The following is a 57,671-nucleotide window of genomic DNA, read 5'->3' as shown; positions in this document are numbered from 1 at the left end:
CCCCTTCCGCAAGCCTCCGGAAAAAGCGCGGCATTCCATTCTCCAGCACATTGCCGCGCAGGCTGAGCACCGCCGATTCCGGCGAGATCATCCGCGCCAGCGGCACCAGATCGCGCTCCGAACCGCCCGTCCCGTGCAGCAGGACCAGCGTCGGGGCCGAGTCGTTCGTCCCTTTTTCGTACAGATGCCTCATGCTTCTCCCTCCTGCAGCGCCCTGACCTCGATCGGCAGCAGATTCGCTTCAATCCGGGTGCGGTGCGGCTCGAACCATTCCGGCAGCATCAGTCTCTCTCCGAGCGACTCGAATGGCTCATCGCGCGTAAAGCCCGGCGGATCGGTCGCAATCTCGAACAGAATCCCGCCGTTCTCCCGGAAGTAGACGGCGTTGAAATATTGGCGGTCGACGATCGGCGTCGGATGATAGCCGCTCTGCTCCACCGCGCTCCGCCACTCTTCATGCTCCTCGAAATCGCGGGCCCGCCACGCGATATGGTGCACGGTCCCTGCGCCCCCGACTCCCGGCTCCATATCCGACTTCGGAATATCGATCAGATTGCCGAGGTCCCCGGCCGCCCGGAAGCGGACGAATCCGGCATCCTCGCCGACCCGGGTCAAGCCGAGCACATGCTCGAGCACGCTCATCGTCTCGTTGGCATGCACGCTGAACAGCACCGCTCCGCCGAAGCCCTTGATCGCCTTGTCCGCCGGGATTCCGCCGAACGACCATTCGCTGGCCGGACCTTCCTCCCGTTCCACAAGTTCGAGCCGCAAGCCTTCATTATCCGTAAACTGCAAATAGTTCTCCTCGAAGCGGCGGCCTGTCATGACGGAAATGCCGAACCGTCTCAGCCGCGCTTCCCAGAAGTCCAGGGCCCCCGGCGGAACGACATACGTCGTCATGCCGACCTGGCCGCCCCCGATCCGGCCCCTGCGGGAATCGGGCCACGGGAAGAACGTAATGATCGTCCCCGGGCCGCCCACCTCGTTCCCGAAATACAAATGGTATACTTCCGGGGCATCGAAATTAATCGTCTTCTTGACAAGCCGCAAGCCGAGAACGCCGGCATAGAAGTCAACGTTCGCCTGCGGATCGCGGGCAAAAGCCGTGATGTGATGGATCCCTGCCGTATGCAAAGTCATATGGATCTCTCCTTTTTTTATCTCAGTATAAATCAATTACACCAATTAATATCTCGATTTAAAGATATTATATTTCTCTCCTTCTGTCAAGTGTGCCCCGCACCCGCCCCAGCCAGTCAACAAGTCTGCCCCACCTCGTCCAGACAGGACAGGAACGGCAGAAAACCGGCTCCCAAAGGAACCGGTTCGGTCAACAGATAGGGCAGCGACTCATGAACACTCTAGCGCCAAAGACAACCGCGCCGTCTCCGCGGCTTCCGCATGGTAACAACCTAGCCCTGAGCTTTTGTCATGAGACTGTCCGGAATCACATTCAAATCAATTCCAAAAACGATCGGCAGCAAATAATATACGGCAAGAATAATGATGATTGTCGCGAATACGTTAACGGAAAATCCCGCCCGGACCATGTCGATAATTTTTAATTTCCCCGTGCCGAATATAATCGCGTTGGGCGGCGTGCCGACAGGCAGCATGAAGGCGCAGTTGGCCGCCATGGCGCAAGGGATCATGAGCGCGAACGGATGAATGCCCAAGGCGATCGCGAGCGCGGCGACGACCGGCAGGATCATCGTTGCGGTTGCCGTATTGGACGTAATCTCGGTCATCATCATGATCAGAAGAGTAGCGCATGAAATAATAACGATAAGATGAAAACCGTCAAGCATCGTCAGTTGTTCTCCCATCCAGTCGGACAGGCCGCTGGAACGGAAGCCCGCGGCAATCGCTAACCCGCCTCCGAACAGAAGGAGGACGCCCCATGGAATATCCTTGGAGTCGCTCCAATTCAAAATGCGGGAGCTTGCTTCTCCTCTGGCCGGAATGATAAACAAAAGGGCCGCGGCCATAATCGCAATCATCCCGTCCGAGATGCCGGGGATAGGCACGAACAAACCGCCGTCTACCCATAAAAACTCCCGCGTGATCCACATAAAAGCAGCGAAGACGAACACGAGGCCAACCATTCCTTCTTCAAAGGAGGTTTTGCCAAGCTTGCTGCGCTCGCTCTGAATTAACTCTTTCCCGCCCGGAAGCTGGCGGATCGATGTTTTGAACTTGATTCTCCCCAAATAAAACCACGTCGAGATCAGCATCAGCATGACGACCGGAACGGCAAACAGCATCCATTGGGCAAAAGAGATGGAAATGCCGAATAACTCGTTCATTTGAGCGACCAGAATAATATTGGGCGGAGTGCCGATCAGCGTTCCGAGGCCGCCAATCGTGCCTGCATAGCCGATGCCAAATATGAGAGACTTCTCAAACTTCGGAAGCTCCTCTTCTTCCGGCTTGCCTGCCAAGGTGCTTGCAATCTGGGCCGTAATCGCCAATCCCATCGGGACCATCATCATGACGGCTGCCGTATTGGAGACCCACATCGACAAAAATCCGGTTGCGGCCATAAAGCCAAGCAGGATGCGCTGCGTGCTCGTACCAATGAGCGAAATAATAAAGAGAGCCAACCTTTTGTGCAGATTCCACTTCTCCATCGCGGTGGCGATAAAAAAACCGCCCAAAAACAAAAAAATAATATCGTTGCCGTAGGAGGAAGCGACCGCGCTGCCCGGCATCGCTCCCGTGACAGGCAGCAGGATCAGCGGCAGCAGAGATGCAGCCGGAATCGGTATCGCTTCGGTAATCCACCATGCGGCGATCCATAACGTAACGGCGAGCACGGATTTCCCTTCCGGAGACAATCCGTCGGGTTCAAAAAATAGCATCGTCAGGATAAACAATGCAGGTCCCAAAATAAATCCGACAAGCTGTGCTGTGGCATACGGCTTATTGGACTTGACCCCAGGCCGGGCGCCTCCCCGATCCGGTGCTTGGCCGGATACCGTCAATACCTCTTTCGTTCGCTTATGCTGTGCCCACAGGCTGCGCCAAGCGGATACAACCAATTGCTTCATCATTCATCCCCCATCTGTAAGCGCTTTCGTACATTTTGTTACAAATTTTAAAATCTGTATACATTTTTTAACTAATGTCGTGGGTTTTGTAACTAAAAAAAGCGCCTGTAACAGAAAAAAAGCTCGCCGCCACCGCGCGAGCTTATTCAACCCGTACTTTTTCTTCTTTTAACAAAATAGAAAGCAAGTAATCCAGTCCCTCTGCGCTGAGCTTATACTGCTGGAGGGGGCGGCCGCAGCCTTGATAGCTGACATCGCTAAGCAAGGTGTTGTTTTCCTCCAGAAAGCGCAAATATTTGCGCAGTGACACTCTGGATATCCCCGTCAATTCAGCCAAGTCGGCCGTGGAGAACCAGCCCTCCAGCTTGTTGATCTCGCGCAGGACGCGAAGAAACGTTTCTTTCGTAATCCCTTTGGGCAGGCTCTCCCCGATCCAGTCTTTGTTCCCGCATCGTCGGTGGAACAGCGCATCAACCTCTTCTTGCCGGATGCCTTCTTGCCGCATCTGGATGCATCGGTACTTGTAACGCATAAGCGCCTCCCGGAACCGCTCAAAATCAAAGGGCTTGATTAAATAATCTACGGCCCCGTAGCGAAGAGCCGTCTGCACGGACGCGTGGTCATTCGCCGAAGAGACCACGATAACATCTACGGCCAGGTTGGCTTTCCTTGCATTGACCAGCACATCAAGCCCGTTCTTGTTCGCCAGATACACGTCCAGCAGAACTAAGTCGATGTTTCCGCTCTTGACAAGTTCCCAGCCCGCTTCGATTCCGGCAGCCGTTCCCGCCAATGCGAAGCCCGGCACCTTGTTCACGTACATCCCGTTGAACTTCGCCACCATCGGATCATCTTCAATAATCAAGACCTGAATCATGCCTGGTATGGAATGCTCACCGTCAAGGTCACCCCGTCTCCTTTCCTTGAGGATATATGTACCGTCCCGCCCGTGTCCGCCGCCGCTTTGTGGATCAGATGGAGACCGTAGCCCCTTCCTTCTCCTTTGGTGGATTTCCCTCTCCCGATCTCTCCGGCCAGTTCCTCCGCCAGACCCGGGCCATTATCCCGCACCGTCCATTCCAGACGGCCCTCCCTCGCGGAGGACAGTTCTACCGCGACTTCTTTCTCCTCCTGCCCCGCAATCGCTTCATAGGCGTTGTCCAATGAATTGCCGATGATCGTGATCAGCGCGTCAAGAACCTCCGGCCTCGCAATGGACGGCCACGCTTCCCGTCCTGTCAGCGTCACTTCGACGTCATGCTCCTGCAGGAAGCTGAGCTTATTGAGCAAAAATCCCGCTATCACCGGGTCCTTCACATGGTTGAAGACCCAGCCCACATCCTTTTGATAATGAGTGGAAATCCGCCTGATATACGCCCGAAGCTCCTTGTAGGATTCCGTATGCACCATGGCGGATATGACATGAAGCTTATTCATGAACTCATGCGTGTGAACCCTCAGGCTTTCCGCATAATTTTTGGCGCCCGATAATTGCTCCAGCATGCTCGTCAGCTCCGTTTTATCCCGGAACGTTGCCAGCGCGCCTACCAGTTGGCCGGCAGCCTTGACGGGAACGCAGTTCACGACGATTTCCAGATTGTTCAATGTTTGCTGCTGATCCAGCTCTGCTCTTTGGTGAATCAGGACATCCTGCAGCGTTGACTGCGGCATTACCTCCCGCACATGCTTCCCGACCGGTTCGGCGTGAAGTCCCGCCCGCTTGAATATGTCCCGTGCAGCCCGGTTCGCCAGCACCATGATCCCCTGTTCGTCAATCGCGACGACTCCTTCGCGAACAGAAGCGAGCATCGCCTCTCGTTCCTCCAGCAGCTTCGCGATTTCCGCCGGCTCCAGGCCGTGCATCGAGCGCTTGACCTTCTGCGCCAGCAGCAGCGCCCCGATCAAGCCTGCCGCCAGGCCTGCTCCCATGCCGAGAAGGATGATTTTTTGACTGCGCAGCACCGCGTCATTGATTTTATCCTTCGCGATTCCGACCGCCACGGCGCCAACCTGCTCTCCCCCGTCCCAGATCGGCATGAAGGCGCGCATCGATTCCCCTAGCGTGCCGACCGCAACGGACGTGTAACTTTTCCCTTCCAGGGCCGGCCCTTCGTCTCCTCCGACAAACGTTTTGCCTATCATCTCTTCATTGGGATGAGAGAGACGAACGCTGTTCATATCCATGACGACGATATACCCCACGTTTGTATCCGCTTTCACTTTCATCGTATATGTCTGGACGGGACCGCCATAGGTTCCGTTGCGCAGACTGTCCAGTACGGTCGGCGTCTGGCCGACCGCGCTGGCGATGGCTTGCGCCCTCTCCTCCAGGCTTCTCTGGGTTGCGGCCGCATAATCGTTCGCGATAAGGATTCCGGTCAGCACAAGAGCCATAGCGACCACCACCGTGACCAGCCACAGGATGAGCGTCTTCAATTGATAAGGCCGATTGGAAAAAAAGAATCGTTTGAGACCGTGCGCTATTTTGGTCACCCCGCATGTTCTAACCTATTTTTACAAAAATGGCAGTTCCCTATATCACTATACCGGATAGATGAAATTTGAACTAGCCCCTTTCCGCGCCTGCGGCAAAAAGCACCTCCATTGGCGCGAATCCGTCCCTGCGCTTCGGAAGTGCTTTTGTCTGCCGTTCTTCGTGCCGAATCAGCTCCCTGCTTCGCTCAAGCCGCCGCCGCGCCTACGTATCGAGAACCGGGAGCGTCACCGTGAACGTCGTCCCCCGCTGCGGCATGCTGTCCACCGCAATGCTCCCGCCGTGATTGTCCATAATGTTGTAGCTGACCATCAGGCCGAGCCCCGTCCCGGAATCCTTCGTCGTATAGAACGGCTGGCCCAGCATGTCCAGCTTCTCCGGAGGAATGCCGCATCCCTCGTCTTCGATCGTAATGAGCGCGAAGCCGTCTCTCACGCTTGCTCCGATATAAATATGCCCGCCGTCCGGCATCGCTTCGATTGCATTTTTAATTAAATTGACGAACACCTGCTTGATCTGATTCGGCTCGCAGTGCAGCCAGATCTCCTCTAGCGCATACTCGGCCGCAATCGCGCTGTTCTTCATCGCCGCCTGAGCGCTCATCAGCGCGATGCTCTGCTCCAGCAGCTGCACCAGGTTCGCGCGCCGGGCCGATACCATATTCGGCTTCGCCAAAATAAGCAGCTCGTTGCAGATGATCTCGATGCTCTTCAGCTCCGATTCGATGATGTCGTAATATTGCTCCTTCTCGCTTTTCAAGGATCGCAGCAATTTGAGAAAGCCGTTGATCGAGGTGATCGGGTTGCGTATCTCATGGGCGATTCCGGCCGCAAGCTGCCCGACGATCGACAGCTTCTCCGACTGGATGATGCGCTCCTCTTCCTTCCTCCGCTCCGTCACATCCTGAAAAACGCCAATCACCGCCGGTTCGCCGAGAAATGTTGTCGGTATCGAGACGCCTTCGGCAAATTTAGTCACTCCGTTATAGCAGCGGAGCTTATATTTAACGGTGCCCAGCTTCCCTCCCTGATGGTATCTGCGCCTCCTGTCGTCAATCTTGTCATGATTGGCCGGATCGACGAACTCCTTCGTGGATACGCCCAGTACCTCCTCGGGGCCGCGCGCGCCGAGCAATTGAATTCCCGCCTGGTTGACGTACTGGCAGATTCCGCCCCGGGTAATGATCACGGCGAGCGGCAATTCCTCCAGCAGGATGCGGAACGACTCCTCCCTCTCCCGAAGCACGCTTTCCGTTTTTCGCTGCGCGAATTCCGTCATTTTCTTGGCCGTAATATCATGGAACTGCGAGAACAAAAAAACGGGCTCCCCTTTCTCGTTGTGCACGACGGAGACGTTCACCAGACACCATACCGGATGACCTTGCTTATGTATGTACCGCTTTTCCATATGGTATGCTTCAATCTTCATGTTCAGGAGCTGATAGACATATTCCAGGTTTTCTTCAAGATCATCCTGATGGGTAATCGACTGAAAATTCATGGCCAGCAATTCTCGCTCATCGTAGCCAAGCATGCTGCACAAGGCCCGGTTGACCTGGATGAACCGGCCTTCCAGTGACACGATCGACATCCCGATAGACGCATTGTTAAAAGCGAAATCGAACAAGTCAATTTGCTTCAAATGCATAAGAGTATCCCCTTTCAAGCGCCACATCCCCAAATGCCCTTCAAGCGGAATGATTTCTGTCTTTATCCAGGAACGGGAATCTCCAATTTTCTGTTGTGTACGAAAATATTCGCTGCCTCCTACAAATTTCCTCGTGCCCGAAGATAAAGTTTTTCCAAAATATTGAACAGGGCCCAGGCTCCGAAAAACCGGCGCGCGCCGCCCCATTGACTGCGGCCTTCATCTGTGCCAACGTTAGCAGGAGAGGAGACTACGCTACGATTCAGGGGTGAGTTCATGACAGAGTGCGCAGCATCGCTTACCGTCATGTCGTACAACATTCAGCATGGGCGCGGAATGGATGACCGGTATGATCCGGCACGGATAGCGGACGTTATCCGCAGAGCGGGGGCCGACGTCATCGGCCTGCAGGAGGTGGACCGCCATTTCGACAAGCGGAGCAATTATGAAGATACGATTATGGTATTGGCCGCCCGCCTGGGGATGCAGTATGCATACGGCGCTAACCTGGACGGTGATCCCGAGCCGGGGCGAACCGAGCGGAGGCAATACGGCATCGGGATCCTAAGCAAATACCCGATTGTCCATCAGCAGCATTATTTGCTGGACAGCGCCGGCCGGGAGCAGCGCGGCTTGCTGGAGGCCGAGCTGGTCGTCGAGGATGCGAGAGTCCGCTTCTATGTCACCCATCTCGGGCTGGAGCGGCAGGAGCGGTTAACGCAAATATCCCAAATTGTCGATATCGCCGCCCGGCAGACCGGCGCGGCGATTATAACCGGCGACTTCAATGCCCTTCCGGACAGCCCGGAACTCGCCGCGATGTCCCGCTCCTACCGCAACGTATTCGCCGATCTTCCCGCAGCCTATACCTATCCGGCCGGCGGAGCCAAGGAGACGATCGACTATATTCTCGTCAACGATGGCATCGCCGTCGGCGCCCGGCGGGAAGTCGTCCGTTCGGTGGCATCGGATCATTATCCGATCGCCGCCGCCTTATCGATCCGGTAGATCGAAGCAGCGCCGCAAGCCATTGCCTTCCATGGAGGCCGATGCTTGCGGCGCTGCGGCAAGAGCCGTTCACGGCATATCCGGCGCTAGCTTAGCTTCAGAGCTTCATGGTCTCAGAGCTCCTTGGCCTGGCCGCTGCCCGCTTCCCCGTACCGTCGTCCGGGCCCTTCGTCTATACCTGCTCTATCAGGGGGTTATAAGAGAACGAGCGCTGCCGCCCGCTCATCGGACCGCTTCATAGACAGCCTCGGGTTCCGCTTCCGAACCATCCGCATCTTGCTTCGGTTCCGCTTCGGGTCCGGCCAGCGGCCACCAATGGAAGCCATCTTCCTCCAGCAGACGCTGCGCCGCTTCCGGGCCTTCGCTGCCCGCCTCATAGAAATGCAGCGGCACCCGATTCTCCGCGAAGGCTTCCAATATCGGCTGAATCCATTGCCAGGACAACTCCACTTCGTCCCAACGGGCGAAGAAGGAGGCATCCCCCAGGATCGCCCCTTCCATCAGATTCTCATAAGCTTCGGGAACGCCGTTCTGATCAGCGGCGTAATGCAGGCGGACCGGCTCCGGCTTGATGCCGTGCTTCCCGTGCTTCCCGTCCTTCGCGTTCAATTGGAGCGTGATCCCCTCCTGCGGACCGATATCGATAATCAGCAGATTCGGCGCGGTCAGCTCGTTCGTGCGGCTGTATTTGTCCAGCGGGTCCTTGAATTCAACCACGATGCGGGTCGACTTCTCCGCCATCCGCTTCCCGGTGCGCAAGTAGAAGGGAACCCCTTGCCAGAAATAATTATCGATCATGAGGCGCGCCGCTACGTACGTATCATTGCCGGAGTCCTCCCCGGTGCCGGGCTCGTCCCGGTAGCCCGGCACCGGTAGTCCGCCAACGGCTCCCGCCGCATACTGGCCGCGCACGACGAAGCGTTCCGCTTCCTCCTTCGGCACCGGACGCATCGAGGCCAGCAGCGCGCGCTTCTTGGCGGCCATATCCGCCGCCGTGCCGCGGCGCGGAAGCTGCATGGCGAACATCGCCAATACTTGGAGCAGATGATTCTGCACCATGTCGCGGATGGCGCCCGCCTCGTCGTAATAGGCCGCACGCTCCTCTACGCCGACCGTCTCGCTCGCCGTAATCTGCACGTTGGCGATATATTGATTCTTCCAGACCGCCTGGAGCATCGGATTCGTATATTCAAGCTTCTGCAGGTTCTGCACCATCCGCTTGCCGAGGTAATGATCGATCCGGAAGATTTCCTCCTCGCGGAAGACGCTGCCCAGCAGGGCATTCAACGCGCGGGCCGAAGCCAGATCGCGGCCGAACGGCTTCTCGATCAGGAGCCGCTTCCAACCGGTAACGCTGCTCAAGCCGCTGTCATGAAGGCGGCGGACGATCGGCTCGAACAACTCGGGCGCGACCGAGAGATAGAACATCCGGTTCTCGGCGATGCCAAGCTCCCGCTCGCGCTGCCGCACCTGTTCCAGCAGCCGCGCGAAATCTTCGGGAACCGCCACGTTCAGGCGGCAGAAGCGGAACCGATCCAGGAACGCGTTCAGCTCCGCCTCGTCCGGAGCCGGCCGGCGGGAGAAGCCGCTTATCGATTCCGCTATGCGGCGGCGGAATTCCTCGTCGCTCCATGAACTGCGTCCCATGCCGAATACGGAAAAGCCGGCAGGCAGCTTGCGGTCCAGATGCAGGTTAAAGAGGGCGGGATAGATTTTGCGCTTCGCCAAATCCCCCGTCGCTCCGAACAGTAGTAAAGTTGCTGCATTCATCTATGATGGCCTCCTATCCACAGCTCCAAGCAAGTGCTGCATCTCTGTCATCTTCATATATAAGGAGAAATCCGCCCATAGAGCGGATTTCGTGATTGCCGTATCTATGCAAGGCCGCCAAGGCCTCTCGCCGCTCCCCGATCATGCGCGGGCGGCCAGCGCTTCGTTCAGTTGAATCTGGTTGAAGCCGAGGATTTTCGTCTCCCCGATGAGCGTCACCGGCACCGCTCGCATGCCGGTGTTCCATAGCTCTTCGGCATATTTCTCATCCTGGTCGATGTTCCGCTCTTCAAAAGCGACGTTCCGATCGCCCAGGAATCTTTTGACTTGGGTGCAATATTGGCAGTAGGTGCTGGTATAGACGATTACTTTCCTATCCATGGTTTCGTATCCCCTTTACTCGCGATCCGCTGGCATGTTTGCCGCAGCCCGCTCCTGGTGGGCCCGCACCGGCTTCGTTCGCCGCGCCAGACCCGGCGATTTATGCTTGGACCCCTTCCGCGGCGCTCGCGCTATCCTCGCTCTCCATGCTCTCCAAGTAACGCTCGCAGTCCAGCGCGGCCATGCAGCCCGTGCCTGCGGCGCTAATCGCCTGGCGGTACCGGTTATCCTGCACATCCCCGCAGGCGAATACGCCGGGAATGTTCGTCTCGGTCGTGCCCGGCTTGACGAGCAGATAGCCCTGCTCATCGGCGTGAAGCTGGCCGGCCAGGAACTTCGTGTTCGGCGTATGGCCGATCGCCACGAATATGCCGTCCGTCGCGATGATCTCCTCTTCGCCAGTCTCATTGTTCCGCACCTTCAAGCCGGTGACGCCATGCTCGCCCGCCATCACTTCCAGCGGGGTGCGGTTCAGGGACCAGCGAATCTTGCCGTTCTGGCGCGCCCGTTCCTGCATGATCTTGGAGGCGCGCAGTTCCGTGCGGCGGTGGACCAGCACGACTTCGGAAGCGAAGCGCGTCAGGAAGTTGGCTTCCTCCATCGCGGAGTCGCCGCCGCCGATGACGACAATCTTCTTGTTGCGGAAGAAGAACCCGTCGCAGGTCGCGCACGTGCTGACGCCGCGGCCGACGTTGTCCCTCTCGCCCGGAATGCCGAGATATTTCGCGGAAGCGCCGGTCGATATAATGATCGACTCGGCCTGAATCTTGCCCATCCCTTCGACCGACAAGGTGAACGGCCGCTTGGACAAATCCGTGTCCGTGACCCAGCCGGTACGGAACTCCGCGCCGAAGCGTTCGGCCTGCTTACGCATATTGTCCATCAGTTCCGGCCCCATAATGCCGTCCGGAAATCCGGGGAAATTTTCCACTTCCGTCGTCGTCGTCAACTGGCCTCCGGGCTCCGGCCCTTCGATAATCAGCGGGCTCAGGTTCGCGCGCGCCAAATAAATCGCCGCCGTCAATCCGGCAGGCCCCGTACCGACAATGACCGTCCTGTACATAAGATCATCTCCATCATCTATCGAATCCTATTGAAATGAAATCAGGCTTCCTTGCTTGCAGAACCTATCTTACCATCTCTGCGGCGGTTCATCATGAAGGCTTGATGAAGACACAATGAACCCTTCATGAAGGAATCATGAAGGGTTCATGAAGATGATTCGCTATCGATGTCCTAATCGGCTATCCGGTAGCCGATTCCACGGACCGTGGCAATGTACTTCGGATGCTTCGGCGCGTCGCCGAGCTTCTGGCGGAGGCTTTTGATATGGACATCGATCGCATTGCTGCCGCCCATATACGATTCGCCCCAGACGAACTCCATAATCTGCTGCCGGGTCATGACGCCGCCGCCATTCAGCAGCAGCCCCTTCAGCACGTCGAACTCGGTTCGCGTCAGCTCGATCTTGGCGCCTCCCCGCTGCACCGTGATGCGCTTCAGATCGACCACGACATCCTTGAAGCGCAGCAGCTCGCTGCCCGCTCCCGCCGGCTGGGCATCGTTCCGGCTGGCCAGCTCTTCGATTCGCGCCAGGGCGGCTTCGATCGGGCATGGCCAGATCATCACTTCCCTTCCTTGCTCATCCGGCCCCTTCTCCGAGCCTTCGCCATGAAGCAGCAGGATAGCGCCATGGTTCCCCGGGATCGTGGCGGACGGGTCTGCCGGAACCGCCTTCGTCCGATCGACGATGACCAGATCGCTGTCCATCGTCTGCAACATCGGATCATGCTCCTGATGGAAGAGCAGCACATCATAACAGCGTATCGTTAACGCGACGAACAGCGAGCGGATCGAAGCCGGGAAAGGGCTGACGATCACGATCCGCCGGGTCGTCTCGCAGAATTGCCCCAGTTCATCATCCGCAAGGGTCATTGTCTTTCCGTCATCGACGGAACCGTTGTCTTCGAATGACTGCACGCCGCACACACTCCTTTGCCGATAAACTCCTCTTCGGGGATAGCATGGCAGGCCATGCCGACCCTCCATTTTAGAGTTAGTATTAATATAAGAAGGCGGGGCGCAAAAGTCAACAATAGTCAGTCTCTGCCGGAATAGGCCCATGCTGTGCCGGGCCCCATTTCGCCGTCTATGATATTCGTCACAGACAACCGGAGAGAAACTTGATAGAAAGGAATTATATCATGGCCATACGCAGCTCATTAAGGAGGAATAAGCATGGCGATTGAAGCAATGGGCTCCGCTGCTGTAAGTCAGGATGTTATCATCGATCAGGTAAGGGAAAAATATAACTGCCGGGTGTTAAAATGCGAGGGGCGGCCCGTACTCGAATATACTTCGGAACAGGAACTCGATCAGATAACGGAGTATGTCCGGGAGACGTTCCGCAAAGATCTTCTCGATGTGTTCTTCACGGCGATCCCAAGCCTGCAGCCCGATGAATAGACAACCCTTCCTGCCTTGCCGCCTGCCCCTCTGGCGCAGGATGGCAGCGGCCGCAGGGATCGGCGGTTCAAGGAAGCCGCCCATAAATCCATGACCCCAATGCGCATCCTGCCGGACGGTCCGGCGGGAGGCGCATTTTCTCTGTCCGCGGCGACGCGCTGACGACGATATTCGCCTATAACCGCTCCGCTTGGGCTTCGAATGGGTGTTGCCTGCAGGCAGCCGTGCGACTACAATGGAGTCAACGTATGCCAACGAATGGCAGCGAAAAGGATAAAGCGGGGAGGCGCGGCGATGATTCGAATTGCCCCCATTACGGCCGATCAGCTTGAGGAGTTGGCGGTCTTATATACCGAACTGGATGGCAGCGCGACGAATCGGGAACGGCTGCGGGAGAAATTCGCCCTGCTTCAGGACCACCCGGATTACTTGCTGCTCGGGGCCGTGCATGAATCCGGTCGGCTCGCCGGTTCGGTCATGGGCATTGCATGCCAGGACCTGACCGGGGACTGCCGCCCGTTCATGGTGCTGGAGAACATGATTGTGACCGAGGCGTTCCATCGTTCCGGCATCGGACAAATGCTCGTCCAAGCGGTAGAGCAAGCGGCGCAGGAGCGCGGCTGCCACAGCGTTATGCTCTTCTCCAGCACCTGGCGCAGCGACGCGCACCGCTTCTATGAGAAGCTGGGCTTCTTGAAGGATGCGGCCTATGGCTTCGTCAAGCCGCTATAGACCGGCGGCAGGATCGGCGGACTCGATATACGCCGCTGTCCGATCCGCCGCCGGGGCTAAACCTATTCCCACTGGAACCTTTAAGACAAATCCCAAGCTTCATAAATTTTCGGAACATCCGCAATCAACTGGCTCGTATAGGGATGCTGCGGGCGCAAAATGATCTCCTCCGCCGGGCCGCGCTCCACGATCCGCCCCTGCTCCATAATATAGATCGTATCGCTTACATAATAAGCCAGGCCGACATCATGCGTAATGAACAGAATCGTCATATTGTTGTCTTCCCGCAGCTTCATCAGCATATCCAGTATCGTCGAGCGCGAGCACGCGTCGACCATCGAGGTCGGCTCATCCGCGATCAGCACCTTCGGGTGCAGCATGAAGATGCGCGCGATCATCAGCCGCTGCATCTGGCCGCCGGACAGCTCGAACGGATATTTGTTGTACAGCTCCTTGAACTCCAGGTTGACGAACGAGCAAGCCTCCGTCATCCGCTGCTGCTGCTCCTCCTTCGTCAGCTTCAACCCCTGGAGGCGGATGCAGTCCAGCAGCAGCTTTTCCACCTTATAGAACATATTGAACGCGGCGAACGGATCCTGGAATATCGCCTGGAACTCCTTCCAATACGCCCGCCGCTTCGCATGCGAACGCAGATTGCGGGGCCGGCCCTTATAATCGATGCGCCCCGCCGACTCCCGCAGCAGCCCCATCATGATCTTCGCGAGCGTCGTCTTGCCGCTGCCGCTCTCTCCCACGATCGAGATGATCTCGCCTTCATGAATCGCGAAGTCGACCTCCCGCACCGCCGCCGTGCGCTGCTTGCCATATCCGAATATTTTGCTGACCCGCTCACCGCGCAGCAGAACTTCGCCGCTAGTCTTTGTCACTGGCATACCACTCCCTTAGCGTCCCGGCATCGAACAGACAGCGGTACCGCCGTCCCTCATCCAGCCTGCTTGCGATCGGGGCCTCCCTGCATGCCTCCCGCGCGTATTCGCATCGTTCGGCGAAGCGGCAGCCTGTGATCGGCTGCTTCAGATTCGGGGGCGCCCCCGGAATCGCAGACAGCTTATGCCCCTTCATGCCCGCTTCCGGCACGATGATCGAGCCCATCAGCTTCTTCGTATAAGGATGAACCGGATCGAAGATCATCTGCTCCGCCGTGCCCCGCTCCACAATCTGCCCGGCGTACATCACCATAATCTCGTCGGTGACATGGTACAGGAGCGGCAGCTCATGCGTAATAAAGACGAGCGAGCGAATGAATTTGTTGGCGAGCAGATCCTTCAGCAGCTTGACGACGCTCTTCTGCGAAGTGACGTCCAGCGCCGAGGTAGGCTCATCCGCGATCAGGACGGCCGGATTCAGGATCGTCGAGATCGCGATCACCGTCCGCTGCTTCATGCCGCCCGAGAGCTCACTCGGGAACGCATGCAATACCTTTACCGGCAGATTCAGCGACTCCAGCCGTTCGGCGGCCAATGCCTGCACCTGCTTCCGGCTCAGCTCGGGCCGGTGCTCCTTCATCACATCCTCGATGAAGCGGATAATCCTCTGCGTCGGATTGAGCGCGTTCATCGCCGCCTGTGGAATATAAGCGATGCTTCGGCCCAGTATGCGGGTTCGCAGCTCCTCCCGGCTCAGCTTCATGATGTCCGTGCCGCCGATCGTGATCGAGCCGCTGCGGTAATGCAGCGGCGGAGCGTAGAAGCCCATCAGGCTGAGCGCAAGCGTCGACTTCCCGCAGCCGGATTCCCCCGCGATGCCCAGCGTCTTCCCTTCCTCTAGCGCAAAATCAACCCCGTCCACCGCATGCACTTCCTCCTTCAGCCGTGTCCGGTAATACGTTTTCAAGCCGCTCACTTCCAATATCGGTGTGCTCATAGTCAGCTCCTAATTTTCGGATTGAATATTTCATCCATTCCGGTATTCATCAGATAGAGCGAGAACGTAATGATGGCAATCGCGAACGCCGCCGGGATGAAGGCCCACCAGGCGCCTGCCACCGGCGCCTCGAACACGAGCGCCCAGTTCATCAATATGCCGAGCGAGATCGTGTTGTACGGGCCCAGGCCGAGCATGCTGATCGACGCCTCCGACAAGATGCCGGACGCGGTCTGCAGGACGAACGCCATCACGACATAGGAAGCGATGTACGGCAAAATCTCGAATACGATAATGCGTGAAGTGTTGTGGCCCGATATTTTGGCGATATGAACATGATCCCGGTTCCGCAGCGACACCGTCTGCGCCCGGACGGCGCGCGCCGTCCACGGCCAGCTTGTGATGCCGATAATGAGCGCCGTCACGAGCGAGCTGCGCGAGTCGATGCTGACAGAGACGAGAATGAGGATGATGAAGGACGGAATGACGATGAAGATATTGGTTACCGCCGTCAGCAGATTATCGACGAGCCCGCCGATATAGCCGGAGCAGAGGCCGATGACCAGCCCGAGGACCGTCGCGCATACGCCCGCAATCAGCCCGACCTTGATCGACGTCTTGATGCCATAGACCAATTGAAGGAACACGTCCCGGCCGAAATTATCCGATCCGAGCAGCAAATCTCCGCCCGGCGGCTGGAACGCGAGCGCGATCATCTCCAGCGGATCGTTCCGGTTGATGAGGGGGTAAATGAGAACGAACAGGACCATAACGGAAAAGGTGACGGCGCCCGCCATGAACTTCGGCGATTTCGTCAAAATGCGTATCGAATGGCTCATATTAACGTTCCTCCATTTGAGCCGCCTTGATGCGGGGATCAATCATTCCGTACACGATCTCGATCGTGAAGTTGGCCAGCAGCACGGAGATGGCGATAAGCAGCGTGCAGCCGGAGATCAGCGGATAATCGAGCTGCCGAATCGCGGTGAACAGCCAGGTGCCCAGACCGGGATAGCTGAACACGATCTCGCAGATAAGCGATCCGCCAATCATCGTGCCGATGGACAGGGCTAACCCGGTGATCTGGGGCAGCATCGCATTTTTGAATACATAACCGGCTACGCGGGCATCCCGTATTCCGAGCAGCTTGCTGTACCGTACATAGTCGGAGTTCAGCTCATAGATGGACATCTCTCGCATGCCGATTGCCTGGCCGCCAATCGTGACGAGCACGATGGACAGGAACGGCAGCGTATGATGCCGCAGGACAGAGCCGACGAATTCGAGACTGAACTGCGGCGCCAGCTGGTAGTCGTAGCCTCCCGAGAGCGGGAACCAGTGCAAGGTCAGGCCGAACAGGTACAGCATGATAATGGCCAGCGTGAAGAACGGAATCGAATTGACGAACAGCGCCGCCGGAAAGATGACCTTGTCGTAAATGCCCTTCTTATAGGCGGCTACCGCACCAAGTATATTGCCGATAATCCAGCCGACGAGAATGGCCGGAAGCTGCAGGCCTACCGTCCACGGAACGGCGGAGGCCAAAATCTCGGTTACCTTTTTCGGATACAGCCCGAACGACGTGCCAAGGTCGCCCGCGAACAAATTTTTGACATAAATCAAAAACTGCGTCCCCAGCGGCTGATCGATCCCGAATTCCTGTATGAAGGTCTCGTACACCCGCTTGATCGAATCGCTGTCCGTCATGCCCTTCGTCATCTTCGCCGCAATCATGCTGACCGGATTGCCTTCGATCAGTCTCGGAAGCAGGAAGTTCAGCCCGATAGCAATGATGAAGGTAACTCCATACCAGACCAGCTTTTTGAGAAAATATTTGGAATAGGCATTCAACCGCATCCCTCCTCCGCGCCGTGTATTGGCACATGGCCGCTTCCCTGCCCGGCCTAGTTATGGATCTGGTACAAGGCCTTGATGCCGGCTCCGTCCATCCCAATCTGAGGCGGAATGTTGGTGCCGTCGCCGCTCACCGGGAAGCCCTTCCATACCGATTCATTCACCGTGTGGAATTCCCACGGCCGGTACATCAGCGGAATCGATGGAATGTCCTTCAGCCAGATCTGGGTCAGCTCGGTATACAGCTTCTTCAACTCGGCTTCATCCGAGACAGTCGGGATCTGCTCAATGATGGCATCCGCCCGATCGTTCCGGTACCGCCCCCAATTCCAGAACGCCATCTCGCCCAGCGGAGCGACGCCTTTCGAGTACATAATCGTTCGCGCCCGGTCCCATGGCTGGCTCGGATTCACGCCGCCGGCCGGCGTGTTCATGATGATATCGAACTTCCCGGTCTGGAGGTCGTTCGTCCAGATCGGCGCTTCCGGGAACTTGGTCCGGATCTCGATGCCGATCTTCTTCGCGCTCTGCGCCACAATCTCGAGGGCGGCGTTCCAGTCGGACCAGCCGTACGGGCATTCGATCTCATAAGGCCCGAGCCGGACGCCGTTCAGGACGCGGATGCCGTCCTTCCCCTTCTCGGCCCCGACGCTGTCCAGCAGCGCGTTCGCCCCGTCGATGTCCGTCGACCATTGCAGAGCCCGAATCGCCTCCCAATCGACGTACTTCGCTTCCGCGTCCGTATTGAGGGTGAGCGACGGCTGCATCGGCGCCGAATAGCCGCTTATGGCCAGCTCGGCGATTTTCTGATAGTCGATGCTCATCGCAATCGCTCTTCGCACTTCCGGCTGATCCAGGCCCGGCTTCGACAGGTTGAAGAAAACGGACGGCATCGAGCCCGGCACATAATGCGGCGGATCGGGCAGGAACGTCTTTATCGGCGCTCCGTCCTCCCACATCTTCCATACTTGCGGAATGAACTGCTGCGATACGTCCACTTGACCGCTTTTCAGGGCGAGATCGCCGGCCGCATTGTCCTTGAAAATAATATGCGTAATGTATTTCGGCGCAGGCAGCTTGCCGAACAAGGCCTGGCCCCAATAGTTGTCATCGCGGACAAGCGTTATCTTTTGATCGTTGTAGAAATGCATCTTGTACGGCCCCGTCCCAATCGGATCCGCATTCACTTCCTTGCGCAGCGCCGACAGATCATTGTTCGCCTTTTTCTCCAGCTCCTCCCAAATATGCTTCGGCAGCATCGGGATCAAGACAATGCTGTCGAGAACGGTCAGCTTATTCGGGTTCGAAGGCTTCAGCTTAATCTGTACGGTATTGGTCCCCTCGGCCGTGACGTCCTCTATATACGTCCAGAAGCTGCTCCAGTTAATGTCGTACCTCTTGCCCAGGCCGTACGTATACACGACATCGTCCGCTGTGAAGGGCTGCCCGTCGCTCCACGCGGCCTTCGGGTTCAGGCCGATGCGCAGCGTCAGATCGTCCGTCCATTCAAATTCGGTTCCGAGCAGAGGTTCAATCCCGCCGTCCAGCTGGTTGATCATGAACATCGTCTCGTAGACGAGCTCGCGCGCGCTCCCGTATTCGATCGGAAAAGACGGGTTGCCGCTTAACAGGTTGAAGTTGGTCGGAGGCCCCCACTGCAAGCCGTTCACATACAACGTCTCCTGACGCGGCGTCTCCTTCGCCCCCTCAGCGGGCGTCTTCGGATCGGATGACGGCGGCGGGGCCGCCTTCGAACCGCCTCCCGGGTCGGCGGACTGGCTGACCGGCGGAGGCGTCGCCCCTCCCGTGCATCCGGCAAGCAGCAATAGAGCCACCACGGTTGCCAAGATAGGACGAAATGCGCTGACAAGCTTCATCGGAATCCCTCCATTCTCTCCTGCACGGAAGACACAAGCGTTGCGCCTCTTTATTGGAAGCGATTACAATCAATAGTGCCCTCCGAGATGAACCCATTGTATTCGTTCCCCTTCAGTATTATGTCAAGGACAATTCCCGGCTGCGGCCAAATTGATATGCCGAGTCCATCTTGCGGAAGAACGCGGCTGCGGAGCGCAGCGTTCGCCTTGCTTCAGGCGTTCAACCGGCTGCAACGAAACAGACGGCCGCAGCGTATGGCAGGGCGCATTCTATCCGCCCTGCTGTATGGTTGGCGCGATTCAGCTCTCCGTCCTTTTACGAAGGAAAATCGGAAGAAATGTCTTTCAAATAGTGGACACTATATTACAAAAGAGATAGTCATTTCCCAGCGGCAGATTCCCTATATATTGAATAAAACAAACTGTCCATAACTATATAATGATTTTTTCTTACATCCAAGCAAATCCCCCTTTTGTCCGCTTTGTATAGACAGTTCCACTATTTTTCCATCCACAGAGGACAACATTTTCGCGCCCCGTCTGACACGGCTGCATCGATTTCGGGACGGATCATAACGAAAGACCGCCCTTGCGCGGGGCGGTCTTCCTTCACTCTTGATTATGCGAGATGATCGTCACGCCTTCCAGATGGTCGGCGCGTGCCTTCATATCCTTCGTTAGCTTCAGCCACTCGGTATTGGCCAGCACCCGCTCCGGAGGCGGATCCATCCAGCCGTCCTTCGTCTCTCCGTATGCCTGCTTCAGATGGAGCAGCGCCATCTGCGTCTCCGGGATGGACAACTGCGCATAGGCCGCGTCATCGAACACCAATATCAGTTCGGCATAGGCGGTATTGCGCACATGTCCGATCCAGCTGTTGCTCCCGTATTGCAGGGCGATCTCCTGTCCTCCGACGTTGAACCGCTTCACATCCTTCATCGTCGGGTGCCCGAACAGAAGCGTCTGGCCCGCTTCCGCGTCCGGGAGCGACTTGATCGGATCGGAGCTCCAGACGTCATCACTATTATCGGCCTTGCGAATAATACCGGTTCTGACGACGCTGTCTGCGGTCGTCCGGCTCATGATCAAGATCTGCTTCTCTTCCGTCTCCGTTCTCTTCGCCGGATACCACTCGCTTGCCGCGATAGCATCGCGATGCCGCTCCGCGGCTTGCTCCAATACCGCTTTCTCCCCGAGGAGCAGAATGCCGTTCCGCGGCTCGTCCTTCGTTCCCCCTCCGAACAAGCTGCAAGCGCTAAGTAGGCCGATGGCCAGAATAGCGGCCAATCCTCTTGTCCAACCCCGAATTGTTGTCATGAATGCCTCTCCCTCTCTCCTATCCTCGCTATCTTCGTATTCCCGCTTTACCATTGCGGCCCTCTCTTGCTCTCATCCTGTTCTCATCTCGCGCCGCTGTCTCCGCCTTACTTGATTTTCCCGTACAAATGATTCAAATACCGCCAGCGGATAACAAAGAAATAAAGCGTCTGCATGGTAAGAAAGCTAATAAAGATAATGACAGCCGACGTTGCCACGGAAAAGCTGACGAGCTGCTGCAGCGCGATGAAGGCGACACTGCTGTGAATGATGGCGACGCCGATCGGCAGGTAGAACATAAGCAGCAACTGGCGCGTCACCATCTTTTTCAGCTCCTTGCGGCTCAAGCCAACCTTCGCGATCATCCGATACTGCCGCTCATCCCGATCCAGATCGGCGTACAGCCGGAAGTAGAGCAAGCTTGCCGCGAAGGTGAAAAACACGACGCCGACCAGCACACTGACGATCAGCAGCAGCCCATTGCCCTGCTTCATCTGAAGCCAGTCGAAGATATGGGCTTCCAGCCTGAAATTCTGGTCCGGATGCAGCTTCGAATCCTTCTCCATCTGATCCAGCAGCTGCTGGGAGACGACTTTCGATTTCTCCCAATGGTCGACGACGAACAGGAAGTAAGTTGTGGGAGCACCGTTCACGCCAGGGATGCGCTCGAAGCTCGCGTCGCTCACGATCAGGAGCGTGCTGTATTCCGGGTAGACGATATGCGTTCCCAGCTTCGCAATGCGGAAATCAGCGCTCCATTCCCCTTCCACAATGTCTACCGGCCCGTAGTCTTGCGCAGACGCGTTCTTGTACTGGGTCTGCAAATTGACACTCGTCGGAACGAGCATCCCCTCATCATCGCCTAATGTCTCCATTTCATAGCCGAGCGCGGCAGCCAGGCCGTTATACTCGCTAAGCTTCATGATGAGCAGCCCGTTATCGGAATACCACGGCGCAACGCTGCTCATCCGATACGTGAAATTCGCTTCGGACAACGCCTTCCCGATGGCGGCGAGATGTTCCTGCTCGCGATCGTTGCCTTCATTGGAAATATAGGTAAAGGCATACGGATTCATCATCTCCTGCAAGCCGGGATCGCCAATCGACATCGAAGTTCCGATACCGGTGAAGGCGACGGCCGAAATAATGGCGACCATGAAGAACATGACCGCATTGTCCTTCATCCGGTAGGCCAGCTCCGACAGCGTCAGCAAATTCGTCTTATGAAAATAGAGCTTCACGCGCTTCTTCAACGCACGGATGGCGTACACGCTAAGCTGCGTGAACAGCCAGTAGGTCCCGGCCACGACGAGCGTCACCCCGCCGAACAGCAGCAAGAACGAGAAGATTCGCCCAACGGCGAACATCATGACGCAGTAATAGCCAAGTCCGATCAGAACGGCCGCCAGCAAAGACAGCCATAATGAAGCCTTCGGTTCGGGCTTCGGCTTCTCCTCCGACTTCAACAGCTCGACCAGTTGCTCCGTCTTGCGGATGCGGGACGTAAACAGCGCGATAAGGAGGAACAGCACCAGGAAGGCGCCGGCGGTCGTCCAGATCGCCCGCAGCGGAATGTAGAAGCGCAGCCCCTCGTAGATAACCAGCATCTTCGCGCAGATCAACAGCGTCAGCTTCGCGAAGATCAATCCGACCGCGATACCGGTCACAATGGCGGCGGTGCCGATAATCATATTCTCGACGAAGATAAGCTGCCTTAGCTGCCGGCGCGAGATGCCAAGCACGAGGAGCAGCCCGAATTCCTTTTTGCGGTTTTTCAGAAACGCGCTCACCGAATAGAACAAATAAATAAACGAGAATACAAAAATCATGACCTGCGAAATTCTCATCCCCATCGTGCTGAGTACGCTCATCGTCTCGCTTGTCGAGCGGAGCTGGCCCTGAAGATCCGGATGGAACAGCAGCAGGGCATAGGTGAAAAAGATCATGACCGAGAACGCGCTGCTCAGAAAATGGGCGATATATGTCCGCTTGTTGCGGACAATGTTGTTATACGCGAATTGGCGAAAATTCATGGCCGTTCCCTCCCAACAGCGACAGCACATTCAAAATCTTCTGGTAGAAGGCAGATCGGCTGTCGCCGCAGTACACCTCGTTATGGAGCCGGCCGTCCTTGATGAACACGACGCGATCGCAGTAACTCGCTGCCACCGGATCATGAGTAACCAGCATCATCGTCGCCTCATCCTCCTTGTTGAGCTGGCTCAGCAGTTCCATGACGTCGCGCGCCGCCTTGGAGTCCAGGTTCCCGGTCGGTTCATCGGCCAGCACCAGCTTCGGCTCATGGATGAGCGCGCGGGCGATGGCGGCGCGCTGCGCCTGGCCGCCCGAGATCTCGTAGGTGCGCTTCTCCATGATGTCGGCGATGCCCAGCTTGCCGGCAATCCGATCGGCCCGTTCCCGCATCTGTGCAATGTCCGCACCGTCCAGCGTCAGCGGCAGCATTATATTTTCCCTCACGGTCAAGGTCTGAAGAAGGTTGAAGGACTGGAACACGAAGCCCAGTTCGCGGCGCCGGAATACGGCCAGCTCATCCATCGACAGGTTGTGCGGTTCTTTCCCGTCGATCCACACCTCTCCCGAGGTCGGGACATCGATAGTGGACACGAGATTGAGCAGCGTCGTCTTGCCGCTCCCGGACGGACCCATAATCCCGACGAACTCCCCTTTTTGAATCGTCAGATCGATATTGCTCAATGCTTCATAAGACACCATTCCCTTATATATTTTGCTTAGGTTCTTGACTCGCAAAATTTCCATCGTGCTTGACCAGCCTCCTTGATTCGATAGCTTGCATCTTTTGGAACGCCCAGTGTCTCGAGCGTAGAAGCTTATGATCCTAGTGTAATCCTGTTTTCCCTTTCGTCCTATTGCTGAATCTTTCAAAAACTCTACACCTTTGTAAGATTCGATCCAAATGATGGTTGATAAAACAAAAAACCGACAAGGGATCGCTCCCTCATCGGTCGTTCAAGTATGAGCGAACGGGAAAATAATCCGGACCGTCGTGCCTTGGCCCTCCTCGGATTCCAGTTCGATCTCATGATTCAGCTTGCCGATAATCTCCTTCGCCAAATACAATCCCATGCCGGTCGATTCTTTATATTTCCGGCCATTCTCCCCCGTAAAAAAGGGCTGGAACACCCGCTTCACATCCTGCTTCGGTATGCCGGCTCCGCGATCCGTCACTTCAAGGACGACGGCCCTCCCTTCCGTATAGGCGGTTGCGGTTACTTTCGTGCGGCTGCCGGCCGAATACTTGATCGCGTTCGTGACAATCTGCTGCAGGACGAAGCGCAGCCACTTCACATCCGTCTCGACCGTCAGCTCCGGATCGATCTGAATATCCGGATAGACATAGCTGCGGATGAAATAACGCTTATTCTCGTGCACGACCTCATGAACGATGTCGCGCAATGATTTCTTCTCCACATGGAAGTCATGCTCGAACGTATCGAGCCGCGCCATATAAAGCACCATTTCGAGCCCGCGCTTCATCTGATCGGCTTCCTCCGAGATGCTGGCAAGCTTCGGATCCTCCGCATCCTGCGTTATCAGCTCAATGACCGAGAGCGGGGTCTTCATCTGATGGACCCATTGGTTCATGAAGGCCAGATGCTCCTGCTGCTTCCGCTCCCACACCTTCAGCTGCTGTTGATAATAGCGGTATTGGTGATCGATGGTCTCGTCCACCGCCCGGGACAACGGAGCCGCGTCCGCGAGCTGAATCGTGGAAGTCAGCGAAGCCGGCGGATCGGTCAGCCGCTTGTACATGAGCCGATGAGTCGCGTAGCGGTACCCGAGATACAGGGCGAAGACGAAAAGGCCGAGGAACAGCGCATACGCCGCAGTCAGCGGACGATCATACCCGTCATACCAGAAGACCAGCAGGACGAGCAGCAGCTGGAGGCAGGTGAATCCGGCCAACGGAAGATGCTCACGCCAGAACAGATTCATAGGGCTTGCTCATCCTCCCAGGTCACGTTCAGCCGGTAGCCGACGCCGCGCACGGTCTCCAGGGCGTCACCGATGCCGAGCTCCGCCAGCTTCTTGCGGACCCGCGTAATATTGACGCTTAGCGTGTTGTCATCGACGAACGAGTCATCCCACAGCTTGTCCAGAATCAGCTCCCGGGTGACGGCGCGGGGACAGCGCTCCAGCAGCGTCTCGACCAGAATCGCTTCCTTCTTCGTCAGCATAATCGTCTTCCCGTCCAGACGCAGCTCCAGCCGCTCGGGATAGAGCGCCAGCCCGTATCGTTCCACCGTGCGCTCGTCCGCCTTGACCGCATAATCGCCGTATACCCGCCGCAGCGTGCTGCGAATCTTCGCCAGCACGATCTCCGAATGGAATGGCTTCGTAATATAGTCATCCCCTCCGTTCTCTAACGCCATCACTTGATCCATCTCTCCGCTTCGCGCCGAAATGAACAGGATCGGACAGGTCGAGACGGTGCGGATCTGGCGGCACCAGTAGTACCCGTCGAAGCTGGGCAGATTGACGTCCAACAGGACGACATGCGGCTGAATGTCCTTGAATTGATCGAGCACCCGATCGAACTCTTCGACGATAATGCCTTGGTCGCCGTATTTTTCAATATGAGATTGCAATAAGTGCGCGATTTTCGGATCGTCCTCGACGATCATGATTTTATACAAGTTCAATGCTCCTTCCTTCCATGCCGCGCGGCCCGTGCCGGGGCATTTGCTTGCAATTCGCTCCGAACCAAGAATGAACCGAATGTAGCATATACGGGGCGAGAAATCAATCGGCCGCGCCCCGCCTTGAGACTCTTTTCGGCGGCCGGAGAGGCGAACTTACTTGACAACATCGCCCATTTTGGAACATGATATGTGAGTCTATTATCTTATCAATATTCCAGTTGAAGTTATTAATCGGAGCGAGAGGTAGAACGATGCATAACCTGAGTCCCTATATCACTATGAAGCGGTCGGAATGGGCCCGCTTGAACGGCCAATCCCATCTGTCGGTGACCGCCGAACAGTTCAATCAGCTGAAGGGATTGAACGAGCGTATCGCCCTGGACGAACTGGAGGAGGTCTATCTTCCGCTGGCGAAGCTCCTTCATATCTACGTGACCGCGGCGCAGCATTTGAAGGCGTCGTCGTCTTCCTTCCTGGGCACCGCCACCGAGAACGTTCCTTATATTATCGGAATTGCCGGTAGCGTCGCCGCAGGGAAGAGCACGACCGCCCGGCTTCTCCAAGCGCTGCTGTCCCAATATGATGAACACCCCCGCGTCGACATCGTGACGACGGATGGCTTCCTGTACCCGAACCGGACGCTCGAGGAACGGGGCATGATGAATAAGAAAGGCTTTCCCGAGAGCTACGACACGAAGCGGCTCCTTCGCTTCCTGATGGATATCAAGTCAGGCGTGAGCGAGGTGCATGCGCCGGTCTATTCGCATCTGTCCTATGACATCGTGCCCGAAGAGCGCATTGCCGTGTGCCAGCCGGATATTCTTATCGTCGAAGGCATCAACGTGCTGCAGGTCAGCAAGGAAGCGAGCGTGTTCGTCAGCGACTTTTTCGATTTCTCCATCTATGTCGACGCGCGGGAGCATGACCTGGAGACATGGTATATTGAGCGCTTTCTCCTGCTGCGGGACACCGCCTTCCGCAATCCGGATTCCTACTTCCACCGCTATGCTGGCTTGACCGAGGAAGAAGCGGTTCAGCGGGCGAAGAACATCTGGCGGGACATCAATCAGGTCAATCTGGTCGAAAATATACTGCCTACCCGCTACCGCGCCAAGCTCATATTAAGCAAAGCCGCCGATCATCGGATCCGCGACATTCTTCTGCGCAAATAACATCATGAGATGACTCCCCGGATGTTCATCCGGCCAGACAAGAGCAGCCCGCTTCAAGGGCTGCTCTTGTTGTTCAGAGCGGCCGCCCTTCCGGCGCCAAGCTCCCGCCCTATGCCCCGGCTGGCCAAATCCGCTCCGCCTTCGCTTCTGTCCGGCACGCTCCCTGCCGCGGGCTGCGGCGAATACCCGAATGCCCGCGTCCGCCTCCCGCTTTTTTTGCAGCAGGCGCGGATTTGTATTATGATCGTACTCATCATTCGCATGTTGCGCAGGAGGCTTGGACCATGTTTGATCCTACGATTTTCGACAATCTGAAGGTCGTGCTGGAAGGCAAAATCTATGATATGGATCAGGAAGGAGAATGGCTCGTCATCGGGCGGGAGGATCTGATCGATCTCGCCGGGTTCGGGCGGACCTTCCGCATGCGCGTGCAGCGGCCCGGGGAGACCTGCACCGCCGTATTGACGCTTGCGAGCGGATTGGCCGATTTCGCCGCCGAGCTGCGCGGCCTGCGGCTTGTCGGGGAAGAGCCGGGCGCCCGGCTGGAGCTCTCCTTCGAGCTGGCGGGCGATTATACGGCGCGGGCGGGCGAGATGGGAGAACGGTTGGCCTCCATCTGGGGCGGCGCCGTCATCATGCGGCAGGAACGGACGATTCCCGTCCCTCCTCGGATCGGGGCAGCTTCTCCCGCCGCGGACGAAGGGACGCATCGCATCGTGCTGACGTTCAGTCAGCCAATCGATGAGCGTCATCTGGGCGAGCTGGGCGCCCTCGTCATGCAGACGCTCGATTCGCTTCGGCTTCTCGGCGAATAGCCTGCAGGGGGCGTTCATGCCCCCCCCCCGCATTCGCGGCCGCACAGGCTCAAGTCCAAGGAGCGAGCCGCTGGCCGGATCGCCAGAGCCAATCGCGGCGATTATGAACAGGGCGGAGCTGCATTGTTGCGGCTCCGCCCTGTTCGCATGCAGATGGCATGTTATTTGTTCTTCCATTTATACAAGGGGTAATAATAGCCGACTTCCCGTCCCATCAGCTCGCATAATTTGACTACGCGCTCCGGGTTCGGCACGCTGCCTTCGAATACCCATTTCTCGGCCGTCCGCTGAGTCACGCCGCAATACCGGGCGATGTCGGCCGTTCGCAATTTCAGGCGGATCATATCCTCGTAGAGGCGCTTGTCGTTCAAGCCGCTTTTGAGCTTGCGCTGGATCGGATACTCCCGGAACCCTTTCGGCTCGGGCTTGCGGCGCATCGCTTTGCAGCGCTGACATAAGTATTGGGATGATGCATTCCCGCACTGTGCGCATAGTCCCTTGCGTCTTCTCTCTTGCCTTAGCTGTCTCATGGATGTTTTTGCACAAAAAGACATGATGCCCATAGCTCCTTACAACGAAATAATTCAGCAGATTCTGCCAACTGACGGCTGTCCTGTACTGATATTAAATGGATTTCGTATGCGGGACAACCGACAAATGCTGACAATTGCGGGCATGCCTTCAAACGCCAAAAAGCGGCTGCCCAAAGGCAGCCGCCGTAGAATCCGTAGAATAACCGCATCATGTATGCGACCGGAAATTGTATGTTCTAAGCAAAAGAGAGGATGGAGGCGGGAATGGGGCTGCGGGACGAGCCGCGAAAGAGGGTTGAAGCGCGGGACTTGTCTCCCAGCGAAGTCCTCATAACGACTCGGTTTCTCAAAACACGTTGATTCAGCAGGCAAAATCCTGCACAAATACAGCAATACCGTAGGGACGACTTCACCAGAAAGGGAATCCTGTAAAACTGCAGCAATTTCACACGTTTCTCTTCGACTCAGCTCAAAAGGGCCTAAAATGATGTAGCTGTGCAGCATTTCCTCGGAATGTGGACTCATTGAGCCGAAATTCCTGTAAAATAGCAGCAATTCCCTCCACACGTGAAAACCCCAGGAGATTATGATATCTCCAGAAGGCGATGACGCTCTGAATGCCAAGTTTCGATTAGGCAGGTAATCAACCCTCGCAAAAAACAGGGGTTTTCCAACAGCCAGAAGTGTGCGGGAAATTACGCTATTTCAGCCGCTCTCGGATGCCATTCCTGCAATAGCGCATCATTTGCGCCCATTTTCGCTTTCCATCCATGGGTATGGCTTTATATTCATGTCATTTTGCAGCCAGTTGGGCAACGGAATCAACGTCACCATTAAGATGACATTATTCCTGCTGACGGGCCACGCAGAACAGCGCAATCCAGATCAAAGCGAATCCAACCACTTGCGCCACGGTCACGACCTCCTGAAAGACAAGCCAGTTCACCACCATTCCGACCAATGGGAAGGACAGTTCCGCGAGCGTCGCATAAGAAGCCTTCGTGACGGCCAGGCCCCGGTAATACAGCAGCAAGCTCAGCAGACCCGGCAGCAACACTTGCAGCAAAATGTAGAAGGCCAGCTTCCCCCACTCGCCCGAGGGGATGTCCCAGCTCGGATGTTCGCTCCAGGTGATGACGAACAATAACGGCAGGCCAAGCGCGAACCGGAGTGCCGTAACGGTCTCATACTTCATATCGTTCAGCAGCAATCGCCCCATGACGGTCGAACCGCCCCACAGGAATGCGGCGCCGAGCGCGAGCAAGCTGCCTACGCCGATGACCTCGCGCACATGCCCGATCGGCAAAGTCCAGCCGAACGTGAGCAGATAGGTGCCGGCTACCGCCAACACCAGCAGCAGCCCGAAGCCGCGCGGCAGTCTCTCCCGCAGAAGAAAGCGCGCCAGCAGGATGGCGAACAGCGGCTGCAGCTTCTGCAGCAGAAGGACCGCGTTCGGATTGCCCATCACGAATGCGTCCGTGAACATAATGGTCGCGATGACGGATCCGCCCCAGGACAGGAAGAGCAGCGCCACAAGATGCCGCCAGGTAATGTTCTTCAGCTCATGGCGGTTCACCCACAATACCGGCGCCGCGAACAGCAGCAAAATAAGATGTTCAACTAAAACGATCTGTGTGGATGTCAAATAATCCAGCACAAAGGTGCGGAAGACCGGTCCGATCCCCCACAGAGCGGCACCCAGCACGACGTACCAGATCCCTCTAGATGCGCGGGCAGCACCATGTCCCGGCTGCAATGCTTCGTCCATATTCAATAACCTCCACGGTCGTTGAACAGGATCTAGGCCTAAGAAGACTTACTTCGCCAATGATCATATGTGGTTAAGATGACAGACAACATATACCACGTGAATCGGGATAAGCGATCTTCTTCCATCCGGACTATACCGTCGGCTTTGGCTTTGCACCAAATCAGTCGCCGCTTAACAGCGGCGAGTCGCGGGCTCGGGCTGGACAACAGCGCCTTACCGCCGGTCAGGAATTCCACCTGGCCCTGAAGATCCTCATTCAAATCATTCGTAGGCATGTCCCTCGCGGGTGTCATGCCCCGTTCTTCATTATAACTTGAATTATCCGCACTTCAACTGAAAATTTCGTGTCAGTCCAGAGACGCAAAAGGGACACGCGCATCAGAACGCGTGCCCCTCGGCAGCATATCTTGTCTTATAAGTGCATCATGACGGCAACTCAGCCCGCTTATTCGAGGAAATCCTTCAGCCGCTTGCTGCGGCTCGGATGTCTTAATTTGCGGAGCGCCTTTGCCTCGATCTGCCGGATTCGCTCGCGGGTCACCCCGAATTCGTGGCCTACCTCTTCAAGCGTCCGGGTACGCCCGTCATCCAGGCCGAAGCGGAGACGCAGCACGTTCTGCTCCCGCTCGGTCAGCGTGTCGAGCACATCCTCCAATTGGACCTTCAACAGCTCATACGCCGCGGCGTCCGCTGGCGCGAGCGCCTCCTGATCCTCGATGAAATCTCCGAGGCTGGAGTCATTTTCGTCGCCGACAGGCGTTTCGATCGAGACCGGCTCCTGGCCGATCTTCATAATCTCCCGCACTTTATCCGGCGTAATCTCCATCTTGACCGCGATCTCTTCCGGCGTCGGTTCCCGGCCGAACTCCTGCAGCAGCTCCTTCGAGATCCGGTTGAGCTTGTTAATCGTCTCTACCATATGAACCGGAACCCGAATCGTCCGTGCCTGATCCGCGATCGATCGCGTAATCGCTTGGCGGATCCACCATGTCGCATACGTGCTGAACTTGTAGCCCTTCGTGTAGTCGAACTTGTCCACGGCCCGCATCAGGCCCATATTGCCCTCTTGAATCAGATCGAGCAGCATCATGCCGCGCCCGATATACCGTCTTGCAATACTGACGACCAGACGGAGATTCGCCTCCGCGAGTCTCTGCTTCGCTTCGGCATCCCCCTGGACGACCCGCTTGGCCAATTCGATCTCTTCCTCTGCGGACAGCAGCGGTACGCGCCCTATCTCTTTTAAGTACATGCGCACAGGGTCATCGAGTTTGATCCCGGGTGGCAGCATCAGGTCGTAGTCCTGTTGATCGTTCGTAAGCATCCAATCCCCCCTGTAACCCGCTAGCTGGAATGTATATATTATTCTTGACACAATATGCCGAATGTGCTAAGATCAAAAATAAATGTGCACATAAACAATTGGCAACGGATAGTTTATCATACTTTCGTGACAGTTTCAATACATAATTCAAGAAGTGATTGCTTTTCAATTTCTGGCATTCTCTATTTTCCTTCATTTTCGTGTGGATTGCAAATGCAGCTTCTCGTCGCGGGCGGGAAGTTTTTTTGATCCCTGCTGCAAATAGTACGCCAATCAGCCCCCATCTATTCGTCGGGAACGGAGAACAGATGGGGGCTTGCCGATTAGTATGAAGTTATAAGACCGCAGCATGGACGAAATAAGCGTGTTCGTACGCATAATAGCCGTCCGACCGGTTCATGAAGTACCGCTCCTGTATCGCCTCCGGAGACAGCTGCTCCCGCAACTGCAAGCCGGATTCACGCAGTTGCCCGGCGATGGAAGCCGGATCCAGCCCGGTCAGCATTGGCTCCCCGGCATATCGGAGCATCTCCTGCATCCAGTTCACCCGATAGGCGGCCCGATCCGGCAGGAACGCCTCCGTATCCCAATAGTCGAATACGATCTCGCTGCCTTCCGGACAGATCCCGGCAATCATGCGCAGCGTGGCGAAGGCATCGTCCTGTGGCAAATAATGGATCACGCCCAGCCAACTGACGAAGCTCGGCGCCCCTGAATCGAAGCCCGCAGCGCGAAGAGCCTCGTCCAGACGCTGCCGGGTCAGATCGACCGGCACGAACCGCGCATTCTGCGGGATGCGCCATCCCAAGCCGGCCAGACGTTCTTGCTTGAAGGCCTGCGTCGCGGGATGGTCGACCTCGAATACGTCCAATCGATCGGCAAGGTCCTTCCGCCTCCACAGAAACGTATCCATTCCTGCTCCCAGAATGACGTATTGCTTGACTCCCCGGCTCATCGCCTGTTCCAGCATTTGCTCCGCGTACTTGGCCCGGCTAAGGAACAGCGAGGTCGGGAAGTAATCCCGGACCATGCAGGCTACGGCGGCAGCCCGATCCGGCATAGCTGCGGCCTGGTTAGGCATCGCTGCCTCCAATGCTTTCTCCATCGTCGCTTCGAACGCGGCTAGCTCCTCCTCGCTCAGCAGCTTGCGAGCCCATTCATCCCGCAAAATAGCGGGATGATCATGCGCGGCGTGATGACCGCGCAGGAAGGCGGACATCAGGGCGGAACGTTTGATTTGGCTTACTTCCATGGAAAACCGGCCTCCCTATCGCGAACCCAGGATTGGTAACTAATTACAAGATACCACATCGCGCACCAATTGCAACCATTACATTAACGCAATCCCGTATCATGGAACCGGTTCTCGATCGTCTCCTTCATCAAGCCGCGAATCGCTTCAATTGCATTCTCCTCCGCCTGCTTAGCTTGTGCGAATAACGGTATCTGCCCGCCAAGAGCTCCCTGTCCCGCACCGATAATATCATTCCATATTCGGGACACCTCCGAATAATGCGCGGCGATTCTGCCCGAATCCGGCAGCACGTGTTGCAGTTCGTTCATATACTGCGCAATATCCCGTTTGTATCCGGCATAGGCACGCAAGACGCTCCAAGCCTCCGCCGGAGAATAGTCCCCGCTCTGCAGCGCGGCCATGATAGCGTCATATGCGCGGCAGCCGCAGGCATAGTCCGGTTCCGGGAGCATCGGATCATGCGCCTCCCACTTAAATACCGCCTGAATCAGCGATTCTTTATAGACGTCAACCGGATCGGCGGCGACTTGGCTTTCAAAAACCTGCACATACCAGTAGGGCGACTCATTTCGCCCGAACTCGTCATAAGACATCACGTTCTCCTCCCTGCCGCTTCCATCCGCATAATACAGCAGCCTGCGCGCGTCATCATATCCGGTCGCGATCACGAAGCGATCCTTCCAGAACACGCCTCCCCTCCCTTTATCAATCGAAGAGGCCAGCAGCGACACGGCTCTCTTCTGGTAGAGCGGAAACGTAGCCTGGAAGGAAAAGCCGGCATGCTGGCTTGTCGTTACACCGATGAACTCCCCGGCGACAAAATGCTCCGCCATCCAATTGTACGCCGTCGCCGACTCCTTCGTCAGCCTTCGATTGACCGTGAAGCGGAAGCAGGACGCCGTCATCCCGGCAAGCGTCGACGGAGAACAGTCAATCCATCCGGCATGAGCCAATATCGCATGCATCGCCTCTATGTAGGAACCCGACGCGCCAGACGGCCGCAAGCGGTTCAGCCTTATCGAAGCCATCCTTCCTCCCCCTCCTTCATCTTGGGATATGGAATCCCCATCGCGGGATCGTCTCCCTTTTCGGATCCGGATATTGTCCCGACAGTTCGCGGAACAGCTCAATCGCTTCCCCGTCCAGCTTCTTCGCTGCGGCGATCGCATGCTGCAGGGACGCAAGCCGCTTCCGCTCGACTCGTCTAGCTCCGCCCTGCACGGCGATGCATTCCGACGCATCCGCCAGAACAGAGATGAGCCGGTCATAGATGGGAACGGCCTCGCCCAAGCCGGGCAAGCTCCCGCCTTCGTCATGCAGGTAGGAGCGTATCTCGCGCCGGGATTGAATATACGAGTCGATAATATAGACGGCGCCGTATTCGTCATAATCCCCGTGCCCCAAGCCGCGAATGAGAAAATCATAAGCCAGCTCGCCGGAACCAATCTCGGTGGACGGCAGCGTCTTGTATGGGGTCTCCCACTCCTGGACGGCTAGCCGCAGCGATTCCAGCACCTGCTTCGAGCGGTCCACCGCCACCTGCTCTCCCACCACCTCACAGTGCCAGAACGGGGTGACGTTCAATCCGAAGTTGTCATAGAGCAGGATTTGACTGTCCTCTGACCAACCGTCCTGTATGTAGAAGACCCGATCTTCATCGTCATAGCCGTGGATGACGCCGAATTCCGGGATCCAATAGATGACGCCCCGCCCCTGATCCAGACTCTCCTTCACCCATTGTACGGCATCCTGCTGGTAATAGCGGAACGAAGGATGCCTCGTTCTGCCTCCATCACTTATCGTAAAAACACCCAGGTTGTCTATCGCCGGATAATGCTCGCTCCCCCACTGCCCATAGGCCGTAACCGACAGGGGCAGCAGCTTCTCATGGACAGAGAACTTGAACGCCATCCCGCTGAGTCCGGAGAGCAAATATTTCGGGCCGGCGAACCCGTTGGCCGCCGTCAAAATCGCATACAAGCTGTCAGTGAACGACTTCGATTCCCGCTTCATCCGAATTTGCTCCAAATAGATACTTGACACCGTGTCCCTCCCTTGCCGATGCATCGGCTTCCTTCCCTTTCCACAGCTTACTGCCCTTGTTCCTCCAACCGGGCAGCGATGCGCCCGCATCGATCCCGCAGCTTCGCCTGCAGCCATTTCGGGGACAGCAGCCGCTCCCACTCCGCCACGAGCAGATGCTGCATGAAGGAGTCCGGGTCATAGAACTCGATTTCGTAAATACAATCATGCACGGGGCGAATCGGGTAACCGTGCCACGACTCCCCATCCAGCGGACGTCCCGTCTCGATGCGGGCCAGATAGGGCTTTCTCTGGGGTATCGGCGCGTCTTCCCACTCCGTGCGTTCTATCGCGTCCAGATCGAATCTCTCTGCCGTCACCTGCATATGGAGAATGCCGTCCAGCCGGAAGGCGCGCTTTCTGCATGACCGTTCGCAATAAGCCGTAATATAGTCCGAATTATAATTTGAAGTAAAATGAAGCGGCCGGATCGGCAATTCCGCTTCTTGGCCGCCTTCGCGGTAGCGGATCTGAACAATGCGCCGCTCCCGGATCGCATGGGACAGCAGCTGCCAATGCTGCATCCGCTGCGGATGAGCGGAGAAGATCGGCAGGCGATGCTCCCCAACCTCCTCCGGCGGCCCGGCGAAGCGCTCCAGCACATGGGCAATGCGCTGCACGACAGCCGCGTTCTCATAGTTATATTGACGGTACCGATGAGCCAGGAATCTCAACACGTCCTGTTCTTCTTCCGTAATGTACAGCAGCGGCAGCATATACGCCTTATCCTCATAAACATAGCCCCGGTGCTTGGCCACATACAGCAGCGGAGCGCGGAGCGAGACTTCCAGATACTCGATATCCCGCTGCGCCTGCCGCCTCGAGATTTCGAACCGCTCCGCCAGCCTGCTGCTGTTCGGGTAGAGCCCTGCCCTGATCTGCTGATCGAACCATTGAATCCGGTGCATATTGCTCATATTCTCCGCCCCTTCCTTCCGTCCGCTGCCGCGGCTTGAGCCCGGCTTCTTCATTACAACATTCTCGCTCAGCCTGGCGCAACCCTGCGCTTCATGACAACACCCGCTTCCTAAGTCCGAGGAAGCGGGTGTCCTGCTCCGTACGCTATGACACGCCGGGTTGGCCGGAAATCATATCAATCTTGGACTGCGGCGCATTCCGGCAGTACTTGCACACTTGATATGTACTGCCGGCCGTATTTGTCACGGAGTAGAGAAGCTTGATGCGCGTGCTGCTGCACATCGGGCACGTGCCCCGGCCCCGGGAAGGCAGCTTCCATAACGCTTTGCCGCGCTTTGTTTTTGCCATCTTTGATGCAACCTCATTTCATTTATCCTGTTATTATTGGTGATGCACCCCCATTATAGAACGGGCGGTACGACATAAAATGTCGTACCAGTTCCCGAAAATAAGGGCACCGGCGCCGACGTAATAGGCCCTTCCCGATGTCCTTGCTTGATGCCGGGCAGGATTGCCGCCCGCTATCGTATAGGGCTCCACATCCCGGACGACTACCGCCTCCGCGGCGATGGAGCAAAATTTTCCGATGATCAGCTTGGTCCCGACCGCTTCATATTGGTACAACACCTGCTCCTCGAACGATTCTCCGTTCCTGGCATCATAGTACGACTATTCCCCTGCGGCGATGTTGGGCATCGTAATGATGTTGCGGATGAACTGCACATTTTTATTTCCGGGGATCGGATACTTGTGTTGCGGGTTCGGTCCTGCCATACTCATATCATCCTTTCAGGGACTCGATTTGAACATGCGCCGGAAAGGGAGGTCCTCATAAAAAAACCTCCTTATCCGATCATGGATAGGAGGTTGCCATGCATGCGCACAGAGAAGCTCCGCTTCCTGAGCAGAGCCGTTCTCGTCCCGTATGGAGGCAAAAGCCCAGACCAATCCTATCCATAGCATTTCGCATTCTTCCTTCTGCGGAGGATAGGACTAGCAGATCATTGGCTTCTGCTCACCCTTTCATTCCTATGTCATTTTATTGTATCGCAGGTTCCATCTGGAATTCAATAGCAAATGTGATCTCAACGGATGAATACGCCTTCCCTCTGCGGCCCGGATGAATCATGCTTACTTTTTATCCGACAGCACGATACATAAGGTAGCGATCGGGCCAAGCAGCAAAGACAGCAAGAACCAGTTCAAGCCGCTCCGGTTCTTCCCCTGTGCCAATCCGGCGTTAATCAGAGCCAACGTGCCCCAGCCAACGAAATAGCCTTCATTAAGCATAGTCCACCTTCCTTGATCCATTTGGTCCAGCTTATCATTTGTTTTTCGTCTTGTCAGGATGCCATATACCCTTACTCTGCTTGGACGCATCAAATCATAAGCAGCTCCCGGATCTCCTCTTCCGTGATAGCGGATAATCCTTCCTGCGTCGGTTCGAGCACTTCTTGAATCAAGTTCATTTTTTTCTGTTGAAGCTCATGCATCTTCTCTTCAATCGTGCCTTGCGTTACGAGGCGGATAACTTGAACGACGTTCTTCTGCCCTATCCGGTGGGCCCGATCGGCCGCTTGCTGCTCGACTGCCGGATTCCACCACAGATCGTACAGAATGATGGTATCCGCTCCGGTCAGGTTCAATCCCGTCCCTCCCGCCTTCAGCGAGAGAAGGAACAGGTCCCGTTCCCCCCGATTGAAGCGGGCGCACAGCTCCACCCGTTCGCGGGCAGGCGTCTGGCCGTCCAGGTAGAAGTGCGGCACGCCTTGCTTGCCCAGTTCCCGCGCGATCAGGCCGAGCATCTCCGTGAATTGGGAGAAGACAAGCATGCGCCGGCCCGTGCTCCGGCACTCCGCGATCATGTCCAGCAATTGTTCGAACTTCGCCGAGCTGCCGTCATAGCCTTCGACGAACAAGGCGGGATGGCAGCAGATCTGGCGCAGCCGGGTCAAGCCCGCCAATATTTTAATCCGGTTCTTCCGGAAGCCGCCTGTGCTCAGATGCTTCACCGTCTCCTGCCGCAGCTCCGCGAGATAAGCCACATAGAGCTTCTTCTGCTCCGGCAGCAGTTGGGAGGCTTGCAGCGATTCGATCTTCTCCGGCAGTTCCTTCAGCACATCCGACTTCATGCGGCGCAGCAGGAAGGGGCGCACCCGCCGCGCTACGGCCTCCCGCGATAGCTCGTTGAATTCCCGTCTCCCCGGGAACAGGCCGGGATAGATAACGTCGCAGATCGACCACAGCTCCTCCAGCCGGTTCTCCACGGGAGTGCCCGTCAGCGCGAAGCGATGCCGGGCCTGAATCGCCTTGACGGCTTGAGCCGTAAGGGTCGCATAGTTCTTGAACGCCTGTGCCTCGTCCAAGATGAGCGTATGGAACATCGTTCCCGCCATCTGACCGATATCCTGGCGCAGCAGCGGGTACGAGGTGATGATGACATCGCTCCGGGACGCATCGCGGACCAGGCGGCTTCTCTCTTCCTTGGTTCCGTCCGCCATGGCGACGCGAAGCTCGGGCGCGAACCGGTTCAGCTCATTGCGCCAGTTGTACATGAGGGAAGCCGGAGACACGATGAGCGCCGGCATGCCGGCTTCCCGGATTTCCGGCAGCGCGGACAGCACGAAGGCAATGCTCTGAATCGTCTTGCCCAAGCCCATCTCATCCGCCAATATGCCGCCGAAGCGGTAATGGGCCAGTGTCTTCATCCATTGAAACCCATACTGCTGGTATTCGCGCAAAATCGGTGCGAGCGAAAGGGGGATGGGGAATTCGAGATGGTCGGGATTCCGCATATGCTCCAACAGCTTGCGGAACCCTTTGCCGAGACGGACCGCCTGTCCGGTGTGCACCGTATCGGCCCATTGAAGTCCGCGCACTGCCGGCAGCCGGAACCTCGTCCCTTGGATATGCTCCTGCCGTATCCCCATGTCATTGAAGAAGGCGATGATTTCCTGGAGCTCGGCGCGATCGAGCGGCAGCAGCGCGCCATGGGAAGCCGGTGGTATTTTCGTTTTTCTCCGAGAGACTGGATAATGCGGCGGATCTCCGCTTCCGGAATCCCGTCCATCTCGAATTGGAACTCCAGCCAATCGGTGCGCTCGTCGACATCTACCTTTACGGCCGGGCGAACTGGACCGGGATGCAGCCTCAGCTTTACCGCCGTGGTCGCGAATACGTGGACAAGCTTCTCCAGTTCAGGAAGCACCTGATAGAGGAAATCGAACTCCTGCTCTTCATCGGCCAGAAACAAACCTCCCTCCGTCTTCACGAAGGAATTGCGCTCCAGCAGCTCCAGAATTCGCCGCTCCTTCTCGCCGTCCCGGAGCAGAATCCGGCCCTCGCCGCCCGTCTGCTCTCTGCCCTCCAGCGGATTGATGACCATCGTTCCGTAATGGAACTCCAGCCCGGCCAGGAGCCGATCCTTGACCCGATCGAGGTACAGCTTGGCGACAAGCGGCGTCCGCACCATCTGATCGGAGACGGACTGGCTGATGCGGACTTGACCCAGCTTCATCAGACCCGGGATCACCTTCTCCATAAACGGCTCCGCATGCTCCGGCTTGATCGAAATCCGGCTGCTGCGGGTTGCTTCGACGATCCGCTGCAGATCGGCGAGACGCTTGAGCTGCTCCTGCGGCAGGTTCCACAGCTTCCCCTCGGACAGCGCGCATCCATATGCCGTCATCGGTACCACCCGTTCCAGACCTGCTATATCCAGTTGGTACCCTTGCTCCTTCGCCGGCGACTGATCGAAGCCGAACACGAGCGGGAGCGGCCCTTCCGCGACGACGACCCCGTCGAAGCCGCTGCCGCCCTGCATCATCTTAACCGCTGGGGCCGCAATGAGCAGAGGAAGAAGCTCTTCCCACACGGAGGAATGAATCAGCAGCTGCCGTTCGGAATCATGCGCCGCCTCCGTATACCTCATATCGCTGTCGAGCATCCGGATCAGAAGCTGGAGGATGGCGTTATTTTCTTGACGGAAGCTGTGGAGCTCCGGATCGTACGTAAAATATCTGGACACCCTGCACGCTTCCCGGTGCTCGATTCGCCGAAGCAATTCCTCCACATGCTGAACCTTGTATAAGCGGGACGGGCCGATTCTCAGTTCGATCCCGAACCGGTACTTCTCATCCCTGCAAGGCACGGGCTTGCACATAAATTCAACATCAAGCGCCTCTCTCGCATCGAATAGGGGGCGGGCTTCGCTTGGACGGCGCGGCTTCTCCCCGAACAGCTTCAAAATCCGCTCTCCCGCATCCTCCGCTCCATCCTGCCCGCCATCCTGTTCCTGCTCCTGACCCGAAGCATGTCCATCGCGAAGAGCCATCAGCGCAGCGGCAATATGTTTGCAGTATTGGTCCTCGGGATGAAAGACCGGGCAAGTGCATACGGCCTTCATCTCCTCACCATGCGGGAACTCAACGGAAACATGAAAGATGCGATCGTCTTCTTCGATCGATGCCTCGTAACGCGGCGTATCCGATTCTTTCTCCCTTGCTATCCTCACTTTATGCGATTGGAACAAGACTTCCCCGTCCTCATAGGAGAACCGGCCGCATAGCAACCGAATCATCTCGTCATCCATCTGAAAGCCCAAGCTTTTGCCACTCCTGTCTCTATGTTCTGATCCATATTGATTCCATGTAACGGCCCCGGGCTCGCTTACCGTTCGATCATAATGGAGTTTCAACTGTTTTTCCGGCATCGGTTCCGCATGCCGCGCATCTCACCCATTGCTTGCCGCCAATGCTCCCTCTATTTGACTGACGATGAATTCGAGGAAGTGATGGCCCCTTTGCAGCGGGAACGTTGTCGGTGCCGGGGCCTTCGATAATTTGGTGCATGACGCCATGCCCCGTCAGTCGGAGCAGGCACTGCAAGAATGGGAAGCCGCAAAAGGGCTCAAGGGGTTGCTTATCTTCGGCATTTGCGCAGGCGAACCAACCGCTCTTTTGGATTGTCCACAAAGACTCCGCATGCGGGCTCTTACGTCGCAGGCATCGTAATCCAAAAGCGAGTCCACCCCTCGAACCGGTCAAGGTGAATCGCTCCTCCATGCTTGTCGATGATCTGCTTGGCAATGGACAAGCCCAGACCGGCCCCGCCGTCGCTTCGGCGAGCCCGATCTCCGCGCGTGAACGGTTCGAATATATGGTCTTGAAGCGGCTCCGGGATGCCGACGCCGTTATCTTCTATCAGAATGACCGCCTGGTTCGCTTCCTCCCGCAAGGCAATCCGCACCGTTGTGCCGGGCGGGTTGTGACGCAAGGCGTTCATCAGAATATTGGAGAGCGCCCGATACAGCAGCGTCGCATCATACATGCATTCCACCTTGCGCTCGGGAATATCCAAGTCGAGCGCGAACTGCTTCTGCTCGATGAATCATACAATTGCGCGGCCAGCGTGCGGACACATTCCGCCAGGTCCCCCCGCTGTTCCTTCATCGGATAATCGGGACTTTCCAGCTTGGCCAGCTCGAAGAAGGTCTGGACCAATTCCCCAAGCAGGAGCGATTTATCATGAATCCATTGAAGATACTTCCTCTGGCTGTCCTTATCCTCGACAATTCCGAAGCGAAGAGCTTCGGCATAGCCTTGAATCGTCGTGATCGGAGTCTTCAGATCGTGGGAGATATCGAGCAGCATGCGCTGCCGGCTCTCCTCCAGTTGGCGTTTATCCCGCTCCGTCCGTTCCAGCCGCGCGGCCATTCGATTGAAATCGGCCTGAATCCGCATCAACTCATCGTACGCTTTCAATTCGATACGCTTCTCATAGCGGCTGTCCGTCACATGGCGGATGCCATCCGCGATGGCGATGAGCGGATTGGTAATTTTGCGGGCGGTCCAGCGGCTGTACAGCCAGACATTCACCACGAAGACAGCCAGGAAAATGCACAGCCCCTGCGCGATCAGCCGGATAAATTGCTCCCTTTGCTTCGGCGTTGCGTGGACGAAGGCGATTTTCTGCGTCAAGTATTTCTCCGGTATTTGGACCAGCAGATGATAGGGCTTGCCTTCCCCCGTCGTAAAGGGAGCAAGCGAACGGTATACCGGCTCGGAGGAAGACGCATCGTCATACATCAGTTCAATCAATTGCTTTTCTGTATATTGACGCGCTTCTCCATGAACCGTCCCCTTCGTATATACGACCTTCAGATTTTCGTCCAGCACCTCGATCCAGCCGCCGAAGGATTCCACTTCATCGGATTCAATCGCCGTGTAATCAGGCCGTGCCAATACGCCCGCTTGAACCTTCTGAACCGTGTCACTCTTGATGTCATTGCTCTGTACGTACAAGTACAGATAGACACAACAGAAGATAATGCCCAATATTAACGAAAAAATCGTATAATTGCGGATGAGCGCGTTATAAATTTTGTTCTTTCTCACTGGATGAATTCCTTTTTGTTCAATTTATAGCCCAAGCCTTTGATTGTGACGATATATTCGGGGCTTCGGGGCTGATCCTCGATTTTGTCCCGCAGTCTGCTAATCTGCACCATAACGGCATTGTCGTCCTCCATATAGACTTCTCCCCATACCGATTCGAACAATTGCTTTTTCGTAAAAATGCGCCCCGGCGATTCCATGAACAGCTTCAACAATTTATATTCAAGCGGGCCGAGCGGAATCTCGTCGCCGCGCTTGTACAGGACGCACTCGTTATGATCCAGCGCCAGCGGACCGAGCACGGTTTGCGCTGTTCCGCGGTGCGCCAAGGCGTCATTTAATTCGTAAGATCGGCGGATGTGCGCATGAATCCGCGCCATCGCCTCGATCGGGCTGAACGGCTTCGAGATAAAGTCATCGGCCCCGAGCGACAGCCCCTTCACTTTATCGATTTCCCGGTTTTTGGCGGAGAGAACGATAACCGGAATGTTGTACTCCGCCCGTATTTTCCCAATCAGCTCGAAGCCGTCGATATAAGGCATCATGATGTCGAGAATCGCCAGATCCACGGGATGCGCCCGCATGAGCTCCCAGGCTTCCCGGCCGTCTGCGGCTTCAAGGACCCGGAACCGATCCCGCTCCAAAAAGACCCGCAGCAGCTCGACAATTTCCGGCTCGTCATCCGCGATCAAAATCGTTTTGCACATAAGGGTTCCTCCGTATCCAATCATTGCACCGAACGTTGCTCTGTAAGGATTATATAAGATTGAGGACAGGTTGCCTACAGGTTGGGAGGCTACAATCAAATATACATCATGAGAAACCGGAGGAAGCAGACAATGAGATTATGGGAAATTGGAGTCATCGCGATCAATTTTGGACTTCTGGGCTGGCATCTGTTCGGCCCGCGGGCCATAAGACGGTACGCCGCGCCGGCCTTGGCCGCCGCCTTCGGAGCGGTCGCGATCCAGCTTGTCGCCGAGGGAGCGCGCTGGCAGATGATCCCGGCGTATGCGTCGCCTGTCGTCCTGACGGCGGCCTTGCTGATGGCCCGGCGGGCCCGAAGAAAGCGCACCCGGCTGGGCCTGACGCTGCGCGCGGCCCTGCTGACGGTCTATTTGACGGCATCCGTGACACTGCCTGCGCTTATGCCCGTATTTGCATTCGAGGCGCCGACAGGGCCATATGCCGTCGGCACGACGCTATACCATTGGACGGATGCGGAAAGGGAGGAAATGTACACATTGGAGGAGGATGACCGCCGCGAGCTGATGGTTCAGCTATGGTATCCGGCTGAGCCGGACGCCCGGCTTGCGCCGGCTCCTTATCTCCGGGATGTGCCCGAGATTACCGCAGGGTTGGAAAAAGCATTGTCCATCCCGGCCATGGCGCTCACTCATTTGGGGCTGGTTCACACGCATGCTCAGCCGGATGCGAGGCTGTCGGGGGCGGAAGAGCGTTACCCCGTGCTCATTTTTTCACACGGACTGACCGGGTTCCGCAATCAGAACACGTTTCAAGTGGAGGAATTGGCGAGTCACGGCTATATCGTGGTTGGCATCGATCACGCCTTCGACGCCGCAGCCACCGTCTTTCCGGACGGACGCGCGGCCTTGATCCGGTTCGCCAATCTGTCCGGATTCCCCGACTTGGACAATCATATCAAGCTGTGGACGGATGACGTCTCCTTCGTGCTTGATCAAGTGGAGGAGCTCAACCGGAGCGATGCGGACGGGCGCTTTACCGGCCGGATCGACACCGCGAGAATCGGAATGTTCGGTCATTCCTATGGCGGTGCCGCCGCGGTGCAGATGCTGATGCGGGATTCGCGCGTGAAGGCGGCCATGAATATGGACGGCACCTTATATGGACAGACTGCTTCCGCAAGCGGGATTGGAAAGCCGCTATTGATCATGAATGCGGACAAGAGCGTGGATAAGGCCCAGTATGACCGGCTGCTGGACAAAGCGATCGCGCAGTCGGGCAAAACGCGGGAAGAGTATGAAGCTTCCTGGAACGAGACCGTGCGCAGGAGAGAGCGAGCGCTTGCAGGAGGAGGCATGTCCCTGCTGATTCCGCACACGGATCATATGAGCTATACCGACTTCCATTTGTTCTCTCCGCTGCTGCGAAGCCGGGGCGAAGATCCGCGGCAAGTGCACCGGATCGTGAACGGGTTCAGCCTTGCTTTTTTCGATCAATATGTGAAGCAATCCGGGGCCGCCCTTGATGAACTAGCTGCCCGATACCCGGAAGTGAATTTTACGGTGAACGGCCATTAACCTGATTGGCCGAACAAAGGGGCTTCCGTATACCGGCAGCCCCTCCCTCCTCGCGCAGCATGTCAAGCTCCGGAGCCGGAACGCGGCCGCAGCATCATTCCAGCCGCAAAGGTTTCGAAGCCGAATCTCTCATCGTACGAAGTCTTCCCGGATGAACAGAACAATTGAACATACAGGCCGGCCTCACTGCATGCGGCTGCCAAGCGGCGAATCAGTTCGCCCCCTATCCCCTGCCGTTGATAGCCGGGATGGACCCCGACCCCGCACAGGTAGGCATTGATGACTCCATCCGTCACGACTCTCCCCGTGCCAACCAATCGTTCCCCATCATACGCATGCATTGCAAACCCGCTTTGAAGAATAGCTTGATGCAAGCTCTCCTTGGACCGCTTCAAAAAATCGTTCCATCCCAAATCTTCATACAGTTGAAATAACTCAAGCTCGCTCGGGGCCGCGCCCAGATCAGATGGATCATATCGAGCCAATAGCTTTCCGCTCTCACGATGTGAAGGTCCGATTGCCGTACCAGCCCTTGAATATCTCTATTATGATGGCAACCATAGGCGCGATACAGCAGCGGATTCAGCGCTCTCTGGACCGCGGATAAGGCGCGATTAGAACTGATCCCATGCTCCATGAGCAGAATCAATCCGTCCGGCCTGCACCAGCCCGCGATCTTCTCCAGCACCATGCGCGGCCGGTCATAGCTGCACATGGACAGCGTCGAGACGATCGTGTCGAACGAATGGGCGGCAAAATCCAACTCTTCAATATCCGCACAGATAAACCGGGCATCCAAGCGAAGCTCCCTCGCGGCCCGCTGCGCTTGCTCCAGCATCGCCGGGCTGAAGTCGGCGGCGGCAAGGTGTACGCCGGGAGGATAGAACGGGAAGTTCGCGCCTGCCCCTGCGGCCAACTCAAGCACTTCGCCCTTCGCATCGCCTAGAAGCCGCTGACGCCATTGCTTTACCTTCGAGCCTTCTCTTTTCTTGGCGTACTGATTCGCTTGTCTGTCGAATATTTGAATCAACTTCTGCTTCTCCATCTCATTCCTCGCTTCTCGAGTAATATATCCCTCATGATTACTCGCCAACAGGCCGGGAATATCCCGGCTTCTCCCAATACGGTCCTCCTTCCGGACCCAGCAGCACCGGCTTCCACCGGTTCGTCCTATCCATCTTTCGAGATACCGGCCTGCCTTTGGGACGTGAGATCCCCTGCCATCAACATCGTTTCATAATGTAGAAGGAATTTTGAATTCATGGTATGATAACCTTGTACGATTTCATAACGATACTTGGAGGTCATCCTTTGTTACTTTACTTTTGATATATATCATCTATCTTAGCAGTTCATATAATTAGGAGATGATATATATAATATATAAGAATTCACTCGATGGCATCACTTCCGATATGTTACAGGGCTTTTTTGCGGATTGGCCGAATCCGCCGACCCCGGACACTCACTCGAGACTATTGCAGCAAAGCAGCAAGGTGATTGTTGCGCTTGATGAGGCTGCGAATCGAGTGGTCGGATTTATTACAGCGGTCAGTGACGGAATTTTGTCCGCTTACATTCCATTGCTTGAAGTGTTGCCGGCATACCGAAATAAAGGCATCGGCAAGGAATTAGTGCGCCGGATGCTGACAGAGCTGGACCACATCTATATGATTGATTTATGCTGTGACGATGACTTGGTTCCTTATTACGACAAGCTCGGAATGACGAAGACCAATGCCATGATTATAAGGAACTATAGAAGGCAATCTGGAAGTTGAAAAAATAAATGCCAGAACGCTTGGACACTGCTCCAAGCGTTTTTTGTATTCAACTGCAACATACCGGGGACGGCCTTCCCATTCGGCTGACAGCCTAGGCCGAAGCGCCATGCCTGCGCAGCACGCCGCGCTCGTCCGCGCTACCTTCCGCCTCCTCGCTGGACTTAGGTCCAGTAGCAATCAAGCCATTAGCCCGTTGGTTAATATTGGAACAGCCGCTATAATAAACACTTACCCAACTATACGATCTATTGGAGGAATTGTCGCGGCATGAATCAACCCGTTGTAAAAGTCAGAACTAGAAAAAAGAGAACTTGGACGAAGATACTGCTATCTTTTATGTCTTGCGCGGTACTTCTGATCGCTGCCGGATTTGTATATGAATATGCAGCCGCCCAACAAGCCAAAAAAAATTATCCCCCGCCGGGCCGGCTTGTCGATGTCGGCGGCTTTCGCCTGCATGTGGAGAAGATCGGTTCCGGGTCGCCGGTCATTTTGCTCGAGGCGGGCAGCAGGGAATCCAGCTTAATCTGGAGAGATCTTCCGGAGAAGCTGGCTGAATTCGCCACGGTCGTCCGGTATGATCGCGCCGGTTATGCCTGGAGCGATCCGGCACGCACCGAGCGTTCCGGAGACAACATAGTGCAGGAGCTGCATACCGCACTCGAACAGGAAGGGATCCGCGGCCCTTACATCCTGGCGGGCCATTCCGCAGGCGGGATGTATTCCCGATTATTCGCCGAAAAGTATAAGGATGAGGTGGAAGGGTTAGTGTTGATCGATGCCCGGCCCGAGAATTATTCCAGGGAGACGGATCCGATTTTTGAGAACGAAGGATTTGACTCGGCTACGGCGGGGATGCCCTCCACATCGGTCATCAAGCTATTGCAAATGTCTGGAGCCCTCCGGCTGTTTCAACATTCGTTGTTGGCCCAAATGCCTGAAAAAGAGAGAGCCTTATTCGTCAATGTGGAGGCTTCATCCCGCTTCCTGGAAACGGCCGAAGAGGAGGACAAACTTTTGGCGGAGGCCGAACAAGCCCTTCGGAACCAGCGCCTTGGCTCCCTCCCGGTCAAAATCATTACACACGGGATACCGAACGACGCCACCGCATTCGGGATGTCGGCCGAAGCGAGCCATAAGCTGGAAGACATTTGGCAGGCGCAGCAGCGGGACATGCTGCGGCTCTCCACCGAAAGCGAATTGATTGTGGCGGAGAGAAGCGGCCATATGGTCATGCATGACGAGCCGGACTTAGTCATTGAGGCGATCAAAAGGATAATCCAAAACCGCGCACAGCAAGGATCTTAGCCTTGCCGCGTCCTCCGGCATTCCGCGGTCCTGCTGCCGTCTAATTCGGCGCCGCCGTCATGTCAGCGCGATATATTCGCGCTTGCGGTAGGCGGTCGGAGACATGCCCATCCGGGCCTGGAAGACGCGCACGAAGGTCGGGTACGATTTGAAGCCGGCCTCGTAAGCGACATCGGTAACCTTCATGTCGGTGCCGATCAGCAGATTGCAGGCATGGGCGGTCCGGTTCCGCTCCAGGAAGGAATAATAATTTTCGCCGACGGCCTGCTTGAAGGCCGCGCTAATATACGGCACGCTGTAACTGAAGCGCTCGGCCAGCATTTCCAGGGTGATGTCTTCCTTGAAATTTTGATAGACGTAGTGAATCACTTCCCACATCCCCCGGCGCTGCATGCCCGAGTAGCCCTCCTGACCGCGTTCCATCCGCTCCAGGCGGTAGCGCTCGAACAGGACGAAGAGCTGGGTCAGCTTCGCCAGGAACATCGTGCGGCTCCACGGCTTCTCCTCCCGGATCTCGTCATACATCTGATGGAGCAGCGGCAGCATCTCCCCCGAGGTGGCGTCGTCCAGCGCGTAGGTGGAATGGACATCGTTCTCCGCATCCTTCAGCAGGCGGTGCAGGGTCAGGAAGGAGTCCCCCGCCCCGAAAAACGCCTTCAGCCCGATCGCGCCAACGTAGAGAACGAGCTCTTCCCCGGGGGGAATGTCTATTTCATGCACCTGATGGGGAAACAGTAAAGTGAAGGTGCCGGGAGCCAGCTCCTTCTCGACCCCGTTGATCCGTTCCGTCCCTCTCCCCCGGATCGCGTACGTATACTCAATAAAATGATGGACATGGGCCGGCACGGCGCCCTTCAGCCGATGTATCTTCAACGTGAACGGAAATTCGCCATGAATCTCCTCGTCGCCATGCAGATTATCCGGAAACATCCCGATCCCTCTTTTCACCCGAATGTGTGCGAAGATCGCATTAAGCTCATTTTATCATTAATAATGAGAGATGTTATAAAATAATGAGAGGTGATTTATAACATTTCGCTCTACAATAAGTATGATAGCCATATTCAATATAACATTCATTCCGAAGGAGCGAACATACATGAGCTTACTCAAGCATGTCCATCCGCTGCAGGGGACGGACTCGGTCTACCCGTATTCGAACGGAAATACCCTGCCGCTCGTCTCGATGCCGTGGGGCATGAACGCCTGGAGCCCGCAAACGAATGAAGCCGCAGGCGGCTGGTACTTCAGCCCGCATCATAACCGGCTGGAAGGAATCCGGCTGACCCACCAGCCGAGTCCTTGGATCGGCGACTACGGCCATATGACGATGATGCCGCAGACCGGTCCGCTCAAGGTATGGGCCCCGGAGCGCTCTTCCTCGTTCCGGCGCCAGGACATGGTCGTGAAGCCGGACTACTTCAAAGTTCGCCTGCTCCGCTACGATACGACCATGGAACTGACTCCGACCGCGCGCTGCGCCAGCATCCGCCTGACGTTCGACCGCCGGGACGGCGCGCGCTTCATCCTGTCGACGTTCCCTGGCGAAGCGTCGATGACGATTGATCCGGACAAGCGAACGCTGAGCGGCTATACGACCGCCAAGGCCGGCGGCACGCCGGACAACTACCGCATGCACTTCGTCATGACGTTCGATTGTCCGGTCCTCGCCGATGCCAGCGGCTTGTCCGATCAGGAATACAAGCCGATCGGCAGCCTGTCCGCGACGGGCGAGCGCATCGGCGCGTATGTCGGGCTCGGCGTTCCCGAGCACGGAACGGTTCAAGTCCGCGTCAGCACCTCGTTCATCAGCGAGGAGCAGGCGCGCATCAACCTGGAGCGCGAGATCGGCGGCCGCTCCTTCGACGACGTCAGAAGCCAGGCGGCCGAGACCTGGGAGAAGCAGCTTCGCGTCATTGAAGTCGAGAGCGAAGATATAGAACGTCTTGACACGTTCTACACCTGCTTGTACCGGACCAGCCTGTATCCGCATGCGATCCATGAATATGACGCGAACGGGAAGCAGATTCATTACAGCCCGTACAACGGCAAGATCGAAGAAGGGCCGCTCTACGCGGATATCGGCTTCTGGGATACGTACCGCACCTCGTTCCCGCTCTACAACCTGCTCTATCCTTCGTTCGTGAACGAGATGATGCAGGGCTGGGTCAATGCCTACAAGGAAGCCGGCTGGATGCCGAAGTGGGCTTCTCCTGGCGAGCGGAGCATGATGCCGGGCACGCTCATCGACGTCTCCTTCGCCGATGCCGTCGTCAAGGGCAATACCGGCTTCGACGTCGAGACGGCGTTCGAAGGCTTGCTCAAGCATGCGATGACCGTATCCAGCGACAACCGCTACGGACGCAAAGGCATGGGCGAATATTTGAAATACAACTATATGCCTGCCGATATCCATACGCACGAGAGCGTGTGCAATACGCTCGATTACGTCTACGGCGACTTCTGCATCGCCCAGATCGCGAAGCATCTTGGCCGCGAGGAGGAATACGGGCAGCTCATGGAGCGCGCGAAAAACTATGCGCACCTGTTCGATCCGTCCGTCGGCTTCATGCGAGGCAAGCTCCAGGACGGCAGCTGGCTGGAGCCGTTCGATCCGACGATGTGGGGCGGACCGTATACCGAAGGCGGCGCCTACCAGAGCAGCTGGGCCGTTCAACACGATCTGCGCGGTCTGGCCGACCTGATGGGCGGACGCGAAGCGTGCAAGCGCCAGCTCGATGCGCTGTTCGCCGCGAAGCCGGAATTCAAGGTGGGTTCATACGGCTTCGAGATTCACGAGATGTCGGAGATGGCGGCGATCGATTTCGGCCAGTTCGCCATCAGCAATCAGCCTAGCTTCCACTTCCCGTACATCTATGCGGCGCTCGGCTATCCGTCCTTGACGCAGCATTGGGTGCGGAAGACGATGGATGAGCTGTTCAGCGCCCGTCCGGACGGACTACCTGGCGACGAAGACAACGGCAGCTTGTCCGGCTGGTACGTCTTCGGCGCGATGGGCTTCTATCCGCTCAGCCCGGGGGTGCCGGAATATGTGCTCGGCACGCCGCTGTTCCGGCGGATGACCGTTCATCTCGAAGACGGCCCGCCGTTCGTCATCGAGGCCGGGAACAACTCGGACGCGAACAAATACGTGGCCGGCGTCCGGCTGAACGGGGCTCCGGTCGAGAAGCTGTATGTGACGCACGACCAGCTCAAGGCCGGCGGCACGCTCTTCTTCGACATGACCGATGCGCCTGGAGAAGACAACTACGATGAGGCGGCGCTTCCATACTCGATGTCCAAGCAAGCCTGATCTCAACTCACACAAGAGTAGCAGCGGAGCCCTCCGAACCGGTTCGGAGGGCTCCTTTTTTGCGGCGCTGTCGTCCCGAAAGCGCATACTTCCCGTTGCATTCCTTCCATGCCCTGGATCATAATGAAATGACAAGGAGGAGATTCCGATGAATATCATTCAATTGACCGAAACCCATTTCCCGGAAGCGATTCATCTGTCGGAATACGCATTTCAATATCAGGTCCCGGAGGAGGAACGGAAAGGAAGACTCGAGCGGCTCAAGCAGCATCGCATCTTCGGCGTCGTGGAGGACGGCGTGGTGGCCGCCAAGGCGCATCTCATCCCCTTTGAGATCTACCTCGAAGGCGAGCCGCTGCGCATGGGCGGAATCGGCAGCGTCGCCACCTATCCCGAATACCGCCGCCAAGGCTATGTCAAAGGGCTGCTGGCTCATCTGCTTGCCGTCATGAAAGAGGAAGGGCAGACGGTGTCGATGCTGCATCCGTTCTCCGTGTCCTTTTACCGCAAATATGGCTGGGAACTGATCACCGATTACTGCCGCAGCGTCTATGCCAAATCCGATCTCGTTCCGCTGCAGCCTGCGCCCGACGGCATCATCCGCCGCTGCACGAAGGCCAGCCATTCCGCCGATCTGGAGCAGGTATACGATCGATTTGCCCGGAGGCATGCAGGCATGCTGAAGCGGAGCACCGACCGATGGCTGCATGCGGTGTACGGAAATAGGTTCGCCGCTGTCTATTATGATGAAGAGAAGAAGCCGCAAGGCTATATGCTCTATGAGGTGAAGGAATCGCGCATGAAGGTGAAGGAATTCGCTCCGTTGAACGGCGAAGCCCGCGTCGGGCTGTGGAATTTCATATGCCAGCATGATTCGATGGTTGATCAGGTGGAGCTGTGGGCGGCTCCGGACGAGCCGTTGAACTTCGCCCTGCGCAACCCGCGCATTACGAGAGAAGCGACGCCGCTTATTATGGGGCGCATTGTCGACGCCGAGGCGTTCCTTGCCCGCTATCCGTTCCAGTGGCAGGGCGTGGACGAGGCGCTCATCCTCCATATCGGCGATCCGTACGCGGAATGGAACAATATCAGCGTCTCGCTGCAGGACGGCGGCATGAAGGTCATCGCCCGCGGCACAAGTCCGGATGCCGATGCGAATGCCGCCGCGGATCATGAATTGCGGTTGTCTATTCCTGCGTTGACTACGCTTCTTTTCAGCTACCGCAGGCCGGACGAGCTGCGCCAGCTTGGCATGCTTCACGGTTCCGGGGCCGCGGTCGCGAAGCTGGAGCGGCTCATTCCCCGTCTTCAGCCGTTCTTTTACGATATGTTCTGAATCATAATAATCGTTGATCCGGCTTGCCGGACATAAGAGAAGCCACCTTCCCGGGGACTGCGGACAGGTGGCTTGCTTGATGCCTATTTGTTTGCTTTGGCGGCCGCCATGGAGGCAAGGGCGGTCGGCACGTCCTGCTTGCTCGCTTCCGACTACCAGACCGGCTCCACGGACATAACGAAATTGCCGTCATGGCGCAATACATTCATGGCCGTCCGTCAAGCCTGCCGGCGCCGGGCGAGCGCAATCATGAGGCTGAACGCGGCCCCGCTGTAAATCAGCGGCCACAGGACGTACCCTATCTTGACATGGACAGACAGCGCCGCATCCTTCATGAACAGGCTGAGCGAGGCATGGGCCGGCGGGAGCAGCCACAGCAGCGGCTCCAGCATCGCGGGCAGCGCCTCGGCCACGGTCCCCTGGGCCGGCGAGAGCGCGATAAGGAGCAAGACGCCCGCAATGGCCATGCTCGTCTTCACCCGGAGCGCGCTGCTCCATAAATAGGCGATGACGATGCCGAGGCAAGCCAATTCGATATGGATAAGCCCGGCATAGAAGAAGCGCGGCAGCCCAACCGGTTCATTGAACTTGTCGAACACAATCGGATACAGAACGGTGAACAGGCTGAGCCCTGTCATGATCAGCAGGCAGGCGGCGATTTTGCCCCATTGATACCGGACAAAGCTGCCCAAATGCAAGATCGTAAGCTGCTCCTGAACCTGGTTCTCCCCTACGAACATTTGATAGGCAACCCAGGCGGCAGTCACATAGATGAAAATTCCGGTGTTCCCGTACGTCTCCATGACCGGATTCGGCTTTACCGAATAATTCATCATTACGGCGAACAGACAGGCGGCGAAGGGCGGAAAATAACGGTGCGACCGCGTATAATTCCGGAGCAAAAAGCCGATGAGCGCTCTCATCTCGGATCGCCCCCTTCCCGGCTTCCCTTCATCGCTTCGACCAGCAGATCCCGGTCGTTTTCGCAGGATGTTACCGAGGCAATCGACCCGCGGGAAGCAAGAATTTCGCGCAGCGCGGCATCGCTCTCCTCGCGCGGGACATGGATGCGAAGCGCGCCGTCATGCTCCTGCACGGTTCCGAGGCGGTCCAAGGCAGCCAACGCATCTTCCGCTCCGTCCGGGAGCGTGAAGTCGATCCGCATCCGCGGCTCCAGCCACTCCTCCACGCCAAGCTCGCGGGCGATCCGTCCCTGCTGCAGGAGCAGGATTCGATCGGCGACCGTTTCCAGCAGCAGCGGTTCATGGCAAGTAAACAGCAGGGCCATGCCTTCCCTTCTCCATCCCTTCAGCCAGCCGGCCAGCTCGCGCTGCGAATCGGCATCCAAGCCGGACAGCGGCTCGTCCAAAATAAGCAATTCCGGCGGGTTCAGAACGGCCTGCATCAGATTGACCTTCTGCGCCATCCCTTTGGAAAATCGATCGATGCGCCGGTTCTGCGCCTCCTCCATTCGGAACAGGCGAAGCAGCTCCGCAATTCTCGCGCGCAGCGGCTCCGCTGGCATCCCCTGCATGCGGCCCATGGCCTGCAAGTATTCCACGGGCGTCAAGCGCAGCTTAGGAAAGCGCTCCGGGACGTAGCCAATCCGCGCTTTGCCCTGTCCGCCCCTCCACTTCACCTCTCCGGCCGTTGGCGTCAGCAGCCCTGCAGCGATGCGAAGCAGCGTGCTCTTCCCGGATCCGTTCGCCCCAATCAAGGCGACGGCCTCCCCGGCATGCACGTTGAAGGCCACCCCGTTCACGACCGGCGTGCGATAATATACTTTCTCAATCCCCTCCAGATGCAACAAAGAACTCCGGCCTCCCCCAAATAAATTACCGCAATGGCAATCTCTTTAGTTTAATTGGGCGCGGCTTCCTTTTCAACTGGGGGGCGGCTGGAGAACGCCGGTTCCTGCAACGGCGGCAGGGCATGGCCGAAGCGGCGCTGCTTCGATCCATGCCCTGTCTGATTCCGATCCGGTATCTGCTATGGCTTCAAGACGACCTTGATGCAATGGTCTTCGTGATCATTGAACAACCGGTACCCGCGCCCGGCTTCCGCAAGCGGCAGCTTGTGGGAAATGATCTCGCGCGGATCGAACTCCCGATTCACGATTTTGCGGTACAGCTCGGGCATGAAATGCACGACCGGCGCCTGCCCCATCTTCAACGTGATGTTGCGCGCGAAGAATGCGCCCAGCGGGAACATATTGTACGTGCTGCCGTAGACGCCGGTAATCTGAACCGTGCCGCATTTGCGCACCGCTTTGGTTGCGATCTGAATCGGGCCGAGCGTCCCGCCCTGCAGCTTAAGCTTCTGCTCAATGAACTCCAGCGCCGATTTTTTGCCGTCCATGCCGACGCAATCGATGACGACATCAGCCCCGCCGGAGGTAATTTCCTTCAGATGCTCGCCCATATCGTCATGAGCGGTGAAGTCGAATGCCTCTACCTTGTTGATGCGTTCGGCATGCTGCATCCGGTAAGGTAGATAGTCGACCGCGATGACCCGCTTCGCCCCCTTCATCCAGGCGAAGCGCTGCGCCATCAGGCCGACCGGACCGCATCCAAGCACGATGACCGTATCGCCTGCCTTGACCCCGGCGTTCTCCACGCTCCAGTACGCCGTTGGCAGCACATCCGAGAGGAAGAGAAGCGATTCATCCTCCAGCTCGCAGGACTCCGGGATGACGAGCGGCATGAAGTTGCCGAACGGCACCCGCAACAGCTCCGCTTGTCCCCCCGGATAATTGCCGAACTTCTCGCTATAGCCTAGATAGCCTCCCGAATCATAATGGGGGTTCGACAGGTCGCATTGGCTCTCCAACCCGTCCTTGCAATAGGCGCATTGGCCGCATGCGACGGTGAACGGAATGACCACGCGATCTCCTTTCTTCACCTTCGTTACCTCCGGGCCTGCCTCCTCCACGATGCCCATCGGCTCATGGCCGATAATATAGCCGTCAGGCAGCGGAAAATTGCCTTGATACAAATGCAGATCGGATCCGCAAATCGCCGTCGAGGTAATGCGGATGATAATATCGTCCGGCTTCTCGATGCGCGGGTCTTCCACCTGCTTCACTTCGATTTTTTTCGGACCTTGATACGTAACGGCTCTCATATTGACCCCCCCTTCGATTTTCCAGCCTTTTCATAATGTGCAGACCCTCCTTGCTTTTTATACCTTGTCCAGACGCAGCCATTGGGACGTCTGCCGGTTGCCCCGAGGCACGAAAGCAAGTATAATCAGGGGTACGCAAACATATGTTTGCAAGCGAATCAGAGGAGGTCATCATGAAAGGCTCAACACATCTCGCTATCGGAACCGCAATCGGCGCGGCTGCGGCAGTCTATTTTCCCTTCAGCTGGAAGCATGCCGCCCTGTATGTCGCGGTCTCGGCCTTCTCCGCCTTGAGCGCGGATCTGGACGGCCCCTCGCTCCTAAGCAGCAAGCTGGGCAAGCTGTCGAAGCTGCTTCATGAGGTGCTGTTGTGGACGGGAGGGCTGCTCGTCTCGGCCGTCCTGATTCTGTATGCCGTGTATGGAATCGAGCATCGGGAATGGACCGTCATCTCCGTCGTTCTTCTGCTTACCGGATTTATCGCCAAGGAGGGGGCCATTCGCAACGGCCTGGTCAGTCTGGTAGGCTGCGCGCTGATTTATTCCGGTTGGTCCTCGGACCGGTATTGGCTCATCGGACTCGGGCTATTTATCGCGATCGCTCCCTGGCTCCGCCACCGGGGATTGACGCATACCGTATGGGCCGTCTGTGCTTGGGGGTACATAGGATTGGGACTGGAGCATGAGCTGCGGTTGGACGGGATCGCCGCTGTCGCCACGGCTGGCTATATGTCTCATCTCGTCGCGGATACGCTCACGCCGCGCGGGGTCAAATGGCTGTACCCGCTGTGGAGCAAGTCGTTCAAGCTTCGGTTGTAAGCATGCCCATGATGAGGGAACTCATAGAGCCTCCTATACGAACGGTTTTACCGGAAATAGGAGGAACGAACATTGCCCGGCAGCGGCAAGCTTGATACGATGAGAGATATTCAGATAAGCAGCGAACTGCCCAGGGGAAAATACTTCGTTGCGGGCAAGCAATCATTGGAGGCTTCATTGCGATGTATCAATATATTGACCAGCACTATGAAGACGTTGATTTCAGCCACGCCGATCTGCGGGACGGCGAGCTCCGGAACTGCGTCTTCGCCAACTGCCGCTTCCGCTGCACCAGCATGGAGGAAGCATGGACTTCGGGCTGCCAATTCATCGATTGCGATTTTACAGGCGCCATTCTGAACGGTTCCATCCATACGCGCAGCGCGTTCACCAACTGCCGCTTCGTCAGCGTCAATCTGTTCGCCTCCAAGTTCGAGGAATGCAAGATGGTCGGCACCGATTTCGCCAACGCGAACTGGGACGGTATCACGATATTAGGGGGCGATTGGTCGTACACCCATATGCGGCATGCCAATCTAAGCAAGCAGAAGCTGCGCGGCGTGCGGCTGATCGAGGCCGATCTGTCGGAATGCCGGCTGGATAAGGCGGATTTGCGAGATGCCGATCTGACGCGCGCGATGTTAACGAAGGTATCCTGGAAGGGCGCCGATCTGCGCGGAGCCAATCTGGAGGGAATTCATTGGAAAGGGCTCGATATCCAGGGCGTGCGTCTCGATATTGGACAAGCCGTCGCTTTCGCCCGCTCCCATGGGGCCAAGATCGACTAGCTTCCTCCTCTGCATCTTGCGGCAGCGGCCTAAGATGGAACCTGCGAAGCGCTCCCGCTTCACCGGCCCGCCATCGGCTGAAGCCGATGATCGAACAAAGCAGCTCACACGAGCTGCTTTGTTCTCTGTCGGATGCTTCTCCGCTATGGCGGCCTACCAATCCCATGGCCCCTTGCCGATGCCCAGCATCTGGCCCAGCCATACGCCGGCCGTAACCTCCCGCGGCGCCAGCGAATCACGGGTGCATGCCGACTCAGGCAAATAGGACGAGTAATCCTTCAAATGCTTAAGGGCGCCCTCCGACAAATTGTTGGTGACCTCCGCCCGGTCGTAGCACGGAGGCGCAATATACGTCTGATAGGTATGATCCAGGACGATCCGGGTCGAATCCGGAGGATGCAGCGTCACCGGAACGACGAACAGCGCCCCAATCATGATCGCTGCCGCAATGACGGCAACCCAGCCTTTTTTCCGAGACAATATCTTCACTCCTTAGGCGATGAGAGCGGCATTCAACAAAGAAACGCACAGCCTCTCCGCAGACAGGCCATGCGTTGCGTTCCATTGAATCCTTCATCCCGGTTCCGATTACTCGACGATAATTTTGCCGACCATGTCGTTATGGCCGGCCCCGCACATAATCGAGCATTTGAACTCGTATGTTCCTTCCTTGTCGGCCACGAATTCGGTCGTGCCCGGCTGATCGAGCTTCACATTCAAATCCGGGATCTCCACGCCATGGATGCCTTGTTCATTCTCGAATGTAAGCTTGACCGTCTGACCCTTTTTGACCCGAATCTCGGTCTGATCGAACTCGAAGTTTTTGGCTTTCAGCGTCACCGCCTGCACATCGCCGGAAGATGCCGCGGGAGCCGCTCCCTCATTGTTGGATCCGCCCGTATCCTTGTTCCCGCCGCCGCAGGCAGCCAACGAGACCGCCAACAACGTTGTCATTGCCGCGAGAGCGAATTTCTTGTTCACCACAAAGACCTCCTTATCCAATAGACTCGTTCCTACCGTCCAAGAGCGTGAACTCTTGTCTGAACAGCCGCTTGTCGTACAGGACAATGGCAAGAAAGAGGAAATAGCGACCAGAAAATGGAAGCGGAAACAATAAACATCGGCATCGCAGCGTCCGTCATTTTGATCTGAGACTATGTAGCAGAAAAGGCCATATGCGAATCTTGTCAGCGCCCGACGATTTTGAAATTGCGCATGAGTCGGAACCACCGCACAACTTTGCTCCTGTCAGGCCAGAGCCCGGCAAGGTGACAATAAGCGAGCGATGGCAGCGATGCGGATGAGCCATTTGCTGTCATGCTTCCTCATTCCTCTCCCTTATCACCCAGTATAGCTATAAATTAGATCACGAATATGGCTGTATTATGAACGGACAGTGAACGATATTTGAACTTATGGTGACAAAATGTTCCTTTCCTCTCCACACTGAGGACGCCCAGGCTCTTTTTTCGCGGTGCGCGCCTTACCGCGC

52 protein-coding genes, 2 pseudogenes and 1 riboswitch (1 of these 55 cut by a window edge) are annotated in these 57,671 nt (G+C 56.8%); of the genes and pseudogenes, 12 read left to right on the top strand and 42 right to left on the bottom strand.

The window, feature by feature from the left end:
• The 6 genes from L6439_RS11345 to L6439_RS11320 all read right to left on the bottom strand — a co-directional run.
• On the bottom strand, positions 1-193 hold the 5' end (the start) of the coding sequence (locus L6439_RS11345) for an alpha/beta hydrolase (protein WP_168180150.1). Its footprint begins 419 nt before the window's first position; the window shows 193 of its 612 coding nt (coding positions 1-193); it begins with the start codon at positions 191-193; the stop codon falls past the left edge of the window.
• Entirely contained in the window at positions 190-1,140 is a 951-nt protein-coding gene (locus L6439_RS11340; protein ID WP_213469753.1) for a ring-cleaving dioxygenase, read from the bottom strand. Before L6439_RS11340 ends, L6439_RS11345 begins: the two co-directional genes overlap by 4 nt.
• A 272-nt stretch (positions 1,141-1,412) precedes the next feature.
• Positions 1,413-3,050, bottom strand: a complete 1,638-nt coding sequence (locus L6439_RS11335) for an SLC13 family permease (protein WP_168182989.1) — start codon at positions 3,048-3,050, stop codon at positions 1,413-1,415.
• 142 nt (positions 3,051-3,192) lie between these two features.
• Positions 3,193-3,915, bottom strand: coding sequence for a response regulator (locus L6439_RS11330; protein ID WP_237096824.1), 723 nt, complete (start codon positions 3,913-3,915; stop codon positions 3,193-3,195).
• Between the two features lie 8 nt (positions 3,916-3,923).
• Positions 3,924-5,543 carry a DcuS/MalK family sensor histidine kinase gene (gene dcuS, locus L6439_RS11325; protein ID WP_237096823.1) on the bottom strand — a complete coding sequence of 540 codons (1,620 nt, stop codon included), beginning with the start codon at positions 5,541-5,543 and terminating at the stop codon, positions 3,924-3,926.
• Between the two features lie 205 nt (positions 5,544-5,748).
• The gene (locus tag L6439_RS11320) at positions 5,749-7,191 is read right to left on the bottom strand and encodes a PAS domain S-box protein (protein ID WP_213469752.1); all 1,443 of its coding nucleotides are present in this window, start codon (positions 7,189-7,191) and stop codon (positions 5,749-5,751) included.
• A gap of 276 nt (positions 7,192-7,467) precedes the next feature.
• Here L6439_RS11320 and L6439_RS11315 point away from each other — a divergent pair, with 276 nt between their 5' ends.
• Positions 7,468-8,199: an endonuclease/exonuclease/phosphatase family protein gene (locus L6439_RS11315; RefSeq protein ID WP_213469751.1), complete on the top strand. Its 732-nt coding sequence runs from the start codon at positions 7,468-7,470 to the stop codon at positions 8,197-8,199.
• Between the two features lie 222 nt (positions 8,200-8,421).
• Here the strand turns inward: L6439_RS11315 and zwf are convergent, their stop codons facing one another.
• The 4 genes from zwf to L6439_RS11295 form a co-directional block, all read right to left on the bottom strand.
• Entirely contained in the window at positions 8,422-9,969 is a 1,548-nt protein-coding gene (gene zwf / locus L6439_RS11310; protein ID WP_213469750.1) for a glucose-6-phosphate dehydrogenase, read from the bottom strand.
• A 141-nt stretch (positions 9,970-10,110) separates the two neighbouring features.
• Positions 10,111-10,350 (bottom strand): glutaredoxin family protein, encoded by a 240-nt coding sequence (locus tag L6439_RS11305; RefSeq protein ID WP_168182993.1) that lies wholly within the window; start codon positions 10,348-10,350, stop codon positions 10,111-10,113.
• A 100-nt stretch (positions 10,351-10,450) separates the two neighbouring features.
• The gene (gene trxB / locus L6439_RS11300; RefSeq protein ID WP_213469749.1) at positions 10,451-11,413 is read right to left on the bottom strand and encodes a thioredoxin-disulfide reductase; all 963 of its coding nucleotides are present in this window, start codon (positions 11,411-11,413) and stop codon (positions 10,451-10,453) included.
• 173 nt (positions 11,414-11,586) lie between these two features.
• Positions 11,587-12,330, bottom strand: coding sequence for a winged helix-turn-helix domain-containing protein (locus tag L6439_RS11295; RefSeq protein ID WP_213469748.1), 744 nt, complete (start codon positions 12,328-12,330; stop codon positions 11,587-11,589).
• A 258-nt stretch (positions 12,331-12,588) separates the two neighbouring features.
• Between L6439_RS11295 and L6439_RS11290 the strand changes: the two genes are divergently transcribed.
• Complete coding sequence (locus tag L6439_RS11290) at positions 12,589-12,816, top strand: hypothetical protein (RefSeq protein ID WP_168182996.1); 228 nt, start codon at positions 12,589-12,591, stop codon at positions 12,814-12,816.
• A 294-nt stretch (positions 12,817-13,110) separates the two neighbouring features.
• Entirely contained in the window at positions 13,111-13,548 is a 438-nt protein-coding gene (locus tag L6439_RS11285) for a GNAT family N-acetyltransferase (protein WP_213469747.1), read from the top strand.
• An 80-nt stretch (positions 13,549-13,628) separates the two neighbouring features.
• Here the strand turns inward: L6439_RS11285 and L6439_RS11280 are convergent, their stop codons facing one another.
• The 10 genes from L6439_RS11280 to L6439_RS11235 form a co-directional block, all read right to left on the bottom strand.
• Positions 13,629-14,441 carry an ABC transporter ATP-binding protein gene (locus L6439_RS11280; RefSeq protein ID WP_213469746.1) on the bottom strand — a complete coding sequence of 271 codons (813 nt, stop codon included), beginning with the start codon at positions 14,439-14,441 and terminating at the stop codon, positions 13,629-13,631.
• Positions 14,422-15,432 (bottom strand): ABC transporter ATP-binding protein, encoded by a 1,011-nt coding sequence (locus L6439_RS11275; RefSeq protein ID WP_213469745.1) that lies wholly within the window; start codon positions 15,430-15,432, stop codon positions 14,422-14,424. The genes L6439_RS11280 and L6439_RS11275 overlap by 20 nt, the downstream gene beginning before the upstream one ends.
• Positions 15,433-15,434: 2 nt before the next feature.
• The gene (locus L6439_RS11270) at positions 15,435-16,271 is read right to left on the bottom strand and encodes an ABC transporter permease (RefSeq protein ID WP_213469744.1); all 837 of its coding nucleotides are present in this window, start codon (positions 16,269-16,271) and stop codon (positions 15,435-15,437) included.
• 1 nt (position 16,272) lies between these two features.
• Complete coding sequence (locus L6439_RS11265) at positions 16,273-17,283, bottom strand: ABC transporter permease (protein ID WP_168181294.1); 1,011 nt, start codon at positions 17,281-17,283, stop codon at positions 16,273-16,275.
• A 53-nt stretch (positions 17,284-17,336) separates the two neighbouring features.
• Positions 17,337-19,163: an ABC transporter substrate-binding protein gene (locus L6439_RS11260; protein ID WP_213469743.1), complete on the bottom strand. Its 1,827-nt coding sequence runs from the start codon at positions 19,161-19,163 to the stop codon at positions 17,337-17,339.
• Positions 19,164-19,772: 609 nt separating this feature from the next.
• Positions 19,773-20,480, bottom strand: a complete 708-nt coding sequence (locus L6439_RS11255) for a lipoprotein BA_5634 family protein (RefSeq protein ID WP_213469742.1) — start codon at positions 20,478-20,480, stop codon at positions 19,773-19,775.
• 107 nt (positions 20,481-20,587) lie between these two features.
• A complete protein-coding gene (locus tag L6439_RS11250; RefSeq protein ID WP_213469741.1) occupies positions 20,588-22,513 on the bottom strand; it encodes an ABC transporter permease in 1,926 nt (641 codons plus the stop codon).
• Complete coding sequence (locus tag L6439_RS11245) at positions 22,488-23,258, bottom strand: ABC transporter ATP-binding protein (RefSeq protein ID WP_213469740.1); 771 nt, start codon at positions 23,256-23,258, stop codon at positions 22,488-22,490. The genes L6439_RS11250 and L6439_RS11245 overlap by 26 nt, the downstream gene beginning before the upstream one ends.
• A gap of 210 nt (positions 23,259-23,468) precedes the next feature.
• Complete coding sequence (locus L6439_RS11240; protein ID WP_213469739.1) at positions 23,469-24,455, bottom strand: sensor histidine kinase; 987 nt, start codon at positions 24,453-24,455, stop codon at positions 23,469-23,471.
• Entirely contained in the window at positions 24,452-25,156 is a 705-nt protein-coding gene (locus tag L6439_RS11235) for a response regulator transcription factor (RefSeq protein ID WP_168181288.1), read from the bottom strand. The genes L6439_RS11240 and L6439_RS11235 overlap by 4 nt, the downstream gene beginning before the upstream one ends.
• 257 nt (positions 25,157-25,413) lie before the next feature.
• Here L6439_RS11235 and coaA point away from each other — a divergent pair, with 257 nt between their 5' ends.
• The gene (gene coaA / locus L6439_RS11230) at positions 25,414-26,334 is read left to right on the top strand and encodes a type I pantothenate kinase (protein WP_168181287.1); all 921 of its coding nucleotides are present in this window, start codon (positions 25,414-25,416) and stop codon (positions 26,332-26,334) included.
• 284 nt (positions 26,335-26,618) lie between these two features.
• Complete coding sequence (locus tag L6439_RS11225) at positions 26,619-27,149, top strand: hypothetical protein (protein ID WP_168181286.1); 531 nt, start codon at positions 26,619-26,621, stop codon at positions 27,147-27,149.
• A gap of 161 nt (positions 27,150-27,310) precedes the next feature.
• On the opposite strand, the gene L6439_RS11220 is transcribed toward L6439_RS11225, so the two are convergent.
• The 14 genes and pseudogenes from L6439_RS11220 to L6439_RS11155 form a co-directional block, all read right to left on the bottom strand.
• On the bottom strand, positions 27,311-27,703 hold the full coding sequence (locus L6439_RS11220; RefSeq protein WP_168181285.1) for a helix-turn-helix domain-containing protein: 393 nt from the start codon (positions 27,701-27,703) through the stop codon (positions 27,311-27,313).
• An 823-nt stretch (positions 27,704-28,526) separates the two neighbouring features.
• The gene (locus L6439_RS11215; RefSeq protein WP_168181284.1) at positions 28,527-29,450 is read right to left on the bottom strand and encodes a DMT family transporter; all 924 of its coding nucleotides are present in this window, start codon (positions 29,448-29,450) and stop codon (positions 28,527-28,529) included.
• Positions 29,451-29,562: 112 nt separating this feature from the next.
• A riboswitch (FMN riboswitch) is annotated at positions 29,563-29,707 on the bottom strand.
• A gap of 191 nt (positions 29,708-29,898) precedes the next feature.
• Positions 29,899-30,777: an RNA polymerase sigma factor RpoD gene (gene rpoD, locus L6439_RS11210; protein WP_213469738.1), complete on the bottom strand. Its 879-nt coding sequence runs from the start codon at positions 30,775-30,777 to the stop codon at positions 29,899-29,901.
• Between the two features lie 334 nt (positions 30,778-31,111).
• Complete coding sequence (locus L6439_RS11205) at positions 31,112-32,029, bottom strand: class I SAM-dependent methyltransferase (protein WP_213469737.1); 918 nt, start codon at positions 32,027-32,029, stop codon at positions 31,112-31,114.
• Between the two features lie 83 nt (positions 32,030-32,112).
• Positions 32,113-33,060 carry a hypothetical protein gene (locus L6439_RS11200; protein ID WP_213469736.1) on the bottom strand — a complete coding sequence of 316 codons (948 nt, stop codon included), beginning with the start codon at positions 33,058-33,060 and terminating at the stop codon, positions 32,113-32,115.
• A 16-nt stretch (positions 33,061-33,076) separates the two neighbouring features.
• On the bottom strand, positions 33,077-34,075 hold the full coding sequence (locus tag L6439_RS11195; RefSeq protein ID WP_237096821.1) for a BtrH N-terminal domain-containing protein: 999 nt from the start codon (positions 34,073-34,075) through the stop codon (positions 33,077-33,079).
• Between the two features lie 47 nt (positions 34,076-34,122).
• Positions 34,123-35,085: a helix-turn-helix transcriptional regulator gene (locus tag L6439_RS11190; protein ID WP_237096820.1), complete on the bottom strand. Its 963-nt coding sequence runs from the start codon at positions 35,083-35,085 to the stop codon at positions 34,123-34,125.
• Positions 35,086-35,176: 91 nt separating this feature from the next.
• The gene (locus tag L6439_RS11185) at positions 35,177-35,380 is read right to left on the bottom strand and encodes a hypothetical protein (RefSeq protein WP_168181279.1); all 204 of its coding nucleotides are present in this window, start codon (positions 35,378-35,380) and stop codon (positions 35,177-35,179) included.
• Between the two features lie 219 nt (positions 35,381-35,599).
• Positions 35,600-35,812: pseudogene (locus tag L6439_RS11180) on the bottom strand (acetyltransferase); the annotation flags it as partial.
• A 351-nt stretch (positions 35,813-36,163) separates the two neighbouring features.
• On the bottom strand, positions 36,164-36,322 hold the full coding sequence (locus tag L6439_RS11175; RefSeq protein WP_006677627.1) for a hypothetical protein: 159 nt from the start codon (positions 36,320-36,322) through the stop codon (positions 36,164-36,166).
• 89 nt (positions 36,323-36,411) lie between these two features.
• Positions 36,412-39,635 (bottom strand): annotated as a pseudogene (locus tag L6439_RS11170) (DEAD/DEAH box helicase).
• 389 nt (positions 39,636-40,024) lie between these two features.
• Positions 40,025-40,360, bottom strand: coding sequence for a sensor histidine kinase (locus L6439_RS11165; RefSeq protein WP_237096819.1), 336 nt, complete (start codon positions 40,358-40,360; stop codon positions 40,025-40,027).
• On the bottom strand, positions 40,315-41,427 hold the full coding sequence (locus L6439_RS11160; protein WP_237096818.1) for a histidine kinase dimerization/phospho-acceptor domain-containing protein: 1,113 nt from the start codon (positions 41,425-41,427) through the stop codon (positions 40,315-40,317). The genes L6439_RS11165 and L6439_RS11160 overlap by 46 nt, the downstream gene beginning before the upstream one ends.
• Positions 41,424-42,134 carry a response regulator transcription factor gene (locus L6439_RS11155; RefSeq protein WP_213469735.1) on the bottom strand — a complete coding sequence of 237 codons (711 nt, stop codon included), beginning with the start codon at positions 42,132-42,134 and terminating at the stop codon, positions 41,424-41,426. The genes L6439_RS11160 and L6439_RS11155 overlap by 4 nt, the downstream gene beginning before the upstream one ends.
• 132 nt (positions 42,135-42,266) lie before the next feature.
• Between L6439_RS11155 and L6439_RS11150 the strand changes: the two genes are divergently transcribed.
• The gene (locus L6439_RS11150) at positions 42,267-43,709 is read left to right on the top strand and encodes an alpha/beta hydrolase family protein (protein ID WP_213469734.1); all 1,443 of its coding nucleotides are present in this window, start codon (positions 42,267-42,269) and stop codon (positions 43,707-43,709) included.
• A gap of 62 nt (positions 43,710-43,771) precedes the next feature.
• On the opposite strand, the gene L6439_RS11145 is transcribed toward L6439_RS11150, so the two are convergent.
• Positions 43,772-44,083 carry a GNAT family N-acetyltransferase gene (locus L6439_RS11145; RefSeq protein WP_306434361.1) on the bottom strand — a complete coding sequence of 104 codons (312 nt, stop codon included), beginning with the start codon at positions 44,081-44,083 and terminating at the stop codon, positions 43,772-43,774.
• Between the two features lie 17 nt (positions 44,084-44,100).
• A complete protein-coding gene (locus L6439_RS11140; RefSeq protein ID WP_168181274.1) occupies positions 44,101-44,754 on the bottom strand; it encodes a class I SAM-dependent methyltransferase in 654 nt (217 codons plus the stop codon).
• Between the two features lie 331 nt (positions 44,755-45,085).
• Between L6439_RS11140 and L6439_RS11135 the strand changes: the two genes are divergently transcribed.
• Positions 45,086-45,490, top strand: coding sequence for a GNAT family N-acetyltransferase (locus L6439_RS11135; protein WP_213469772.1), 405 nt, complete (start codon positions 45,086-45,088; stop codon positions 45,488-45,490).
• A gap of 270 nt (positions 45,491-45,760) precedes the next feature.
• Positions 45,761-46,801 (top strand): alpha/beta fold hydrolase, encoded by a 1,041-nt coding sequence (locus L6439_RS11130; RefSeq protein ID WP_168181273.1) that lies wholly within the window; start codon positions 45,761-45,763, stop codon positions 46,799-46,801.
• Positions 46,802-46,858: 57 nt separating this feature from the next.
• Here the strand turns inward: L6439_RS11130 and L6439_RS11125 are convergent, their stop codons facing one another.
• Positions 46,859-47,731, bottom strand: coding sequence for an AraC family transcriptional regulator (locus L6439_RS11125; protein ID WP_168181272.1), 873 nt, complete (start codon positions 47,729-47,731; stop codon positions 46,859-46,861).
• Positions 47,732-47,900: 169 nt separating this feature from the next.
• Between L6439_RS11125 and L6439_RS11120 the strand changes: the two genes are divergently transcribed.
• Positions 47,901-50,114: a GH92 family glycosyl hydrolase gene (locus tag L6439_RS11120; protein WP_237096817.1), complete on the top strand. Its 2,214-nt coding sequence runs from the start codon at positions 47,901-47,903 to the stop codon at positions 50,112-50,114.
• A gap of 148 nt (positions 50,115-50,262) precedes the next feature.
• Entirely contained in the window at positions 50,263-51,450 is a 1,188-nt protein-coding gene (locus L6439_RS11115; RefSeq protein WP_168181270.1) for a GNAT family N-acetyltransferase, read from the top strand.
• Between the two features lie 218 nt (positions 51,451-51,668).
• On the opposite strand, the gene L6439_RS11110 is transcribed toward L6439_RS11115, so the two are convergent.
• The 3 genes from L6439_RS11110 to L6439_RS11100 all read right to left on the bottom strand — a co-directional run bounded on the left by L6439_RS11110 (position 51,669) and on the right by L6439_RS11100 (position 54,573).
• Entirely contained in the window at positions 51,669-52,373 is a 705-nt protein-coding gene (locus tag L6439_RS11110) for a hypothetical protein (RefSeq protein WP_213469732.1), read from the bottom strand.
• A complete protein-coding gene (locus L6439_RS11105; RefSeq protein WP_213469731.1) occupies positions 52,370-53,260 on the bottom strand; it encodes an ABC transporter ATP-binding protein in 891 nt (296 codons plus the stop codon). The genes L6439_RS11110 and L6439_RS11105 overlap by 4 nt, the downstream gene beginning before the upstream one ends.
• Before the next feature lie 179 nt (positions 53,261-53,439).
• Positions 53,440-54,573 carry a zinc-dependent alcohol dehydrogenase gene (locus L6439_RS11100; protein WP_213469730.1) on the bottom strand — a complete coding sequence of 378 codons (1,134 nt, stop codon included), beginning with the start codon at positions 54,571-54,573 and terminating at the stop codon, positions 53,440-53,442.
• 173 nt (positions 54,574-54,746) lie between these two features.
• On the opposite strand from L6439_RS11100, the gene L6439_RS11095 reads away from it, so the two are divergent.
• Both L6439_RS11095 and L6439_RS11090 read left to right on the top strand, forming a co-directional pair.
• Complete coding sequence (locus L6439_RS11095; protein ID WP_168181266.1) at positions 54,747-55,391, top strand: metal-dependent hydrolase; 645 nt, start codon at positions 54,747-54,749, stop codon at positions 55,389-55,391.
• Between the two features lie 182 nt (positions 55,392-55,573).
• Positions 55,574-56,179, top strand: a complete 606-nt coding sequence (locus L6439_RS11090) for a pentapeptide repeat-containing protein (RefSeq protein ID WP_213469729.1) — start codon at positions 55,574-55,576, stop codon at positions 56,177-56,179.
• 153 nt (positions 56,180-56,332) lie between these two features.
• On the opposite strand, the gene L6439_RS11085 is transcribed toward L6439_RS11090, so the two are convergent.
• Positions 56,333-56,668, bottom strand: a complete 336-nt coding sequence (locus L6439_RS11085) for a hypothetical protein (RefSeq protein ID WP_237096816.1) — start codon at positions 56,666-56,668, stop codon at positions 56,333-56,335.
• A gap of 99 nt (positions 56,669-56,767) precedes the next feature.
• Entirely contained in the window at positions 56,768-57,160 is a 393-nt protein-coding gene (locus tag L6439_RS11080; RefSeq protein ID WP_172878860.1) for a cupredoxin domain-containing protein, read from the bottom strand.
• Between the last annotated feature and the right edge of the window lie 511 nt (positions 57,161-57,671).

It is taken from the genome of Paenibacillus dendritiformis (assembly GCF_021654795.1).
In the GTDB taxonomy this organism is placed as follows: Bacteria; Bacillota; Bacilli; order Paenibacillales; family Paenibacillaceae; genus Paenibacillus_B.
Note: the sequence above shows the minus strand (reverse complement) of the source record. Positions and strands in the feature narration are given on the sequence as shown.

Bases quoted from the DNA above. Each gene is read 5' to 3' on its own strand.
- L6439_RS11315 (WP_213469751.1), top strand. From the start codon at position 7,468: ATGACAGAGTGCGCAGCATCGCTTACCGTCATGTCGTACAACATTCAG.
- trxB (WP_213469749.1), bottom strand. From the start codon at position 11,413: ATGTACAGGACGGTCATTGTCGGTACGGGGCCTGCCGGATTGACGGCG.
- L6439_RS11115 (WP_168181270.1), top strand. From the start codon at position 50,263: ATGAATATCATTCAATTGACCGAAACCCATTTCCCGGAAGCGATTCAT.
- L6439_RS11290 (WP_168182996.1), top strand. From the start codon at position 12,589: ATGGCGATTGAAGCAATGGGCTCCGCTGCTGTAAGTCAGGATGTTATC.
- L6439_RS11220 (WP_168181285.1), bottom strand. From the start codon at position 27,703: ATGTCTTTTTGTGCAAAAACATCCATGAGACAGCTAAGGCAAGAGAGA.
- L6439_RS11090 (WP_213469729.1), top strand. From the start codon at position 55,574: ATGTATCAATATATTGACCAGCACTATGAAGACGTTGATTTCAGCCAC.
- L6439_RS11240 (WP_213469739.1), bottom strand. From the start codon at position 24,455: ATGAATCTGTTCTGGCGTGAGCATCTTCCGTTGGCCGGATTCACCTGC.
- L6439_RS11130 (WP_168181273.1), top strand. From the start codon at position 45,761: ATGAATCAACCCGTTGTAAAAGTCAGAACTAGAAAAAAGAGAACTTGG.
- L6439_RS11175 (WP_006677627.1), bottom strand. From the start codon at position 36,322: ATGCTTAATGAAGGCTATTTCGTTGGCTGGGGCACGTTGGCTCTGATT.
- L6439_RS11100 (WP_213469730.1), bottom strand. From the start codon at position 54,573: ATGAGAGCCGTTACGTATCAAGGTCCGAAAAAAATCGAAGTGAAGCAG.
- L6439_RS11125 (WP_168181272.1), bottom strand. From the start codon at position 47,731: ATGTTTCCGGATAATCTGCATGGCGACGAGGAGATTCATGGCGAATTT.
- L6439_RS11250 (WP_213469741.1), bottom strand. From the start codon at position 22,513: ATGAATTTTCGCCAATTCGCGTATAACAACATTGTCCGCAACAAGCGG.
- L6439_RS11280 (WP_213469746.1), bottom strand. From the start codon at position 14,441: ATGCCAGTGACAAAGACTAGCGGCGAAGTTCTGCTGCGCGGTGAGCGG.
- L6439_RS11165 (WP_237096819.1), bottom strand. From the start codon at position 40,360: ATGTATGATGCGACGCTGCTGTATCGGGCGCTCTCCAATATTCTGATG.
- L6439_RS11260 (WP_213469743.1), bottom strand. From the start codon at position 19,163: ATGAAGCTTGTCAGCGCATTTCGTCCTATCTTGGCAACCGTGGTGGCT.
- L6439_RS11245 (WP_213469740.1), bottom strand. From the start codon at position 23,258: ATGGAAATTTTGCGAGTCAAGAACCTAAGCAAAATATATAAGGGAATG.
- L6439_RS11285 (WP_213469747.1), top strand. From the start codon at position 13,111: ATGATTCGAATTGCCCCCATTACGGCCGATCAGCTTGAGGAGTTGGCG.
- L6439_RS11320 (WP_213469752.1), bottom strand. From the start codon at position 7,191: ATGCATTTGAAGCAAATTGACTTGTTCGATTTCGCTTTTAACAATGCG.
- rpoD (WP_213469738.1), bottom strand. From the start codon at position 30,777: ATGCTTACGAACGATCAACAGGACTACGACCTGATGCTGCCACCCGGG.
- L6439_RS11095 (WP_168181266.1), top strand. From the start codon at position 54,747: ATGAAAGGCTCAACACATCTCGCTATCGGAACCGCAATCGGCGCGGCT.
- L6439_RS11335 (WP_168182989.1), bottom strand. From the start codon at position 3,050: ATGAAGCAATTGGTTGTATCCGCTTGGCGCAGCCTGTGGGCACAGCAT.
- L6439_RS11110 (WP_213469732.1), bottom strand. From the start codon at position 52,373: ATGAGAGCGCTCATCGGCTTTTTGCTCCGGAATTATACGCGGTCGCAC.
- L6439_RS11120 (WP_237096817.1), top strand. From the start codon at position 47,901: ATGAGCTTACTCAAGCATGTCCATCCGCTGCAGGGGACGGACTCGGTC.
- L6439_RS11190 (WP_237096820.1), bottom strand. From the start codon at position 35,085: ATGAAGAAGCCGGGCTCAAGCCGCGGCAGCGGACGGAAGGAAGGGGCG.
- L6439_RS11205 (WP_213469737.1), bottom strand. From the start codon at position 32,029: ATGGAAGTAAGCCAAATCAAACGTTCCGCCCTGATGTCCGCCTTCCTG.
- zwf (WP_213469750.1), bottom strand. From the start codon at position 9,969: ATGAATGCAGCAACTTTACTACTGTTCGGAGCGACGGGGGATTTGGCG.
- L6439_RS11270 (WP_213469744.1), bottom strand. From the start codon at position 16,271: ATGAGCCATTCGATACGCATTTTGACGAAATCGCCGAAGTTCATGGCG.
- L6439_RS11305 (WP_168182993.1), bottom strand. From the start codon at position 10,350: ATGGATAGGAAAGTAATCGTCTATACCAGCACCTACTGCCAATATTGC.
- L6439_RS11225 (WP_168181286.1), top strand. From the start codon at position 26,619: ATGTTTGATCCTACGATTTTCGACAATCTGAAGGTCGTGCTGGAAGGC.
- L6439_RS11140 (WP_168181274.1), bottom strand. From the start codon at position 44,754: ATGGAGAAGCAGAAGTTGATTCAAATATTCGACAGACAAGCGAATCAG.
- L6439_RS11340 (WP_213469753.1), bottom strand. From the start codon at position 1,140: ATGACTTTGCATACGGCAGGGATCCATCACATCACGGCTTTTGCCCGC.
- L6439_RS11255 (WP_213469742.1), bottom strand. From the start codon at position 20,480: ATGACAACAATTCGGGGTTGGACAAGAGGATTGGCCGCTATTCTGGCC.
- L6439_RS11150 (WP_213469734.1), top strand. From the start codon at position 42,267: ATGAGATTATGGGAAATTGGAGTCATCGCGATCAATTTTGGACTTCTG.
- L6439_RS11215 (WP_168181284.1), bottom strand. From the start codon at position 29,450: ATGGACGAAGCATTGCAGCCGGGACATGGTGCTGCCCGCGCATCTAGA.
- L6439_RS11200 (WP_213469736.1), bottom strand. From the start codon at position 33,060: ATGGCTTCGATAAGGCTGAACCGCTTGCGGCCGTCTGGCGCGTCGGGT.
- coaA (WP_168181287.1), top strand. From the start codon at position 25,414: ATGCATAACCTGAGTCCCTATATCACTATGAAGCGGTCGGAATGGGCC.
- L6439_RS11185 (WP_168181279.1), bottom strand. From the start codon at position 35,380: ATGGCAAAAACAAAGCGCGGCAAAGCGTTATGGAAGCTGCCTTCCCGG.
- L6439_RS11155 (WP_213469735.1), bottom strand. From the start codon at position 42,134: ATGTGCAAAACGATTTTGATCGCGGATGACGAGCCGGAAATTGTCGAG.
- L6439_RS11275 (WP_213469745.1), bottom strand. From the start codon at position 15,432: ATGAGCACACCGATATTGGAAGTGAGCGGCTTGAAAACGTATTACCGG.